Here is a 55,612-nt window from a genome sequence, read left to right on the forward strand (position 1 = left end):
GGCAGCGACCCGATCGCCTGATCCGCGAGCAACGTCCGATCCTGCCACGAGCCGACTTCTTCAACACAATCGACCCAATGTCGGCCGTTCGCTTATTCGTATGACGGCGCTATAAGCCGCCAATGCATCCGATGCCGCCAGCAGAAGAGTTTGACAGGTTCGTCGGCGATGCCATCGGCCAAGTTTGCCTCGATCCGTATGCCGTCCGGCTATCCATGGAGAGCATGTGGACGATCTATGCCATGGCCGGCCTCGCTCATGTGGAGGCAGGCGGACGCGCCTGGGACTACAACTGCAACGCCTATGATGGTGGACCCGTCAATCTGCAAACGCTGCTGTATAAGAGGATCGTTGCGGTAGCCCGAACGGATGACCAGTTCACATTGATGTTCGATGACGGAGCAACGCTCACCATTCGGACCGAACTTGGCCCCTATGAGAGTGGCCACCTCATCGCGCCTAACCCCGCTGACTGCTTCATCGTGTTCTAGCGGCAGCTTACGGTCTTTTCCGACCGATAGCCGCCTTTCTGCTTTCCACCCCGCAGCGGACGTAGTTCCGACGCCGCAAGGAACGGCGGCTTTTGGGATGAGCGGTGCTATAGACCAACGGCCGGAATTAGGGCGCGAAGCTGCCGCAGTCTGGGGGATGAAAGAATGGCCGCTTCAAGGGGCGCTTGGCGTGAGCATGGAACGTACGAGATCAACGCGTATGCCGATATCGCCGATCCCGCCCGCGAATGGCAGCTTATCTTTTATCGCGCCTGAAATCGAACGCCCTGCCGGTCGGCCGCTGCTTCGGCCATCCGGATCACTGGCGCAGGCCGCCGCGAACTACCGCGGTTTGGACCGCTTGAAGCCTATGAAAACTGGCTGAGTCGTGCGTCCGACGGTCGCCAATAGCGCTCAATCCGCCGCCACCGGGCCACTCATTGCGGCCGGTTTGCGTGCCAGCCAGACCAGCACGATCATTGCCATCATCGCCAGCGCGCTGGCGTGGAAGATGTCGATCGACGACAGCAGATAGGCTTGGCCGACCATTTGCCTGGTGACCGCGGCCACCGCTTGGTGAGTGGTAAGTCCATGCTGACCGAGCACCGCAAGGCTCTGCTGGAAGACCGGATCGAAGATTGAGCTGTGCTCGGCCAACCGGCTCTGGTGAAGCGCCTCGCGCCGGTCCCACATCGTCGTCACGATCGAAGCGGCGAAGCTGCTGCCGGTGATCCGCGCGAAGTTCGAGATGCCGGTCGCAGATGGAACCTTTTCGGCGGGGATGCCGTCCAACGAGATGCTCAACATCGCGACGAGGAAGGTGCTCATCGCCAGGCCCTGAACCGCAAAGGGCAGCATGAAGTGCCAATAATCGGCTTGGGCGGTGTAGCCGCTGCGCATCAAAAAGGAAGCCGCGAAGGCGACGAAGGCGAAGGTCGCCAGCCAGCGGGCCTCGACCTTCCCCGACAAGCGGGTGACAATCGGCGTGGCGAGTACCGATACCAGCCCGCTCGGTGCCGCAACGAGCCCGGCCCAGGTCGCGGTGTAGCCGAGCTGGGTCTGCAGCCACAGCGGCTGCAGCAGGGTGTTGCCGAAGAAGACTGCGAAACCGAGGGTCAGCGCGGCGGTGCCGAGCGCGAAGTTGCGGTTGGCGAACAGCCTGAGGTCCACCGCGGGCCGCGCATCGGTCAGCTCCCAGATCAGCCAGGCGACGAAGCCGATGGCGGAAAGCAGGGCGAGGACGATGATATGGGTCGAGTTGAACCAGTCGGCATTCTTGCCAAGGTCGAGGAAGCTCTGGAGAGTGCCGACCCAGAAGGCGAGCAGCCCGAGGCCGATGGTATCGACCGGCAGCTTGCGGGTCGGCGTCTCGCGGCTCTTCATGAAGCGCCAGCTGATCAGCGCCGAGGCGATACCGAAGGGGATGTTGATCAGGAAGATCCAGCCCCAGTGATAATTATCCGAGATATAGCCGCCGAGGATCGGCCCCATGATAGGCCCGGTAAGCGTGGTCATCGACCAGATGCCGAGCGCGGTGTTGCGCTTCTCCGGCGGGAAGATCGAGATGAGCAGCGCCTGGCTGCCGGGGATCATCGGTCCCGATACCCCGCCCTGGATGATGCGGAAGACGATCAGCGAAGACAGGCTCCAGGCGATACCGCACAGAAAGGAGGCGATGGTGAACAGGGTGACCGAGACGACGAAGGTCCGGACCACGCCGAAGCGGCCCATCAACCAGCCGGTCAGCGGCACTGTGACGCCGTTGGCGACAGCGAAGGCGGTGATGATCCAGGTGGAGCTGTCGGAGCTGACGCCGAGATTGCCGGCGATGGTGGTCAGCGAGACATTCGCGATCGTCGTGTCGAGCACCTGCATGAAGGTACCGAGCGCCAGCGCCACCGAAACCACGGCGAGCCCCAGGCCGGACAGCGGCACGGTCTGCGCCGGTGCAGCCGAGGCGCTCACCGGACCGCGCCCTGGCCGGAATTGGTTGCGATGATCGATTCGATCCGCGCCTCGACCGCAGGACCGCCATCTTCGCTCGCCTTGCGCGCGATCGAGCCGGCCGCAGCGCGTGCGACCGGAACGCCACTATGGTCGCTGGTGTCTACGGTGACCTTGACCGAGAGCCCGATCTGCAGCGGATTCACCCGCAACTCCTTTGAGTCCAGCGCTATTCTGACGGGGACACGCTGGACGATCTTGATCCAGTTGCCGCTGGCATTCTGCGGCGGCAGCAGCGCGAAGGCATTCCCGCTACCGGCGCCGAGGCCAAGTATCTTGCCGTGGAAAGTGATTGAGCCGCCATAGGCGTCGCTCTCGATCTCGACCGGCTGGCCGACGCGCAGGTCGGCGAGCTGGGTTTCACGAAAATTGGCGTCGATCCAGACCTTGTCCAGCGGGACGACCGCCATCAGCGGCGTGCCGGGACCGACCTGCTGGCCGAGCTGGACCGTGCGCTGCGCGACGACGCCGTCGACGGGCGCGGTCAGATGCATGTGGCTCTGGACGATGGCGGCGCGGCGAACAGCGGCGATGGCGGCCGTTACGTCGGGATTGGAACGGATGCTGGTCCCCTGGACCGCCGAACTGGCTTGCGCCCGGCGACTGCGTGCAAGGTTGACCTGGGCGGCGGCGGTGCGGACCTGGTCGGCGGCGTGCGCCACCTCCTCGCCCGAGACCGCGCCTTCGGCGGCGGCGGCCTGGCGGCGTCCGAGGTCGTTGCGTGCCTTGCCCAACTCGGCCTCGGCGGCGACGATCTCGGCGCCGGCCTCGTCGACCTTGGAGAAGTTCGACCGGACATTGCGGACCGCGCGGGCGAGATCGGCTTCGGCGGCGGCCATCGCCGCGTCGGCGGTAGCCGGGTCGAGCTCGATCAGCTTCTGGCCGCGCTTTACCGCCTCGGTGTTGTCGGCGTCGATCGCGAGCACGGTCGCGGCTTCGCGCGAGGTGATCGCGACGACGTCGCCGGCGACATAGGCGTCATCGGTGATCTCCGTGTCGCCGGCGATGAAGCCCTCATAGCCGCCATAAGCGGCGGCACCGAGCAGCACCGCGGCGCCGAGCATCAGGAAACCGCGCTTGCGCACCTTGGGCGCGCCCTGCGGCTCGACCTCGACGGCATCATTCTTATCGATGTTGGTCTGGGCGTTCATGGTCTTACCTCCCTGCGGCGGCGGCCTGCTCGGCCGACGCAATCTGATTTTGGGGATCGAAGCTGCCGCCGAGCGCGACGACGAGGCGGACACGTGCGGCCGCCCCATCAGCGGCCAGATCGACTTGGCGTTGGTTCGCGGCGAGCAGCCGATCGCCCGAACTCAGCACGTCGAGCCGGGCGGCGAGACCAGTGCGGACGCGGACCTCGTCAAGCCGGACCGTCTCCGAAAGACCCTTGACGACCTGCTCCTGTTGCTCGGCGTCGGCGGCGTTGGTCGCGATCGCGGACAGCGCATCGGCCGTCTCGCGAACGGCGCCGACGACCAGTGCGTCATAGTCGGCGATCGCGGCATCGATGCCGGCGACCGCACCCCTGTAATTGGCCTGGAGCCGACCGCCCTGGAAGATCGGCAGGTGCAGCGCCGGCCCCGCGCCAAAGGTTGCCGCCCCGCCCGTAAAAAGCGATCCGAGCCCGATCGCCGACAGCCCGACAAAGGCCTTGATATCGAGATCTGGATAGAAATCGGCCCTGGCTACCTTGCGGCCGGCATCCGCCACCTCGATCCGCGCGCGGGCGGCGAGGATGTCGAGACGGCGGCCGAGCAGGTCGGCGGGAAGGCCGTCGGGCACCGGCAGCCCGGCTTGGAGCGCCAGCTTGGGCGCACCGATGCCGGCATAATAATCGATGCCGCGGCCGGCGAGCGCGGCGAGCGCATGCACCATCAGCGCACGGTCGCCATCGGCGCGGATCTTCGCCTGGCGCGCCTCGGCGAGCAGTGTCTCGGCGGCGCGCAGGTCGACATCGCTGGACAGGTCGGTGCGCTTGCGGGTCTGGGCCAGCGACAGCTGCTCCTCGCGTGAGCCGACGAAGCGAGCGGCAATGACCGCCTGCTCGCTGGCGCGGGCGAGGTTGATATAGGCTTGGGCGACCGCGCCCGAGAGGGTGACGCGCGCCGCCTCGACGTCGAGCGCCGCCGCATTGGCCGAAGCGCGCGCCTCGGCGATCAGCGCCTTCTGCCGGCCGGCGAGGTCGAGCGACCAGTCGAGATTGGCCTGAGCGCTGCCAATCCAGCGGCTGGTGCCGGCATAGGGCGGCGGGACGGTATATTTGTCGCTGATCCTGACGCGGCTCTCCGAGACGTCGGCGCTGATCTGGGGGAGGAGTCCCGCCTTGTTCGCGGCGATGCTCGCCTGGGCCGCGCGCAGCCGCCCCATCGCCACGTCCAGCGACGGGTTGCCGGCGAGCGCGTCGGCCATGATGCGGTCCAGCTGGGGGTCGTTGAAGGCGGTCCACCATTGGCCGGCGGCGGACAGCGCGGCGGCGCCTTCGAGGCCGACGGTGGCGGCGGTGAAGGTCTGCACGCGCGGCTCCACATGCGGGATGGAGGCACAGCCGGAAAGCAGCGTCGCGACGAGCCCGGCAAGCAGCGCGGATCGGCGAAGGGGAGTGTAGATCGACATGTGACAAATCCCTGATCACTTGGTCGACCGCCGATCTAGGACTTGTAACGAGCTGCGATTATCCACCAAAAGTGCACAATAGAGGTGGCGATCGCCCGCCAATCCTCACCGGGTCAACAACTGGATTGGTCGCTTTCCATCATCAATGAAGTGACCGATGGCCCGATTATCGATCCGTCGGCGAGAGCCTAGAAAGCCAGCCAAGCGCTGCCCGGTCCTCCCTCCTCGCGCGGGTGTCGCCCCCTTCCGCAACAGGACCATGGAGATGAAGACCCTTTACGAGACCCAGGCAACCGCAGTCGGGGGCCGCGCCGGATGCGCCGCCAGCGCCGACGGACGTCTCAGGGTTCGCCTCGATCTTCCCAAATGCCTGGGCGGCGACGATCGTGAGGGCACCAATCCCGAGCAGCTCTTCGCCGCCGGCTTTGCAGCCGCCTTCCTCTCGGCGATCAAAGGCGCCGCCGCCGGCCGGGGCGTCGACATCGCGCCGGACAGCAACGTCACCGCGAGCGTCGCGCTTGGCAGTACAGACGGCCGTTATGCGCTGAAGGTGGCGCTGTCTGCAGACCTCCCCGGTCTCGATGACGCCACCTGCCGGCGGATAATCGAGGATGCGCGCGCCGCCTGCCCCTATTCGCGCGCGACGCGCGGCAATATCGAGGTGCGGGTCGAGGTGGGCTGATCGCTCAGGCCTCGATGCCGTGCGCCCAGGGCTTCGACGAGAATTGCTGGCGAAGGAATTCGAGCAGCGCGCGCACCCGTGCCGGACGGGCTCTGCCAGGCGGCGTTACGACGCAGATTGGCGCCGAGGGGATCTGCCAATCCGGAAATAGTTCGATCAGCCGCCCGTCTTCGAGCGCTTCCCAGATGAAATATTCGGGCATGGCCATGGCACCGGCGCCACCGAGCAGCGCCTGGAGCAGGCCGATTGAGCTGTTGAGATGGAGCGCGCCCGAGATCGGTACATGGCATTGCGCGCCGTTGGGGCCGGTAAAGTCGATAGCCTCGCCCCAGGCAACATGGGTGGCGATCAGCATGGGATATTGGGCGAGATCGGATGGGTGGGCGGGCATGCCATGGCGCTCGATCATCGACGGCGCGGCACTCACTCGCCGGCGCAGCGTGAAGAGACGACTGATCCGGAGCGAGCTGTCGGCCGCATTGTCGCCGATCTGGATCGCGAGATCATAGCCGTCGGCGACGATATCGACGCGACTCTCGGTGAACGTGATGTCGAGCCTTATGTCGGGGTAGGCGGCCATGAAGGTGCCGAGCACCGGGGCGAGCGTGGTCTCGCCGAAGGCTGTCGATGCGGCCATGCGGATCAGTCCGCGTGGGATCGCCGCCTCCTCCAATATATCGGCCTCAATCGTGGCGCCGTCGGCCAGGATGCGCAGCGCGCGGTCGAGCGACATCCGCCCGCTCTCTGTCAGCGACAATTTGCGGGTGGTGCGGTGGAGCAGCGTGGTGCGCATCCGCTCCTCAAGCCGAGATATCGCCTTGGAGACCGTAGTCTTCGCGAGGCCGAGATCCTCGGCAGCCTGGCTGAACGAACCCTTCTCGGCGACTTTGGCGAAGATTGCCCAAGCCTCGAAATCCGGAAGGTGCGGCATTAAGATCTCCCTTCGCCCGCCGGTATTCCCATGTCCCGAGCTCTCCAGTCAGCGACGTGAGTGGAAATGCAACGACAAACCGAGTGAGACCGCCCTACGAGTCCTTCTTTCCCAATATTCGAAACGCCAGCACCCTAGCCTACCACGCAAAGCGGTGCGCACAAGTCGGACAGCGGTCGACGCTGCACGTGGACTTGCGAACCGCGAGTTCGAAAGGCAGGGGATGCAGAACTGCCCCGGCTTACCGGATGAACATACGGCGGGTATCGGACAGCTCAATTTCGGCTCGTACGTCCGAGATGAGGCGCAATGCTGCGCCAGATCGCTCACCCTCCATGCGTCCGAATCCGGGAGAATGCCTCCATAAAGACTTCCCCAAGCTCTTTCGGCGGTACGTCGAGAAATGCGCAAGAAATAGCAGCGAAGGCTTCTATCGCGTCCGTGGGGTCAGGGAATTCGACGCCTCTCCGAGCTACGTCCAGAACCTCGTATATCGCTGTGATATCGTACCGATCCATCGTGTAGCCAGCGGTGTGCCCGAATTTATTACGTACACGATTCAGCTGAAGAATTCCGGGCCGAAGCCAGGAAGCAGGAACACCGTTCGGCGGGATCATCTGGGCTTTCTGGTTGAATGACAGCCGGAAGTCCTCGAAGTCGGTAAAACCGTAGAAGTTTTGGAGATACTCATTGAGGAACGCCTCAATGGCGAGGTGGGATTTAAGGACCCTGCCTAACGCATCGTGATCGGAGGCGATCAAATCAAGAAAGTAGGCGTTTCTGCGATCAAAGTGGTTTTGAATCTCGTCCCAGTGGGGCTCTAGGATCTCCAAAACCTGGCCCATTCCATCTATATCTTTCATGTCCACCCTGCAGATTCGTTAGCTTCCTGACGCTACTATCGTACTCCTAAACGCGTACGATTCTGCGCGGAATGAATGACTCCTAGTATAGCTTCCGCCAACCTGCAGTGCGATGAACGGACGGCTGGTCTCAGGAAGCCGATCTTCCGGATGAACGTCCGAGACGAAGGCGCATGCCGCCCATCAGCACTATATCGAGCGTAAGGCGCCGTACCGTGCAGATTCGAGGCAGAGAAGCTTCGGCCTCATGGCGAGCCGGCTACGTACATCTCCTTGGGAGGCCGCTCGGGCCTGTAACGGACCGATGTACGTTTATATGTTGAGCGTCGGTGCCTAAGGCCGATTGAGCGACACTCTCGGAGGCCGGCTTATGAGCAAATCAGCAGCGAAGTCTTACATGGCAGTCGTCGAACGAGCCCACCGCGGGTTCAGTGCGTTCTTTCCGAGCCTCCCCAGCTGCACCGCAACCGGCAACAGTCTGGAACAGCTTAAGCAGAATGCGGAGGGGGCGGTGTTTGACTATCTCGAGCTGTCGGCAACGATGCATTCGAGAATGCTGCACGCCACTGCCGATGCCATACCGCATGGCCTTGGTATCGCTCGCATGATCATCCAGCCGCGAGGCGATTGAGCAGCAGGGCGAGCACTCTCACGCGAGTGATGCGCCGCGACGGTCCAAGCAAATGACGGCCTTTGGATGCGTGGCGCGACGCTCAATCCGCTTATATAAAGGCGACTGCGACGGTCAGCCGTTGTGAGGTTGGCATCTGCCGTGACCCGCAAGTAGCGCTCCACTTCCAGGGGGCTGGCTGCTCCCGTGAAGCTGCAAGGGACTTCCGGACGCAATCGCGCTATGCAATGGAGACCGGCCGGGCCGGAACCTCCCGCTCCACTTGCGATGCACAGCAAACCCGCAGCTTGTTGCGCATCGCATCGGCCGACCGCCGAATTCGCCCCCCGAGAAATCAGCGATATCCCTGGCCAATCCGAGATCCAAAATCGTCTCCGACGCACGGTGGCAGATGCATTCCGGGAGCAGAATAGCGCGGAACTCCGCCACGAATGCGGGTCTGTCGCACACCGACCTATTTTGCTCCGCAAATTCAGGAAAAGTGGTGCCCAGGGACGGGGTCGAACCGCCGACACTGCGATTTTCAGTCGCATGCTCTACCAACTGAGCTACCTGGGCACTTAGCGTTGGAGGCGTGCCTATAGAGGGGGGCTACGCGGTATGTCCAGCCTGCTTTTGCCGATTTATTCGGCTTCCGGATCGGCCGGCGGACCGGGGATGCGATAGCCCTCGTCCAGCCATTTCAGCAGATCCCTGTCACGGCATCCCTGGCTGCAAAAAGGGCTGAACTGCTGCTGCTCGGGCTTGCGGCACACGGGGCATCTAGGGATTTTCGGCATCGACATGTCCGGCCGATATGGCGAGCGCGGGGTCGGCGCGCAAGCTGATGGATGCACCGATTCGTCGCATCAGCTCGTCGCGCCATGGCGCGTTCTTCTCGATCAGCGCGATCACCGCCGGCGCCGCGGTCAACGTCCGAACGCCTGCACCCGGGGTTCGTTCGGCACGGCGCAGCAAGGCGCGCGCCGCCACGCCAGCGGGATCTCCCTGCACACGCTCCGGCAGCGACAGCTGGGCGCGACGGCGGACGATCTGGAGGAAGCCGAAGCCGTTCACCGCGGTCCGCTCGAACGGCTGCGGCAGCACGGCGTCGACCGCGTCGGCCGCGGCGAGGCGGGCAGCCTTGCTGCCTGCGGTCGGCAGGTCGATGCCGATCGATCCGCCGATGCCGTGGCGCAGGATCATCCGCGCCGCCGCCGCCGCCCCGGCTATGGCGAGATCCGCCGGCGGCAGCCAGCCGTCGACGTCGATCAGGCTCATCGCCGGGGTCAGCGACAGGCGCAGCGCTCCGCCGTCGAATCCGGCGTGGCCGGTCGCCGCCTCGTCGATCAGTTCGGACCAGCCAGCCGCTTCCAGCTCGTCCGGCTGGTGCGGGTACAGCCGACGCACGGGATCGCCCGATGCCGTGATGCGATCCAGCAGGGCGGGTGCCGGTCCGGGCGCGGCATCGGCCGCCGCCCGCCGCGCGAGCGCGAGCTTGGCGCGACCCGGCTCGGGCACTGCAGCGCGATGGATCTCCACCATCAGCCGCCCACCCTCGGAGACACCGCCCGGTACAGGTTCGATCAGGGCTTCCTCGCCGGTGTCGAGCCGCACCACGGCGCGACGGCCGGGGATCACGACGCGGACGAGTCGCGCCGATGCCACCGTGCCGGCACGCACGCCATCGTCATCGGCCTCGATCGCGGCGGCGACGATCGCGCCGTCGTGGACCAACGCAGCGCGCACCTCGCCGATGCCGACTTCATAAAGCCATTCGGGCATCAGGGCGATTTCGAGGCAGATGGAGTCATCTGGCCGCTCGGAAATCGCGGAAGACCAACCATCTACAGCGGCCGATCTGATGCAGTCGGATCGTGAGCCGCTCTGGCGGCCGGCAGCAGCCCTGCCGCTTCGAGCAGCGCCCGGGTTTCGAACAACGGCAGGCCCATCACCCCCGAATGGCTGCCCGACAGCATCCGAACCCAGCTCTCGGCGTAGCCCTGGATCGCGTAGCCGCCGGCCTTCCCGCGCCACTCGCCGCCCATCACATAGGCGTCGATCTCGGCCACCGTCAGCCGCTTGAGGGCGACGACACTGGTCGAAAGGCGATGCCGCGCCACGCCGTTGCCATCGACCAGCGTGACGGCGGAATAGACCCGGTGACGTCGCCCCGACAACAGATGCAGGCAGGCGCGGGCGGCCTCGACATCCTCGGTCTTCGGAAGAATTCGACGGCCGGCGGCAACCACCGTATCGGCGCCGAGAACCGCCACGCCAGGATGCCGCGCCGCTACCGCCATCGCTTTCTCCGCCGCCACGCGCGCGGCATAGGGCGCCGGCAGCTCGCCCTTCCCCGGCGTTTCGTCGATGTCCGCGGGATCGATGGCGGCAGGGCTGAGCCCGAGGCGCGCGATCAGCTCCGCCCGGCGCGGGCTACCCGACGCCAGGACCAGCGAACTTGCGAAGCGGGACAACGGCCCGCCTTTATTTGAAGCGATAGGTGATGCGACCCTTGGTCAGATCATAGGGCGTGAGCTCGACCAGCACCTCGTCGCCGACGAGCACGCGAATGCGGTTCTTGCGCATCTTTCCGGCGGTATGGCCGAGGATCTCATGGTCGTTTTCCAGCTTAACGCGGAACATGGCGTTGGGCAGAAGCTCAACCACCTGCCCGCGCATTTCCAGCAACTCTTCTTTCGCCAAACCGCAGCCTCATGGAGATATGATATTGGAATCGGCGCCGCCATACCCGCTTGACCGGCAAAAGAAAAGCCGCGCTGGGGCGGAACGTCCGGCGGCGAGCGATTGCGCCCCGGCGAGCATTTCTTTAGCGGCGGACCACCCCAGGAGAGCATGATGACCGACGATGAGATAAAGGACGGCTTCCGGAACGCCATGCGCCGGCTGGCAACCACCATCGCGCTGGTCACCGCGGGCCGGGGCGACAGCTGGACCGGAATGGCGGCCACCGCCGTGATGTCGGTCTGCGCCGAACCTCCGACCTTGCTCACCGCAGTCAACCGCACCGCCAGCATCCACCCTATTCTGTCGGCAGGCTCGCACTTCTGCGTCAACCTCCTGGCCGATCGCCACCGCGATCTGGTCGGCATCTTCAGCGGCCAGAAAAAGGGCCGCGCGCGGTTCGAAACCGGCGATTGGGTCGAAGGCCCCGACGGCATCCCGATGCTGAACGACGCACTGTCGAGCCTGGTGTGCCGCACCACGCAGACGATCGACATCGGCACCCACACATTGTTCATCGGCGAGGTCGAGCAGGTCCTCAACCATGACGAGATCACCCCGCTGGTCTGGGTGGACGGCACCTTCGCCAACGCCGCGCGCTGACGTCGTGAACCCATGAGCGGGACTGTAAGCTGACGGCCCACTTCCTCTTCTCCGTCACCCTGGGCTTGACCCGGGGTGACGATGAGGTCAGCCAGAGTCCGCTCTCCACCCCCGCTCAAGCCCTTCGATATACGCACCCGCGCCCTATTTCAGCCGCTTCGCCTCGATGATCTCCACCGGCTTCTTGATCAGCTGGCCCTTCATCGCGCCCGAACCGCCCGGCCAGGTTCGCGACGCCAGGATGCGCTTGACGACCGGCATGCCGGATATCACCCGTCCGAACGCGGCGTAGCCGGCCGTATCGCCGTGGCCGCCTGGGTGCGCATCCATCGCCGGCGCATCGCCGACCAGGATGAAGAACTCGCCCTGCGCCGTGCCTGGCTCGCGCCGCGCCATCGATATCGTGCCGTCGAGATGATGGATGCCGGTCTTGCTGGTCGGCTCATGCGCGATCGGCAGCAGCGAGCGGCGCGCGTCGCGGTGTACGCCGCCCTGGATGAAGCCCCGCTTCGCATTGCCCAGGGCCCGGGCCGCGCGATAGAATTGGGTGCCATCGAGCTTCTTCTGGTCGACATAGGCGAGGAAATTGCCGGCCGTGATCGGAGCGTGGCGTATGTCGAGCGCCAGCACGAACGTCCCCTCGCTGGTCTTCACCGCCACCTTGGCCTTCGTCGGCGCGGCGAGCGCCGGCGTGGCGATAAGCAGGGCAAGGGCGGCGGCGATCAGCTGGCGACGAATCATTCCCCATGTCTAGCGCCACAGCGGCGGCCGTCTATCGGCAAGACGCGCTGGCGGAGCGATGGCCGCGCCGCCCGGCCGCCGCTTATGGCTGGCCTATCGCGCGCCATATGCGATAGACAGGCGCCTGCTATGCCGGGAGTGAAATGATGAAGCCGAAGCGCGCTGCCGTGGTCGCGAGCCTGTTGATCGCCTGGCCGATCGCAGCACCGGCGGTCGTGACCGACCCGACATCGGAGATGCGGCAATATGTCCATGCCCGGCTCGCCGACGCCAACGGCATGCCCGAAGCCGCCGCCGCGAGCTATGCTCGCCTGCTCCAGGCATCCCCGCAGGACAGGCAACTCGCCCTTCGCACCTACCGCCAGGCGCTTACCGCGGGCAATTTCAAGCTGGCGAGCCTTGCCGCGCACCAACTCGACAAGGTCGGCGCGCTGCCGGCTGACGCCGTGCTGATGTTGCTCGGCGATGCCGCCGCCGCGCACGACTGGAAGCGCGCCGGTGCGCTGGTCGACCGGATCGAGCGTGAGCAGATCTTCAGCTTCCTCGTTCCGGCGATGCGCGGCTGGGTGGCGCTGGGCCAGGGCGAGAATGATCCGGCCCGCAGGGCGGCGCCGACGGCGGGGACGCCGCTGGCCAACGCCTATGCCCGCGACCATCATATCCTGATCGCGCTGGCGACCGGGCGCACCGACATCCTCGTCGACTTGCGGCGACTGATAGCCGCCGGCGACAGCCGCGCGGTCCGGCTCCAGCTGGCAGCGGCAGCGCTGCTGGCCAAGCGCGGCGATACGGCCGGCGCTCGCTCGATCCTCGAAGGCCGTGCCCAGGAGCTGGCGGCCGCGCGCACGGCGCTGGACGCCGGCAAGCTGACGACAGGGGCTATCGACACGCCCGCGCTCGGTCTTTCCGAGCTGTTCGCGCAGCTCGCCATCGACGTGAAGGGCGACGGTCGCTCGCCGGTGTCGCTCCAGCTCGCCCGCCTCGCCAGCTACATCGCGCCCGACAATGCCGCCGCATCGATCGCGACCGCCGATCTGCTCGCCGCGAATGACTATCATGATGCGGCGCTCGCGCTGCTCGCCCATGTGCCCGCCGACAATCCGCTGTCGGAGGCCGCCCGGCAGGAACGCGGCGGCATATTGCTGGCGATGGGCAATCGCGAGGGTGCGCTGGCCGACGCGAAGAAGATCGCCGCCCGGCCCGGCGCCGACGCAGCCGCGTTCGTCGAACTGGGCGGCATCCTCTCCGATCTCGATCGCTCCGCCGAGGCTGCGGGCGCCTATCAGCGCGCCATCGACATCGATGCCGCACGCGGCCAGCCGAACTGGATTCACCTGTTCCTCAAGGCCGGCGCGATCGACAAGGCGGGGGACTGGCCGGCGGCCAAGGCGCTGCTGCTCCAGGCGAACAAGCTCGACCCCAGCCAGGCCGTCACCCTCAACTATCTTGGCTACGGCATGCTGGATCGCGGCGAAAACCTGGCCGAGGCCCAGGTCTATATCGAGCGCGCCAGCGGGCTCGACCCCAATGACGCGGCGATCGCCGATTCGTTGGGCTGGCTCTACTACAAGCGCGGAAACTATGCCGGCGCGATCGCCGCGCTGGAGCGAGCCGTGTCGAGCGAGCCGGGCCAGTCGATAATGAACGAGCATCTTGGCGACGCCTATTGGTCGGCGGGCCGGCGGATCGAGGCCCGCTACGCCTGGCGTGCCGCGCTCGTCCAGGCCGACAAGCCTGGTGCCGCACGGATCAACGACAAGCTCGCCAACGGCCCCGGCGCCACGATGACGGCGAAGTGACAGGCCGGCTCGTCGATACAGCCTATGCCAAGATCAACCTCGCCCTGCACGTGCGCCGGCGGTGCGCGGACGGCTATCATGACATTGAGACCATCTTCGCCTTCGCCGAACATGGCGACCTGATCGAAACGGTCGACGGCCCCGCACGGCTGACGTTGACCGGTCCGTTCGGCGGCGCCCTGGCGGCCGAGAACGCCGAGGACAATCTTGTGATGCGCGCGGCGCGTCGGCTTGCGGTCCTGCTCGGCCAGGGCGATCCACCCGCGCTGCGCCTGGACAAGCGGTTGCCGGTGGCGGCGGGCATAGGCGGCGGCTCGGCCGATGCGGCGGCGGCGCTGCGGATTCTAAGCCGCCGCTACGGCGTTGCGATCGACGACCCCCGCATCGTGGACCTCGCACGCGGGCTTGGCGCCGACGTGCCGGCCTGCCTTGCCTCGGAGACCCTCCGCGGCGATGGGCGTGGCGACACGCTGACATCCGTCGCGTCGAGCGCCCTCGCCGGCCTGCCGCTGCTGCTCGTCAACCCCGGCATACCGCTTGCGACCGGCCCCGTGTTCGCGGGCTGGGACGGTATCGATCGCGGCCCATTGGCCGCGGGCGATCCGCTGGCGGCGTCGCTCGCTGGCCGCAACGACCTCGAGCCGCCGGCCCGACGGCTGTGCCCGGCGATCGGAGAAGTCGTCGCGACGCTCGCCAGACAGCCGGGCGTCCTGCTCGCGCGCATGTCGGGATCGGGCGCAACCTGCTTCGCGCTGTTCGAGAACGAACGGACGCGCGATGCAGCCGAGGTGGCGATCGCTGCGCGGCCGGACTGGTGGCGGCTGGCAAGCCGGCTGCGCTAGGCCGGGTGCCATAGCAGGAGAGCAGCCGCCTTGTTCGACCCCAGCAAAAGAGGATGGAATTCCAATTTAAGACTGTGTAGAACGTGACTTCCAACACAGGAGAGCCATCGGAGCTCCGCCACCCGAATTGCCGCGGCGTTGCCGCAGCCCGCTAACACACCGATCAACGGAGAGAGAGACATGGACGCCACGGCACTTGACGCCGACCGATCGACGCAACCTTATAAGGTGAGGGTCGAAAGCAACCTACCCGTTCCGATGCGCGACGGCGTCGTGCTCCGCGCCGATGTCTACAGGCCAGAGGGCGACGGGCCCTGGCCGGTGCTGCTCTCTCGCACGCCCTACAACAAGTCGGCGGTCGAGCAGCTTTTGACGCTCGATCCCGTCCGTACAGCGCAGCGCGGATTCATTGTCGTGATGCAGGATACGCGGGGTCGAACCGACTCGGACGGAGAGTGGATGCCGTTCCGCCATGAGCGGGACGATGGCTATGATTCCGTAGAATGGGCGGCAAGACTTCCCGGCGCCAATGGGCGGGTCGGCATGTTCGGCGGCAGCTATGTCGGCAACACCCAGTGGATGGCGGCTCTTGCGCAGCCGCCCTCGCTTGGCGCGATCTCGCCGATGGTCACTTGGTGCGATCCCATGGATGGTCTGTACGGCCGCGGCGGCGCGATCGAGTGGGGCCTGGAGCTGCCATGGACCCTCACCATGGGCTTCGAGCACGTGATGAAACTGCCTGTACCGATCGAGGAGCGAACCCAGCGGGGTCAAACCCTCCTCGAGGATTACGAGGCGATGACGTCCAAGAGCTACTGGGATCTGCCCGTGCGTGGCAGCGCGACTCTGAAAAAGCACGCCTTGCCCGGGCTCGGCGCAATTCGCGCTATCGACGACCCGGACAGCATCGGCTGGTGTCGGGTCGCCGGCCAGCACGAACAAGTCCAGGTGCCGAGTTTGCACTGGGGCGGATGGTACGACGTATTCCTCCAGGGAACGCTCGACAATTACATCGCCGCGACCGCGGCCGGACAGGATGCCCGCCTGCTGGTCGGCCCATGGACGCACGGCGTCTTCCGGGACCCTATCGGCGACCTGTGCTTTGGGGCGATGTCTTCACGACTCGGCGCACCTGTTCATCCGCACGGCGATACCAATGACTTCCAGCTGGCATGGTTTCGCCAGCACCTCGTTCCGGAAGCACAGGTCGACTTGCCCGGCGCACCCGTGCGCATTTTCGTCATGGGCAAAAACATATGGCGCGACGAGCAGGAATGGCCGTTGCAGCGTGCCCGGGTCCAGCGGCATTACCTGCACGCTGATGGCAGCTTGACCACGGCCGAGCCGGCCGGCACCGAAGCGTCGACGACGTTCACCTACGATCCTGCCGATCCTGTTCCAACGCTGGGCGGGCTCCTCGTCATGGCGAGCGCCTATCGCCCTGGTCCGCTGGATCAGGCACAGGTCGAAGCGCGCGATGACGTCTGCGTCTTCACCTCCGCGCCCCTCACCGAGGAGTTGGAAGTGACCGGCCGCATCCGCGTCGTCCTGCATTCGGTCAGTTCGGCGCCCTCTACCGACTGGGTGGCACGCCTTTGCGACGTCCATCCCGATGGCCGCTCCTTCAACCTGAGCGACGGCATTTTGCGGGTGACTGCCGGGGCCGACGAGGCCGGCCGGCACGTCATCGATCTATGGTCTACCAGCAACCTGTTCCTCGCCGGGCACCGGATCAGGGTCCATGTAACCAGCAGCTCCTTCCCGCGCTGGGACCGCAATCTCAATACGGGAGACCAGGATAGCGGCGCGATGCAGGTTGCCCAACAGCGCATTTTCCATGACACCAAACGTCCGTCGTTTATCGAACTTCCGGTGGTGGATTCAGCGGGAACAGCTTCCTCATGAGCGCCGTAGATCGTGCTGGAGTGATTCGAAGTCAGGTGAAATCACCTGACGGCTCAAAAATCACGGAGAATTGAAGCGAGCTGGACTCGATCCAATTCAATCTGAACTGGATCGGGTCTGGTGTCCTGAATCCGAAGTTCCTTGCTCTTCTCTCGTCATCTCGGCGAAGGCTGGGGCCCATGTCCCTCTCCTTTCACTGTCATCAGCGGTGGATGGAGACATCGCCCGGCCTCGAGCTCGACCCACCCTGCCCCGCCTTGCAAGCAGTCGAAGGGCGAAGGCGGCGTAACGTAGGCGATTTTCAGAATCACCATATTAGGCCGAAGCCGTTTCGCGATTCGATGTGAAGGCGACGATGGCGATCAGCCGCTGCTTACAAGAACTCTTCTATTCCATATATTGACAGAATGTTTATTCCATATCATACCGGAGTGGCGCAACACGCTGTGCAGCGGCCGGCCGGATAATCGGCGGCGCATGCTGCTTACCTGGGGAGGTTCCAATGAAGGTTAGGGTAGTTCTGCTGAGTAGCGCGGCTCTTGCTGCGGCCACTGCAGCATTTCCAGCGGCAGCGCGCGCGGAGGCTCCATCGCAATCGAGAGTTGCGACTGCACAATCCGGCGATCGCTCTGAAGGCGGTATTCAGGACATCATTGTCACCGCCCGTCGTCGCAGTGAGAGTGCGCAGACCGTCCCGGTCGCCGTCAGCGTGGTAAACGCAACCGCGCTCGAGCAGCATCAGGTTCTCAATGCCTACCAGCTCGTGAACCTGACCCCGAGCTTGCAGGTGCAATCGTCGAACCAGCAGGCGGGGGCAGTGAACTTTACCATCCGCGGGATCGGTACCACCGTCTTCGGTACGCAGACCGAGTCCAGCGTCGGCATCGTCATCGACGATGTGGTCATGAGCCGTCCGCAGTTCGGCAACGTGCAGTTCTTTGACCTTGATCGTGTTGAGGTCCTGCGCGGGCCACAGGGCATGTTGTTCGGCAAGAATGCGGCGGCGGGCCTCATCAACATCTCCACCGCGCAGCCGAAACTCGGCCGCACGGAATTGTTGGCCAACGCGACCTACGGTAACTCGACAGCGCCCGGCAACGGCAACACGGCGGCGCTTCAGGTGGCAGGGAACATTCCGATAGCCGCGAACGCGGCAATCCGCATAGCCGGCTTCGTGAACCGTCAGGACGGTTTCGTGAAGGACATCGCGCTCCACCAGGATCTGGGTAACACCACCTATGGCGGCCGCGTGAAACTGCTGTGGGAGCCGACGGATGGCGTTCGCCTCACGCTGGCAGGCGACTACCAGCGCTCGGAGGGGCCCGGCGAAGGCGTGCTGGTCCACACCTATACGGCGCCTGGCGGCCTGATCGCTACTATTGACGCCCGCAACGGTATTGTCGCGTCACCGACCAATCCAGTATTCGCAACAAGTGTCCCCGACGACAACAGTTCGGACGTCTATGGCGTCTCGCTGAAGGCCGAGATTCAGCTCGGAGGCGGCTACACGTTGACCAACGTGCTCGCGCACCGCCGCTACAAGGTGAAGACTTCGGTCGACACTGACACAACGACCGCCGACCTGTTCGACACCAACACCGGCGGTAGCAATTATCGTCAGACGACCGAGGAGCTTCGGCTGAGTTCGCCCGACAACGGTCGCCTGAGCTACCAGCTCGGCCTGTTCTATCTGGACCTTCACGCGCAGTCCGACCTCCTTCAAGGGGTCAATCTCGGCGGGCCGGCGCCGGGCCCCGGCCTCTCGCTGCTAGGTGGATTCCTTGACACGACGTCGCCGGTAAAAAGCTATGCCGGCTTCTTTGAGGGCCAGTATCGAATCACCGACGCGATTCGGATCACCGCCGGCGCCCGTTATACCCATGATGAAAACGTCTACATTCTCTCGCTGACCAACCCCGCCGCTCTAATACCGCTTTACGGGCCTGAGATCCGGTTCCGCGGTCGCATCACGAAAGACAACATCTCGTACCGCTTCGGCCTGGACTATGAAGTGGCCAAGGACGTCCTGGCATACGTGACCTATTCACGTGGTTATAAGGGACCGACATTCGACCAGATCAGCGGCACGCCGGTTGCCCCCGAGTATCCGACCAGCATCGAGCTGGGTGTCAAGTCGACACTGCTCGACCGCCGGCTGCGACTGAACGTCGCACTGTTCGACACGAAGTTCGACGGCTTCCAGACGCAGGCGCAGAAGCCCGGGACTGCCGCCGGCTTCATGACCCTCAACGCCGGCGAGTTGAAGAGCCGGGGTGTAGAGGTCGAGTTCACGGCTTTGCCGTTCCCAGGACTCACGATCAGTGGTGGCACGACCTACAACGATGCCCAATATCGCAACCTGCCGGGCGTGCCCTGTTATTATGGCCAGCCCACCGGTGCCAGCGGACGGAACGTCTGCATGCCGAACGGAACCACGGACGTCAGCGGCAACCAGCTCGCCAATGCGCCGCGCTGGACCACGTCCATAACGACTCGCTATGAGCAGCCCGTCTCCGCCGACTGGGTCGGCTTTGTCCAAGGCGATATCTACCACCGCTCCTCCTTCTACTTCACGCAGACGAAAGATCCGCAGACCAAGATCAAGTCCAACGCGATCGTCGGGCTCTCGGCCGGCGTGAAGACCGCTGACGATCGGCTCTCGCTGACAGCCTTCGTCCGAAATCTGTTTGACAAGCGCGTCCGCAGCTACATTCTCGCCGACCCAGTCGCCGGATTTTATACCGGGGCATCCGGCCGAAGTGACGCCGCGTTGGGTGGAGACTATTGGTCCAACTTTGGGCCGAACTCGTTCCGCACCATCGGCCTCACGCTGAACTATCGCATGTAAACCATAGCGCAGGGTGAGGCGCGCGCATCTCCAACAGCGTTGTTGGAGATACAGCGTGCATCACCCTGCCTATAGTGGTTTCAAATCGGGGAATCAGCACAGCCTCGACAGGCTTCAATCACTGCCAACTTGGTATGACGTCGCCCCGGCGGAGGCCGGGGCCTCTGCCGGTTCGTGGCCGGACGTTATCGCGAAAGCTACCGAGATCCGGTCTCCGCCGGGGCAACGCTTCAATCCAGATGAAGAGAAGTCTAGGCGGCCTTGGCGACCGTAACGCCCTCATATTTGGCGTCGCCGGGATTGTAGAGCGGCTGGACCGAGAAGGTCTCCGCCGTCAGCGAGACACTGCTGAGCCCTGCCAGCTTGAAGGTGCCGAGCTTGAGCTCGGCCGGAACCTTGCCATCGCGCAGCATCACGACGCCATCGACGAAGAGATCGTCATGGCGCGTGTAGAGGATGTGCGGCGCAATCTGCATGCTGGTGCGGTTGTAGACCGCGACGATGCACAGCTTGCGGCGCACGGCCTGAGCCAGCAGTTCGGCTTCCGGCGACAGCGGCGGGCCCTCGGAGGGCATCGCGGCGCGGCTGAGCGAGAGGGTCTTTCGAGGCGTCGACATCGCACCGGCGCATATCGGTGCTGGGCCGACAACGCAAGCGTGGCGCGGTTCAGCGTGGCGCAAGCATGGCGGGATTAGCGCCGCGGGATGATCCGCATCCTCATCGTCGCCTCGCTGCTGGCCGCCGCCACCGCTCCCGCCTTCGCGCAGGTCGAGGACGCCGAGCATCGTGCCGACCGACTGCGCACTATCGAACTGAACAGCCGCGCCCAGGCCGTGGTCAATCGCCGCGACCGCTCGAATGCGGATATCCGCGCGGCCAACCGAAAGGCGCAGCAGCGCTACGAACGCGAGCGGGCCGAGTGGCGCGAACGCGTCGCCGCCTGTGAGGACGGCGACTACAGCGCCTGCCGGCAGTAATCGCCTCTAAAGAAACGGGCCGGAGTTTCCCCCGGCCCGCACCTTCTCACATATTCGGATAATTCGGCCCGCCGCCGCCCTCGGGCGTCACCCAGTTGATGTTCTGGGTCGGGTCCTTGATGTCGCAGGTCTTGCAGTGGACGCAGTTCTGCGCGTTGATCTGCAGGCGCGGCGCGCCCTCGTCGCGACCGACGATCTCATACACCCCGGCCGGGCAGTAACGCTGCTCGGGCGCGTCGTAGAACGGCAGGTTGATGTCGATCGGGACGCTCGGGTCCTTGAGCTGCAGGTGGACCGGCTGATCCTCCTCATGATTGGTGTTCGACAGGAACACCGAGGACAGGCGATCGAAGCTGATCACGCCATCGGGCTTGGGATAGACGATCTTCGGCGCGATATCCTGGCGCCACATCCCCTCATTGTCCTTGTGGTGCTTGAGGGTGAAGGGAAGTCCGATGCCGAGGTTGTTCATCCACATGTCGACGCCGGCCAGCAGCGTGCCGGCAAAGGGGCCGAACTTCGCCACGAACGGCTCGCTGTTGCGGACGATCTTGAGCTCCTTGGCGATCCAGCTGTCGTTGAGCGCCGCCGGATAAGAGGTCAGCTCGTCGCCCTCGCGCTCGGCGGCGATCGCCTCGAACGCGGCCTCGGCGGCCAGCATGCCCGATTTCATCGCGGTATGGCTGCCCTTGATGCGGGGCACGTTGACGAAGCCGGCCGAGCAGCCGATCAGCGCGCCGCCCGGGAACACGAGCTTGGGCACCGCCTGCCAGCCGCCCTCGTTGATCGCCCGCGCGCCATAGGAGATGCGGCGGCCGCCCTCCAGGATCTCGCGGATCTTGGGATGCTGCTTCCAGCGCTGGAATTCCTCGAACGGATAGAGGTGCGGATTCTTGTAGCCAAGGCCCACCACGAAGCCGAGCGCGACCTGGCCATTGGCCTGGTGATAGAGGAAGCCGCCGCCGACCTCGTCGGTGAGCGGCCAGCCCTGGGTATGAATCACCCGGCCGGGGACATGCTTGTCGGGATCGATGTCCCACAATTCCTTGATGCCGATCGCATAGGTCTGCGGCTGGCAGTCCGATTCGAGATCGAACCTGCCCTTGAGCATTTTCGACAGATGACCGCGCACGCCCTCGGCGAAGAAGGTATATTTGGCGTGGAGCTCCATGCCGGGCTGATAGTCCGGCTTGTGCTCGCCTTCGCGGCTGACGCCCATGTCGCCGGTCGCGACGCCCCGCACCGAGCCATCTTCATTGTAGAGTATCTCGGCCGCCGCGAATCCCGGGAAGATCTCGACGCCCAGATTTTCCGCCTGCCCCGCCAGCCAGCGGCACAGGTTGCCGAGCGACAGCGTATAGGTGCCCTCGTTGCTCATGAAGCCGGGCATCGCGATGTGCGGCATCGAGAACTGCCGGTTCTTGGTCAGGATCCAGTGATGGTTCTCGGTCACCGGCACCGTGAGCGGACTGTCCAGGTCCTTCCAGTTGGGCAGCAGCTCGTCGAGCGCGATCGGATCGACCACGGCACCCGACAGGATGTGAGCGCCTACCTCGGAGCCCTTTTCCAGGACGCAGACGCCGAGTTCGCGTCCGCTTTCATTGGCAAGCTGTTTCAGCCGGATCGCTGCGGCAAGGCCCGCCGGGCCCGCTCCAACGATCACGACGTCATAAGCCATGGAATCGCGCGTCGACATGTACCTCGTCCTCGTTCCTGCTTCCGATCATCGCGTCAAAAAAACGTCACGCCCTAAAGCCGCTGCCCGCAGATTGACGCCTTCGTCAACCCATTCCTTTACTCCCGGCCATGATGGTTGGGGGAAATATCGGATCATCGGCAGACATCGCCAGCCTCCTGGGCTGGTGGCAGGACGCCGGTCTCGACACGTTGATCGACGAGGAACCGCGCGACTGGCTGGCCAGAATCGAGCGGCCGGCGCCGGCTGTTTCGGCGGCGCCCGTTTCCGCCAAGGCCACCCAGCCCACCGCGTCGGCTTCGCTGACCGCCTTCCCGGACACTCTCCCGGCATTCCAGGCATGGCTCGCCAGCAGCGAGAAACTCTCGATCCCGCTCCGCGATCGGATTGCGGCGGCGGGCGACGCGGCGTCGGGCCTGATGGTGCTGGTCGATCTTCCGGAGGCGGACGACAGCGCCTCGGGCAAGCTGTTGTCAGGCGCTGCCGGCCAGCTGTTCGACAAGATGCTGGCGGCAATCGGCCGCAACCGCGATTCGCTCTACCTCGCCGCGATGGCGCCCGGTCGTCCCGCCGGCGGCTATGTCGACAAGGCATCGGGTACGCTGTTCGGCGAACTGGCGCGCCACCATGTCGCGCTCGCCAAGCCCAGGGCGCTGCTGCTGATGGGCGAGCAGCCCGCGCGGGCCTTCCTGAACCTCGGCTTCGTCGAGGCGCGCGGCCGGCCGCATGACGTGAAGCTCGCCGGCGGCGCCACCACCGCCATCGCCACCTTCCACCCGCGCACCCTGCTCCAGCACCCCGAACAGAAGAAGCGGGCCTGGGACGATCTCCAGTTGCTGATGAAGACTCTCGGATGATGCGTTCGCTTCTCCTTGCCGGCGTGCTGGCGTTCACCCCCGCCCTCGCCGCCGCGCAGAATGCCGTCGCCGTCCCGGTCGCTGCGGCCGGTCTCGCCGCTGCCGCCCAGCCATTGCCGGTCGTCTCCGGCCTGACCGCCGATCAGCGCAGCCAGTATCGCACTATCTTCGGCGCAATCCGCAGCAGCGACTGGGCAGCCGCCCAGGCCGGCATCGCGGCATTGCCGGGCGGGCTGCTGACCGACGTGGCCCAGGCCGAACTCATTCTCGCCAAGGGATCGCCCAAGGTCGCGGACGACGCGCTCGCGACTTTGTTGGCCAGCGCTTCGGATCTTCCCGAAGCGGCGGAGCTTGCCGCCATCGCGTCGCGCCGCGGACTGAGCACACCCGCCCTGCCGATCGCCCGCGATTTCGTTCGCTTCGCCGGCCCTTCCAGGCGCCAGTCCGCGCGCGCCATGCGCAACGACAGCGCCGCCGCTGCGCTGGCCCAGATCGCCACCCCGCTGCTGCGCAGCGACCAGCCCAGCGAGGCGGAAGCCGTCATCACCGCCCGCCTCGGCGATCTTTCGCCGGAAGCGCAGGCCGAATGGCTGCAGCGGCTCGCCTGGGGCTATTATCTTACCGGTGACGACGCCAACACGCGCCGCATTGCCGATCAGGCGCGCGGCGGCGTCGGCGACTGGGCGGTCCAGGCGAGTTGGGTCGCAGGCCTCGCCGCCTGGCGGCAGAAGGATTGCCTGAACGCCGGCATCGCCTTCGAGCAGGTGTCGACCCGCGCCCGCGACCCGGAGATGATCGCCGCCGGCCTCTACTGGACCAGCCGCGCCGACATGGCGTGCAACCATCCCGAGCGCGTCGAGCCACGGCTGCGCACCGCGGCGCGGATGAAGGAAAGCTTCTACGGCCTGATCGCACAAAACGCGCTCGGGCTGAGCGACGACGGCGCTTCGACCATGAAGCTGACCGCCAACGACTGGGCGGGGATCGGCGCGATCGCCAATGTCCGCCGCGCCGCGGCTCTAGCCGAGATCGGCGAGTCGGCACTGGCGGAGACGACGCTGCGCTACCAGGCGCGCATCGGCCTCAGCCGCGATCATGAATCGCTGGTCCACCTCGCCGCCCGCCTCAACCTGCCGGCAACCCAGATCTGGCTGGCCCAGAACGGCCCCTCCGGCACGCAGCTTTCGGCAAACGCGCGCTATCCGATGCCGGGCTGGGTGCCCGCCTCGGGCTGGCAGGTCGACAAGGCGCTGGTCTTCGCCCACGCGCTGCAGGAATCGCAGTTCCGCACCGAAGCCACGAGTTCGGCGGGCGCCCGCGGCGTCATGCAGCTGATGCCCGCCACCGCCGCCATGGTCGCCCGCCACCAGGGCCGGACGATTGACCCGGCAATGCTGGCGCAGCCCGCCACCAGCATCGAACTGGGCCAGGCCTATCTGCGCGAGCTGGCCGATAATATCGCCTCGACCGGCGGCCTGCTCCCGAAGGTCATCGCCGCCTACAATGCCGGGCCCAACTCGGTCGCAAACTGGAATGCGCGCGGGCGCAATCTCGCCGATCCGCTGCTGTTCATCGAATCGATCCCGTTCAGCGAGACCCGCGCCTATGTCGCGATCGTGCTGCGCAATTACTGGATGTACCAGCGCCAGTCGGGTGCGAAACCCGCCAGCCTCGCCGCGATCAGCCAAGGGCTATGGCCACGCTTCCCCGGCCTGCCCGGCCGCGACGCCGTCCGCCTGACCTCGCTGGGCGCGCCGGCCGCCGCGGACTGAATCCTGCACATACCGTCATGCCAGCGAAGGCTGGCATCCATGTCTGCCTTCTCTCGCAGTGGCATCTCGTGCCATGACAGACATGGACCCCAGCCTTCGCTGGGGCGACAGAGAACCCGCAAATGCCGATCAAAGACGACCTGCCCTTTCATCCCGTCCGCATCGCGGTGCTCACGGTGTCCGACAGCCGCGATCTCAGCCAGGACCGCTCGGGCGACACGCTCGTCGCCCGGATCGAGACTGCGGGGCATATCCTCGCCGACCGCGCCATCGTTCGCGACGAGGTCGAGTTGATAGTCGCCCGGTTGCACGGCTGGATCGACGACCCGCAGGTCGATTGCGTCATCACCACCGGCGGCACCGGCGTCACCGGACGCGACGTCACCCCGGAGGCGCTGCGCCAGGTATGGGACAAGGAGATCCCCGGTTTCGGCGAGCTGTTCCGCTGGCTCAGCTACGCCAAGATCGGCACCTCGACGATCCAGTCCCGCGCCACCGCCTGCGTCGCCCGCGGCACCTATATCTTCGCGCTTCCGGGTTCGACCGGCGCGGTGAAGGACGGCTGGGACGACATCCTCGTCCACCAGCTCGACAGCCGCCACATGCCCTGCAATTTCGTCGAGCTGATGCCGAGGCTGATGGAGCGCTGAGCCCGGGCCGCGTTAGCGGTCTGCAAGCGCGAACACGCGCCGCGGTATCCCCGCGAGAGCCAAGGCGGTGGATGCCGCCGCCTGGCGCTTGAGGGTCAACAAATTACGCGATCTTCAGCCCTTCGACGTTCATCGCCTTGGTCAGCTTCGCGTTCTCCTCCTCGCTCAGCAGGCTGCGCAGCTTCGGGAAGACCTTTTCCTCCTCCTCGCGCATATGCTCTTCGATCATCGTCCGGAAATCCCGCAGCTTGGGCAGGAATTGCGGGTGATCCGCGGCCATGCTGCCCAGTTCGAACAGATATTGCTTCACATAGCCGTGGTCGCTGTTGAGATGATCGGCCTCCTCGACCTGGCTGTGGACGCGGAGCGTCGTGTAGACCGCATTCTCCTCCTCCAGCGCATGCTTGGTCAGCGCATGGGTGAGCTGGGTAAGCAGCAGCGAGCGGCGGACCTTATGGCTGTCCTCGGTCTTCTCGAGCATATCGAAGATCCCCAGCGCGGCCTTATGCTCGGCGGCAAGGGCATGGTCCCATTCCCCTGCCATCATCGTCGGCGCCTGGATGAAGATCTTGCGAACGGCATTGGCGGCAAGCCCGGCCGTCAGGCCGGCGGCGGCTCCGAACGCGAAACTACGAGTGGTCTTTTCCTCCAACATGGCTGCTCTCCTGATGTCATGGGATTTGGCGGTCAGAACGAAGCACACCCCCGCCGGGTTGCGGAAACGCAGGTGAAACAACCAGTTACAGCAAGCTTAGCTGGTCCGTAGGCACGCGGAACAGGTCGGTGCGCAGCTCCAGCCGCTCGCTATTGAGGCCATGCCGCGCACAGGCGATCTTGAAGCGGGTCTTGAGCGCGGCGGCATAGGCGCCCTTCGGCCTGAACCGATCGAAGAAGTTCGGGTCATTGTCGCGCCCGCCGCGCATCTCGCTGATCAGCGCCATCACCTTGGCGGCGCGATCGGGATAATGGACCGCGAGCCACTCGCGGAACAACGGCGCCACCTCATGCGGCAGCCGCACCACCAGCGAGAAGGCGCCGCGGGCCCCGGCCTCCGCGCCGGCCGCAACGATCGCCTCGATCTCGTGATCGGTGATCGCCGGCACCACCGGCGACACGCTGATCGACGTCCATATGCCGGCCTGTGTCAGCGCCCTGATCGCGGCGATCCGCTGGTGGGGTGCGGAGGCGCGCGGTTCCATCCGCCGGGCTATGGCCGGATCGAGCGTCGTCACCGACATCATCACCGCGGCGAGGCCCTTCGCCGCCATCGGCCCGAGCAGGTCGATATCGCGCACGATCGGCGCCGATTTTGTGGTGATGATCAGCGGATGATCATGCTCGGCCAGCACTTCGATCACCGATCGGGTGATCGCGAAGCGCGCCTCGATCGGCTGATAGGGATCGGTGTTGGTGCCCATCGCCATCGGCGTGCAGCGATAGCCGCGCTTCGCCAGCTCCTTGCGCAGCAGCAGCGCCGCATCGGGCTTGGCGAACAGCTTCGTCTCGAAATCCAGGCCGGGCGACAGATTATGATAGGCATGGCTCGGGCGCGCGAAACAGTAGATGCAGCCATGCTCGCAGCCGCGATAGGCGTTTATCGAGCGGTCGAAGGCGATATCGGGCGACTGGTTGCGGGTGATGATCGTCCGGGGATGCTCGATCGTCACCTCGGTACGCAGCGGCGGCCCCTCGCCGTCGATGGCGTCGCGCCCATCGAGCCAGTCGCCGTCGCTCTCACGCGCCTTGTCGTCAAAGCGCCCGCTCAGCGCGGCATTGGTCGCGCCCCGCCCCTTGATCGCTGGCGGTAAGGGAGGCGGCGAGTCGGGCATGAGTTAGAACATACAGAGAACAAAAAGAAGCGCAACGGTCGAGCGCCACTTCGTCATCCCGATGAAAATCGGGACCCACAGGCGCCGAAAGAGAGCCATGAATGCCGACCTGTCAGCACATTAGCTTATTCGTTGCGTATATGGGTCGCGATTTTCATCGGGATGACTACTCCTGCAGCCGTCCTACCCCACTACTTCGCGGCAGCCGCCTTGTTTGCCGGCTCGCTGCCGATCAGCCCGCCCGCCTTGCGGCGGTTGCCCACCCAGTCGACGATCGCCCGGCCGGTCGCATTCAACAGCGGGTGGGTGCGCGAACTTCGCATCCAGCCCGGCCGCTCCGAGGTCGCGCCGTAGAGCGTGTCATAGCCGAGGTTGATCAGCAGATAGCCCAGCGTGACGATGATCAGCCCTTTCAGCGCGCCGAAGCCGAAGCCGAGCACGCGGTCGAGCGGCCCGAGCACCGAGGTCCGGGTGCGGCGGCCGAGCGAGCCGGCGATCAGCTTGCCGCCGGCATAGACGATCAGGAACACCAGCGCGAAGGCGAGCACGCTCGCGCCGCTGGCATTACCGACGACATGCAGCAGCAGCCCGGTGGCGGGACCATGGAACAGCTTGAGCGCGAAAATCGCCGCGACCCAGGCGAACAGCGAGATGATCTCGGTGATGAACCCCCGGATCAGGCCGAATATGGCGCCGCCGAAGATCGCCAGCAGCACAATGATATCGAGACCGGTCAAGCCATGCATATGCGGCAGCTTGCTACCGCCGCCCGAGGATATGGTCAACGAGCGCGCCGAGCGTCGTGAAGCTCGCCAGCCGAATTCCGGCCTGCTTTTCATCCTTGCTGCCCGGTGCCCACGCCGAACCGAAGCCCAGCTTGGCCGCTTCCTTGAGCCTCAGGCCGGCGTGCGCCACCGGCCGGATCTCGCCCGACAGCGCGACCTCGCCGAACGCGATGCAGTCGGTCGGCACCGGACGTTCGGCCAGCGCGGAGACCAGCGCCGCCGCCACCGCCACGTCCCCGGCCGGGTCGGAGATGCGATAGCCGCCGGCGACGTTCAGATAGACTTCGGCGGTGGAGAAGCTCAGCCCGCAGCGCGCCTCCAAGACCGCGAGGATCATCGCCAGCCGCCCCGAATCCCAGCCGACCACGGCCCGCCGCGGCGTGGCCCCGCTCTGCAGCCGCACGGTCAGCGCCTGGATCTCGACCAGCACCGGCCGCGTCCCCTCGATCGCCGGGAACACGGTCGCCCCGCTCATCCCCTCGCCGCGGGCGGTCAAGAACAGCGCGCTCGGATTGGCGACCTCGTCCAGCCCCTCCTCCGCCATCGCGAACACCCCGATCTCGTCGGTGCCGCCGAAGCGGTTCTTCACCGCGCGCAGGATGCGATATTGGTGGCTGCGCTCGCCCTCGAAGCTCAGCACGGTATCGACCATATGCTCGAGCACCCGCGGCCCCGCGATCGCGCCGTCCTTGGTGACATGCCCGACCAGGACCACCGCGGTGCCGCGATCCTTGGCAAAACGGATCAGTTCCTGCGCCGAGGCGCGGACCTGGCTGACCGTGCCCGGCGCGCCCTCGATCAGATCGCTGTGCATCGTCTGGATCGAATCGATCACCAGCAGCGCCGGCGCGGCCTTTTCGAGCGTGGTGAGGATATCGCGCACCGACGTCGCCGAGGCCAGTTGCACCGGCGCCATCCCCAGGCCCAGCCGCCGCGCCCGCAGCCGCACCTGGTCGGCCGCCTCCTCCCCCGAGATATAGGCGACGCTCTGCCCCGCCAGCGCCATCCGCGCCGCCGCCTGGAGCAGCAGGGTCGACTTGCCGATCCCCGGATCGCCGCCGATCAGCGTCGCCGAGCCCGGCACGAAGCCGCCGCCCATCGCGCGATCGAACTCGGCGATCCCGCTCGACCAGCGCTTCGGCAGCGGGATATCGGCGTCGAGCCCGACCATCGCTATTGCCTGCCCGCCGGTGCGCAAATTGTGCTTGGCCGAGAATATCGTGACGTTCGAGGCTTCCTCGATCATCGTGTTCCACTCGGCGCAATCGGCGCACTGCCCCTGCCAGCGCGTCGCGACACTGCCGCATGCCTGACAAACATAGCGCTTCTGCGGTTTGGCCATGATCCACCCTGGTCTTGATTCTTCGAACAAAAGGAGTACATCAAGCTTTGTGCCATGACAAGCAGCCCGGAGCAATCAGGTGAAGCGCGCGGACGATCCCCACTTCGTCATCCCGATGAAAATCGGGACCCATACCCGTAACCAAGAAGGCTATGCGCTGACAGGTCGGCAATTCTTCCCTCTCTTTCAGCGCATATGGGTCCCGATTTTCATCGGGATGACGAAGTGAAAGCGGCGCATCCAGCGCCTGGGACTGTAGCTTCGCGTTCATCCCATTGCCCTGAAAGCAGCCGGGCCAGGCTCGCGCAGCTACTTACGTCGCGGCCGGCCCGCGTCGACAGTGCCCAGACAGTCGAAAACCGGCGCATCTGGTCCCGCGCCAGCGAGCAGGAACGCCGCAGGATGCTGAAGGATTGCGGCTGGCTGTGATCCGCAACAGGCGCTAAGCCACGAGGATGCGGGAGAAGGAACTGCGGCTCGCGCTGGTCTGCTACGGCGGGGTCAGCCTTGCCGTCTACATGCACGGGATCACCAAGGAGCTGTGGCGGCTCGCCCTCGCCAGTCGCGCCTTTCACGATGGCGCTCCCGAAAGCCAGGGCAGCGAGGCGATCTATCGAGCGCTGCTCGAACGGATCGAGGCCGACAAGGGCGTGAAGCTGCGGGTGCTGATCGATGTGATCGCGGGCGCCAGCGCCGGCGGCATGAACGGCCTGTTCCTCGGCCATGCGATCTCGACCGGACGATCGCTCGAACCGCTCACGACCCTGTGGCTGGACCGCGCCGATGTCGAGGTGCTGCTCGATCCCGACGCCCGCCCGCTGTCGCGCTTCTCGAAATTATGGGCGCTGCCCTTCGCCTGGATGCTGGCGCGCCGGCGCGGCGGAACGGTCGAGCGGACCGTCGCCATCGGCACCCGCGCCGAGGTGCGCCGCAAACTGTCCGGCTTCGTCCGCGCGCGCTGGTTCCATCCGCCGTTTGGCGGCGTCACCTTCACCAATCTCATCCTTGACGCCTTCGACGCGATGGCCGCGGGACCCGCCGGTCTGCCGCTCCTGCCGGAGCGCCAGCCGCTCGACGTGTCGGTCACCGTCACCGACTTTCATGGCTATAATCAGCGGCTGCGGCTGCACAGCCCGGCGATGGCCGAGGAGCGCGAGCACCGGCTGACGATCGGCTTCGTCGATCGCGGCGTGGGCATGCGCCACTTGGCCGATCCGGCCGAGCTGGCCTTCGCCGCGCGCGCCACCGCGAGCTTCCCTGGCGCGTTCCCGCCGTTCAACGTCGCCGAACTCGATGGCGTGCTGAAGAGCCGCGGCCGCGACTGGCCGGGGCGCGAAACCTTCCTCGACCGGATCTTTCCCAATGCCGCGGCCAGCGGCAGCCCGGAGGACCTGGTGCTGATCGATGGCTCGGTGCTCGCCAATGCGCCCTTTCGGCCGGCGATCGAGGCGCTCCGCAACCGCCCCGCCCGGCGCGAGGTCGACCGGCGCTTCGTGTATCTCGATCCGACCGCCAACATACAGGACCCTCCCGAACGTCATCGCGACGGCAAGGTCCGCCTGCCGGGATTCTTCGCCACGATCTTCGGAGCGATGTCGACCATACCGCGCGAGCAGCCGATCCGGGACAATCTCGAGCTGATCGAGCAGCGCTCTATCCGCATCGCGCAGACGCGGCGGATCATCGAGGCAATCCGGCCCGAGGTCGATGCCGCCGTCGAAGGCGCCATGGAGCGGCAGATCCTGCTCTACCGGCCGAGCCCCGAACGGATCGGCGGATGGCGCGCCCGCGCCCACGAGCATGCCGCCCGCCGTGCCGGCTTCACCTATGCCGGCTATGGCCAGCTCAAGTTGACGATCATCGCCGACGAGCTGACTTCGACGATAGCCCTGCTTGCCGGCGCCGAGGATGCCACCGCGCGTCACGCGATCCGCAGCGGCGTTTCCGCGCTGATGCGCGCGCAGGGCTTCGAGGGACCGGAGGCGCTGGGGAACGGTGGAACCAGCAGCGCACTGCTCGCCTTCCTCCGCCGGCATGATCTCGACTTCCGCATCCGCCGCCTGCGTTTCCTCGCCGACCGCCTGACCGAAATCGAAGCCGGCAAGGGCGGCAGCACCGAGCCCGCCCTGCAGGCGGCGCGCGATGCGATCTACCGCTCGCTCGCACCATTTCTCGATCTGCAGATGCGCGATCATTATGCCCCGCCGGTGGTGGCCGCCGCGCAGCATTTCGCCGACGATCCTGCCACCGCCATCGCCAGCATCGCCGCAACGCGCAACCTCGAGGCGCTGGATACCGATACCGATCGGGCGATCGCCGCCGTTCTGCCCCGCCTCGCCAAGGCCGACCGCCGGGCACTTCTGCTCGGCTATCTCGGCTTCAGCTTCTACGATCTGGCGACCCTGTCGCTGATCCGGCTGCAGGGTACCCAGGAGTTCCATGCGATCCAGGTCGACCGCATTTCCCCGGATGACGCCAGCTCGATCCGCAAGGGCGGCGCCGCCGCCACCCTCAAAGGGATAGAGTTCAACCTTTTCGGGGCCTTTTTCAGCCGCGCCTATCGCGAAAACGACTATCTGTGGGGCCGCCTGCATGGGGCCGAACGGATGATCGATATCGTCATATCGGCGATCCCGCCGGGCGAGACGATCCCGGACGAGGATATCGCCGCCATAAAGCAGACGCTGTTTCGCGCGATCCTCGATGAAGAGCGGGGACGGCTGGCAGCCATACCCGAGCTGATCGCCGCGATCGATCAGGAAATCGGACAGTTGCGCCCCCTTCCGGGGCAAGGGGACTGGACGGTCCCCGCTTCGTCATCCCTATGAAAATCGGGATGACGACGTGAAAGTGGAAAATAGCGCCACGGATCGTAGCCGCGCCTTCCCCGCTTGCCCTTCCCGTTCGAGGCGTCTTGACCACGCTTCGTCGCTGGAGGACAAGCGGCGCCATGCATTTCCTGAAGACCTTGTTCTGGGTGATCCTGGCCGTGGTCGCGGTGATATTCTCGCTGCGAAACTGGACGCCGGTGCCCGTCAATCTGTGGGCCGGGCTGACCGCCGACATCAAGCTGCCGATGCTGATGGTGATCGGCATGGCGATCGGCTTCCTTCCGACCTACGCCGTTCACCGCACCAAGCTGTGGCGTCTCAAGCGCAGGATCGACAATCTCGAGCGCAACGCGCTGCTGGCCAGCGCGCCGGCAACCGAGCCCGCTCCGCAACCGACGGGGCCCAGTTTTGAAGCGTAGTCCGATCTATGTGGCGATCGACACGCCCGACATCGCCCGCGCGAAGGAGATCGCCGCGCGCGTCCATCATCATGTCGGCGGCATCAAGCTGGGCCTCGAATTCTTTTCGGCGCACGGCCAGGCCGGCGTCCGCGAGATGGCCACGCTCGATCTGCCGATCTTCCTCGACCTCAAGCTCCACGACATCCCGAACACGGTCGCCAAGGCGGTACAGGCCCTGAACGGCCTGCAGCCCGCCATCCTCACCGTCCACGCGGCGGGCGGGCTGGCGATGATGGAGGACGCCAAGGCGGCCGCGCCGGTGGGGACAAAGGTCGTCGCCGTCACGGTGCTGACCAGCCTCGACGATGGCGACCTGGATTCGATCGGCGTCCCCGACGACAGCCACGCCCAGGTCCAGCGCCTGACGATGCTCGCCAGGGAGGCCGGGCTCGATGGCGTCGTCTGCTCAGGCAACGAGGTGAGGGCCGCCAAGAAATTATGGCCCCAGGGCTTCTTCGTGGTGCCCGGGATTCGCCCTGCCGATGGCAACGGCCTCGCCGACCAGAAGCGGGTGATGACGCCGCGCCAGGCGCTCGACCAGGGTGCATCGATCCTGGTGATCGGCCGGCCGATCACCGACGCGGCCGATCCCGATCATGCCGCCCGCTCGATCGAGGCGACGCTCTGAACGGCGGCCCGGTCGATGAGACGGGGCTGCTGCAGCGCGAGGGCAGCGGCTTCGTCCTCAAGCGCGACCAGGGCGGCTATTATAGGCTCGAGCTGCACCGGACGCCGGTCGACCTGGTCGAAAAGCGCGTGCGGCTGATCGGCGTGATGATCGGCCGCGATCATGTCGCCGTGGACGGCGTGCAGCCTGCCTGAAGAGGGTTGAGAGATCCTCGGCAAATAAGCAGTAAAACTCATGGAACGCGACGGAGAAGCCCGCGTTGGCCTAGGCTGGGGCCCTCGGCAAAGCCTTATCTACCGAAACGATAGATTTTCTTTCTTCTCTTTCATCAGGGTAGAGATAACTATCGTCGCAGACAAACAGGGGAAGATAATGAAGAAACATCTCACCATCTTCACGGCCTTGGCGGCTGCGCTCGCGGCGGTGCCCGCTACGGTTGTCCAGGCGGCACCGGTCCAGCTGCTCAACGTGTCCTATGATCCGACCCGCGAGCTCTATGTCGCGGTCAATGCGGCCTTCGCCAGGAGCTGGAAGGCCCAGACCGGCCAGGATGTGACGATTCGGCAGAGCCATGGCGGCTCCGGCAAGCAGGCGCGCTCGGTGATCGACGGGCTCCCCGCGGACGTCGTGACGCTCGCGCTTGCCTATGACATCGACGAAATCTCGTCGCGGGGCAAGCTGCTGCCGGCCAACTGGCAGTCCCGCCTGCCCAACGCCAGCGCACCCTATTATTCGACGATCGTCTTCCTTGTCCGCAAGGGCAACCCGAAGAACATCCGCGACTGGGACGATCTGGTGAAGCCGGGCGTCAAGGTCATCACCCCCAATCCGAAGACCAGCGGCGGCGCCCGCTGGAATTATCTCGCCGCCTGGGGCTATGCCCAGCGCAAGACCGGCAGCGTCGCCGGCGCGCGCGACTATCTGGTCAAGCTGTTCCGCAACGTGCCGGTGCTCGACAGCGGCGCTCGCGGCTCGACCACCACCTTCGTCCAGCGCGGCCAGGGCGACGTCCTGCTCGCCTGGGAGAATGAGGCGTTCCTCGCGGTCAACCAGCTCGGCAAGGGCAAGTTCGACATCGTCGTGCCCTCGGTCTCGATCCTGGCCGAGCCACCGGTCGCGCTGGTCGATGCGAATGTCGACAAGAAGGGAACGCGCAAGGCGGCCGAAGCCTATCTGCGCTTCCTCTACACGCCGGCCGCGCAGCAGATCATCGCCAAGAACTATTACCGCCCGCGCAACCCGCAGGTAGCAGCCCAGTACAAGGGGCAGTTCCCCAACGTCGCGCTGTTCACGATCAAGAATTTCGGGGGATGGGCGAAGGCCCAGGCGGTCCACTTCAACGATGGCGGCCTGTTCGACCAGATCCTCGAAGACGCCAAGAAATAAGCTTCGGTTCCCCCGGGGCGGGGGGAGCGGGCGACCACCTCGCTCTCCCCGCTTCAGGCAGTGCTTAAACCAAGACCTCAGGGAGTCCCCCATGCGCCATCTTCTGCTGGCAGGCGTTGCCTGCCTGGCCATTCTGCCTGCGCCGCTTCTCGCACAGGAAGCTGCCCCCATCCCCGACCAGGTAGAGGCTTTCCCCGATAACGCCAACACCATCGACACGGTGATTCCGTCCGAAGATGCTCCGGCGGCGGCGACGGTCGCAAAGACCGGCGATGCCGTGCTCGACCGCCTCAACGCGCTCGAAGCCAAGGTGCAGCAGCTCGAGGCGCGCAACAAGCAGCTCGAGGACGAAGCCAGCGCCACCCAGACCCGCGTCGAGAAGGTCGAGGTTCGCGCCGCACGCGCCGTCCAGGCCGGGCCGGCCCCGACCTTCGCCGATGTCGGCGGCAATTTCACCTTCAAGCCGCGCGGCACCTTCCAGATCGACTATGCCGCCTATAACCGCCGTGGCGCCGGCCGCTACGATTACAACAGCGGCACCGACATCCGCCGCGGCCGCTTCGGCTTCGACGGCACCTTCTACAAGAATTTCAAATACCGCATCGAAGCCGAGTTCGTGAAGAACAGCGTCAACCTGCTCGACGCCTATGTCAGCTATGGCGGCATCAAGAACTGGGTGTTCACCGTCGGCCAGCAGAAGGCGCCGTTCGGCCTCGAAGCCAACACCTCGGACGCCTTCAACAGCTTCCTCGAGCGCGGCATGGCCAATGCGGCGTTCGGGCAGGTGGGCGCCGAGCGGCGCGTCGGCGTGACCGCGGCCTACCAGACCGACAAGCTCAACGCGACGATCGGGCTGTTCGGCAGCGGTGAGGCGGTACAGCGCAACGAATCTACTCCGGACGAAACCTATGGCGTCAACGCCCGCGTTACCTGGGACCCGATCCTCGACACCGGCAGGCTCCTCCATGTCGGTGCCTCCGGCTTCAAGGTTGCCAGCATCGCCGCGCACACCATCTCGGGCCTCGGCGATCGCCCGGGCAGCCGCGTCGACGGTGGCCGCCTCGTCTCGATCAACATCAACGGCACCGCACCGTCCGGCGGCATTCCGACCGGCGCGCGCAATGCCACCTATTGGGGTCTCGAAAGCGCCGCCGTGTTCGGTCCCTTCTCGGTCCAGGGCGAGTATAATCATCTGAGCGTCGACCGCTTCGGCGCGGCGCCGACCGTGGATGTCGATGGCTTCTATGTGTTCGGCAGCGTGTTCCTCACCGGCGAATCGCGCAGCTTCAAGAATGGCGTGGTCGATCGGTTGAAGCCGTTCAACGACTTCGCGCCGGGCGGCGGCTGGGGTGCCGTCGAGCTTCTGGCACGCTATGACACGCTCGACCTGACCGATGCCGGCTTCCAGAGCATCGCCGGACGCGCGGTGAAGCGGAAGGGCGAGACCTGGACGCTGGGCCTCAACTGGTACCTCAATCCGAACGTGAAGTTCGTCGCCAACTATATCCGCTTCAAGGGCCAGAATTCACCGCTGGTTTTCCCGACAATTCCGGCTAACAGCCTCAATGGTCCGAACACCACCGCCAAGGGCGATGTAATCGGAACGAGGCTTCAGGTTGATTTCTGATCGATCTGCCACGATGTCAGGGGCCGGGCCACGTCCGGCCCCTGTGTCGTATATCCAATATAAAGGCGGGCAAGGTATGACGAGCAGGGCGACGGGACGCCCGGCGATGCGGATATTACCGGGATTTTCCCTTACCATGGGGCTGACCATCACCTGGCTCAGCCTCATCGTGCTTATTCCGCTGAGCGCCGTTTTCATCCGATCGATGGGGCAGGGATTCGGTCATTTCATCCAAGTCGCCTTTTCCGAACGGGCGCTGGCGAGCTACCGCGTCACCTTCGGCGCGGCCGCAATCGCCGCGCTGGTCAACGCGATATTCGGGCTGCTGATCGCCTGGGTGCTGGTGCGCTACAGATTTCCCGGCCGGCAGCTGCTCAGCGCCGTCATCGATCTGCCCTTCGCGCTGCCCACCGCGGTCGCCGGCATCGCCCTGACCGCGATCTACGCCGATACCGGCTGGCTGGGCGAACCGCTCGCCAGGCTTGGCATCGCGGTCGCCTACCAGCCGCAGGGCATCGTCGTCGCGATGACGTTCATCGGCCTGCCTTTCGTGGTTCGCACCGTCGAGCCGGTGCTGGCCGACCTTGGCCGCGATATAGAGGAGGCCGCGCTGACGCTCGGCGCCCACCGCATCCAGATCTTCGCCCGCGTGGTCCTGCCCGAGATCATGCCGGCGCTCGTCACCGGCACCGCGCTAGCCTTCGCGCGCGGGGTCGGCGAATATGGCTCGGTCATCTTCATCGCCGGCAACATGCCGATGATCTCCGAGATCTCGCCGCTGCTTATCATCACCCAGCTCGAGCAATATGATTATGAGGGCGCCGCCGCGATCGCCGTGGTGATGCTGCTCATCTCCTTCTCGATGCTGTTGGTCATCAACCGCGTCCAGGAATATAATCGTCGGAAGGCTGGATTATGAGGCGCCGTGACCCCCTCCAGGCGCCCCGCCCCGTAATCCTCGTGCTGCTCGGCATCGCCGTCGCCTATGTCGGCATCATGCTGCTGCTGCCGCTCGCCGCGGTGTTCGTCGAGGCGCTTGCCAATGGTTGGGAAGCCGCCGAGGCTGCGATCGTCGAACCCGATGCGCTGGCGGCGATCCGGCTGACCCTGCTGGTCGCGGTGATCTCCGTGCCGTGCAACCTGATCTTCGGCATCTCCTCGGCCTGGCTGATCGCCAAGCATGATTTCCGCGGCAAGGAGTTCCTGCTCACCCTGATCGACCTGCCCTTCTCGGTGTCGCCGGTCGTGGCGGGGCTCATCTATGTGCTGCTCTACGGCGCGCATGGCTGGCTCGGCCCGCTGCTCGACAGGTACGACATCCACATCATCTTCGCGACGCCCGGCATCATCCTGGCGACGATCTTCATCACCTTCCCGTTCGTCACGCGCGAGCTGGTGCCGCTGATGATTGCGCAGGGGCGTGCGGAGGAGGAAGCGGCGCTGTCGCTCGGCGCCAATGGCTGGCAGACCTTCACCCGCGTCACCCTGCCGAACATCCGCTGGGGCCTGCTCTATGGCGTGCTGCTCACCAATGCGCGCGCGATGGGCGAGTTCGGCGCGGTATCGGTCGTGTCGGGGCATATCCGCGGCGAGACCAACACCATGCCACTTCACGTCGAAGTGTTGTATAACGAGTATAATTTCGTCGCCGCCTTTGCCGTCGCGGCGCTGCTTGCACTGCTCGCACTGGTAACGCTTACGCTCAAGACCTACCTGGAATGGCGTCACCATGATGCCCTAGCTGCTTCGGGACATTGATCCTATGACGATCACGATCGACAATATCGCCCGCCGTTTCGGCCAGTATCCGGCGCTCGACGGCGTCTCGCTCGACCTTCCGGAGGGCGAGTTCGTGGCGCTGCTCGGCCCGTCCGGCTCGGGCAAGACGACGCTGCTGCGCATCATCGCCGGCCTCGAATATGCCGAGCAGGGCACGATTTCCTTCGGCGGCGAGGAAGTCACCGACATGCCCGTGCAGAATCGCGGCATCGGCTTCGTCTTCCAGCAATATGCGCTGTTCCGCCACATGACGGTGGCCAAGAACATCGCCTTCGGGCTCGACGTTCTGCCGCGCAGGGCGCGCCCGCCCAAGGCCGAGATCGCGGCGCGAATCGACGAGCTTCTCGAACTCGTCCAGCTTCCCGGGCTCGGCGGCCGCTATCCCACGCAGCTTTCGGGCGGCCAGCGCCAGCGCGTCGCGCTCGCGCGGGCGCTCGCGCGCAACCCCCGCATCCTGCTGCTCGACGAGCCGTTCGGCGCGCTCGACGCCAAGGTGCGCCGCGAGCTGCGCAAGGCGCTCCGGCAGATCCATGACCGGCTGGGCATAACCTCTATCTTCGTCACCCATGATCGCGAGGAGGCGTTCGCGCTCGCCGATCGGGTCGCGATCCTCAACCTCGGCAAGATCGAGCAGTTCGCGACGCCCGCCGAGATCGAGCGCGCCCCGGCCAACGAGTTCGTCCGCGACTTCGTCCGCGACGAAATCGACGAAAAGCCTTCGCTCGCGGTCGTCCACGGCTGATTGCTTTTGTCACGCCGCCGCAATAGGCGGCGTGGATGTCAGGCCTTTCCTATACGCGGCTCGGAGTGCTGATGGGCGTGGGCGCCTATACGCTCTGGGGACTGCTGTCGCTCTATCTGCGGGCGCTCGCGCCGCTGCCGCCGCTCTATATCATGGCGCATCGGGTGCTCTGGTCGTTGCTGCTGCTGGCGGTGATCACGATCCTGTTCAAGCGCGGTGCAGCGGCCCGCGACGCGATCCGGCGGCCGCGAGTCCTGCTGGCGCTGCTTGCCTCCACGATACTGATCGGCGCCAACTGGCTGCTCTTTATCTATGCGATCGATGCGGGTCGCGCGCTCCAGGCGAGCCTCGGCTATTTCATCAATCCGCTCGTCAATGTGCTCCTCGGCGTCGCCATCCTGCGCGAGCGACTGGGGCGCGCGGAGCTGGCGGCCATCGGGTTGGCGGCGACCGGCGTCGCCCTGCTGGCGATCGAACAGCACGCGCTGCCCGTCATCCCGCTCGCGCTGGCGCTGAGCTTCGGCTTGTACGGCCTGGTGAGGAAGATGATCGGCATCGGCGCGGTCGAGGGGCTGCTGATCGAAACCGTCATCCTTGCGCCCTTCGCGCTCGGCTGGCTGCTGCTGCATGGCAGCCCATCCGTGCCGCCAGGCACAGGACCTTCGCTGTGGCTGCTGATGTTCGGCGGCGTGATGACCACCGCGCCGCTGCTGCTGTTCAACGGCGCAGCGCAGCGCATCCGCTATTCCGATCTCGGCCTGCTGCAATATATCGGGCCGACGATCCAGCTTGTGATCGCGGTGCAGGTGTTCGGCGAGCCGCTGCTGCCAATACACATGGTCACCTTCTCGATGATCTGGCTGGGGCTGGTCATCTATGCAGCGGCGACATGGCGCCGCGGCCGGGTGACGCCACTCGTCCCGGAATAATAGCCACATCCACCGTCATTCCCGCGAAAGCGGGAATCCATGGACGGCGGAGCGTTCGGTCCTATGCGTTCCCATTCCCTGGATCCCCGCTTTCGCGAGGATGACGAGACAGGCTCAGGCCCTCACAGCGCCAGCTTGCCCCGCACCAGCTCGCCATAATCCTTCTGCAGCTGCCGGGTCAGGTCGCCCACTTCGAAGTTCCACGGCCCGGCCGAACCGACCGGCACGATCTCCGCCGCCGAACCGGTCAGGAAGAACTGCTCAAAGCTCTCCAGCTCCTCGGGCCAGATCGCCCGCTCGACCACCTCGATGCCGCGCCGCCGGGCCAGCTTGATCACCGTCTGGCGGGTAATGCCGTTCAGGAAACAGTCGGGGCTCGGCGTGTGGATCACGCCGTCGCGGATGAAGAAGGCGTTCGCGCCGGTCGCCTCGGCCACCTGCCCGCGATAGTCAAACATCAGCGCATCCTGGAAACCGCGCGCCTCGGCATGGTGCTTGGACATCGTCGCGATCATGTACAGGCCGGCGGCCTTGGCCTGCACCGGCGCCGTGAACGGGGCCGGCCGCCGCCACGGCGCGATGTCGAGCCTCAGCCCGCCAGCGCCGGGATTGAGATATTGCCCCCAATACCAGCAGGCGATCGCCATGTGCGGCTTGGTCCGCTGCGCCGACACGCCCATCTGCTCGGAGCCGCGCCACGCCACCGGGCGCACATAGGCGTCGGTCAGGTTGTTGGCCTTCATCGTCTCGATGCAGGCGGCGTCGATCTGGTCGACCGACCAGGGCAGATCGAAGCCCAGCATCGCTGCGCTCTCGCGCAGCCGGCGGCTGTGCCAGCTCAACTCGAAGATATTGCCGTCATAGGCGCGGACGCCCTCGAACACCGAAGAGGCGTAATGCAGCGCATGGGTGAGGATATGGACGTTGGCGTTGCGCCACGGGACCAGCTTGCCGTCGAGCCAGATGAAGCCGTCGCGATCGTCGAAGGTCGGTTCCTCAGCCATATTTCCTGCATCCCGGACATGATTCTTGCGTTGCGTTCGCTTATCGATGATGGCAAATTACGTCAACATGGCTGTCCAAAATTCTCCTGACCCGTTGCGCCCGGATTCATTTCGCACCGCATCGCCGCTGTTCCTGCGCGAGCCGGAGATCCGCCGCGGCATCGAGCTGCTCTATTTCGGCTATAGCCACCTCTATCGCGGCATCGACGAGGGGCTGGCCAAACAGGGCCTCGGCCGCGCGCACCATCGCTCGCTCTATTTCATCGCCCGCAATCCGGACATTACCGTCAGCGATCTGCTGCGCATCCTGGCGATCACCAAGCAGTCGCTCGGCCGCGTGCTCAACGAGCTCACCGAACGCGGCCTTATCGAGACGCGCACCGGCCGCGAGGACCGCCGCCAGCGCCTGCTGCGCGTCACAGAAGCCGGCGCCGCGCTCGAAAGCAGCCTGTTCGAGGCCCTGCGCGAACGCCTCTCGACCGCCTATGCGCAGGCCGGCCAGAACGCGGTGACAGGCTTCTGGGCCGTCCTCGAAGGCCTCGTCCCTGCCGAGGAAAAGCCCCGCATGACGCAGCCGGGCAAGCCGGGCTGACGCAGCGGGCCCTACGCCCACCCCACATGTCATCCCGGACTTGATCCGGGATCCCGCTTCCGTCCCCTACCAATCGGCCTCACGCACCAGACGAGAAGCAGCGGGATCCCGGATCACGTCCGGGATGACGAGCACCGAGGAAAGCACCATTTTTGCATAGGCAGCAGGCCCGTCCTGCCCCTAAAGAACAAGGCAGCCACAGGAGCAGCACCACCCATGACCGCGATCTACGATTTCTCGGCGACAGGCATCGACGGCAGCCCGGTGCCGCTCGACCGCTACCGCGGCAAGGTGCTGCTGATCGTCAACACCGCCAGCAAATGCGGCTTCACCCCCCAATATGAGGGGCTCGAAACCCTGTACGAGCAGATGGCGGACAAGGGCCTCGTCGTCCTGGGCTTCCCCTGCAACCAGTTCGGCAGCCAGGAGCCCGGCGACGCGGCGGAGATCGAGAGCTTCTGCCGGCTCACCTATGACGTGAAGTTCCCGATGTTCGCCAAGATCGAGGTCAACGGCGCCAACGCCCACCCGCTCTACGCCTGGCTGAAGAGCCACGCCAAGGGCATCCTCGGCACCGAGGGCATCAAGTGGAACTTCACCAAATTCCTGATCGACCGCAACGGCGGCATCGTCTGCCGCTACGCGCCGACCACCAAGCCCGAGGCGATCCGGGGGGATATCGAGGAATTGCTGGGGGCGTAAGGCCGACGGGGGCTCTTGCCGACAGGCGGCTTGTCCATGGCACCCATGGATCGAATTCGCCGTCGAGCCCGCGTTGGGCGCAGCGGCCCGGCTCATCCCGGTTCTGCGCCAAGCCTTCCAAACACGACCTCCTGCGCCTCCGGAGTGAGCGACGGATATTGCTGCCTGAAGGTCAGCGGGCCCAGCGTCGCGCGCTGCATCGTCCGGGGCACGTCGGGATTGAGCGCGCCGCGAGCATGCTGGCAAGCCAGATTGTCCCACAGCACGACGTCTCCGACATGCCAGATATGCTCATATATCGCTTCCGGACGGGCGATATGCTCATACAGGGCTTCCAGCAGAGGCCTGCCCTCGTCTTCGGACACGTCTTCGATGACGCGAGTCGATTCCGGCATCACATACAGGCAGAGTTCGCCTGTCCTGGGATGCGGACGGGCGATCCGGTGCGACCAGTGCGGCAGCCTTTCGTCGAAGCCGTAAATGCCGTCGTTGGGGCCGTAGGCAAAGCACTGCACCGCTCGCCGATTCTCGACCGCCGTCTTGAGATCGGCCGGCAGATCGGCCCAGGCCTTTATGGAACTGACGAACTTGGTCGATGTATTGCCTTCGTCGAGTTCGACACCCAGAAGCATCACGCTCTCGATCGGATATTCGCAATGCGCCAGGTCGGAGTGAAATTTGAGCTCGAGATTCCCGAGAAATCCGTCCTTGCGGGTGTTCGATATGTAGTTGACCCCCTCGACCGGGGGATAAAGTTTTCCGAACCAGCTGGCCGCGCTGCGCTGCTGCTCCAGGCTGAGCTTCTGGCCGCGAAAGACCAGCAGATGATGCTGGTCGTAAAGCTGGCGAAGTCGGTTGATGATCACTTGCGGCGGCGTCTGGGAAAGGTCGATGCCGATTACTTCGGCGCCAAAGGGTTCAATATGCCGCCATTCCAGTTGATCCGTCATATCCTGTCCCACTATGCTTGATGATATCTGCGGGAGGCTCGGCCTCACTATCCGGGGGAGGCTCTGCCTCGCTATCTAGCGGCCAATATTGAATTGTGCGTTAGAAAAAGTCAATGCGGCCCTGCACTTCCAGGTTCGTAATTCTCCGTCCGCGACGGGCCGGTGGCGGGCGATCGATGTCGCGGCCTGCTCTGGACAAGCCGGCGCCACGCGATTATTACAACGACTGTTAGAACTGCGTGCCCGGTGCGAACGAACGACGTTGATGGTGCGGCGGAGGATGATATGAACGGTGCAAGGGCCATGCGGCAGCTACTCGAACGGCCGGAGATGCTGATCGTGCCCGGCGTTCACGACGCCCTTAGCGCGCAGATGGCGCGGCTTGCGGGATTTGAAAGCATTTTCCTCGGCAGCTACGCCATTACCGCGTCGGCCTTTGGCATGCCGGACGCCGGCATCGTCCCGGTGGCCCAGCTGGTGGAGGCGTACCGCCCCCTGGTCGAATGTTCGGGCCTGCCCGCGATGTGCGATATCGACGATGGCGGCGGCACGACGCTCCAGATCGCGCGCAACGTTCAGCTGGTGGAACAGGCCGGGATCGGCGGCATCCAGATGGAGGATCTGGACCTGTCGGTCGGTAAATATCTGCCGGGCCGCAAAAAGCGCCTGCTGCCCGTCGATCGGATGGTCGACAATATCAAGGCCGCAGCCGATGCGCGCAGGGACGGCGATCTGATCATCATCGCGCGCTGTGACGCCCGGGATGCATCAACCCTGGAGGACGCTTGCGATCGGGTCGCCGCTTATGGTGAAGCCGGCGCCGACCTGATCCTCGTCCCCTTTCTCGACATCGAGGAGATCCCGCGGGTCACCGCCGTCACCGCGACGCCGCTTGCGCATATGTTTGTTCCTACCGACGCCAAGGACGCAGCCAATGTCGACCGCGTACGGGAACTTGGCGTCAAATATCTGATGTATCCGGTGCTCTCCGTCTGGGCCGCCGGCCGCGCGATCCATGATGCGATGATCGAATTGCGCGATCACCGGTCGGATTCGACGCGGACGCACGGCGGCGCGACCTGGAAACTCGTCAACGACGCGATGCGTTCGGATTACTGGAGCAGCCTCGCCTGACCTGACATCCGGGGACGCGGGCGCGACCATTCGATAAGATTATCGATGACCTTCAGGAAGGCGAGAGATGCTCGAGATCTGGCTGCGTTATGACCTTCGGAACCCGTCTTGGGTCGGCATCAAGTCGACGACGCTCGCCGCCGTGGCGCTCGAACAGGTGGAGTGGGCCGACAAACAGGGCTTCCATACGATCCAGCTTCCCGAGCATCATTGCAGCGAGGATAATTACAACCCTTCGCCACTGATGCTGGGCGCGGCGATGGCCAGCCGCACGTCGAACCTCCGGATCCAGCCGTCGGCGATCCTCCTTCCGCTGCACGATCCGGTCCGCATTGCCGAGGATTGCGCGATCCTGGACGTCATCAGCAATGGCCGGCTCGATGTCACCATCGGCCTCGGCTATGTTCCAGAAGAATTCGCGATGTTCGGCATCGATCTCAAGGACCGGGCACAGCTCATCGACGCCAAGCTCAAGGTGCTCAAGCGCGCGTTTACCGGCGAGACGTTCGACTATGACGGGCGTACCGTCCACGTTACGCCGCCCCCGGTGCAGCGAGGCGGGCCGAGGCTGTGGATCGGGGGCAGCCTGAAGGCGACCGCGCGCCGCGCAGCCGAACTGGGCGATGGCTATTATCCGATGGTGAACAAGCCCGAACTGATTCAGGCCTATAGGGACGCCTGTGCCGAACTCGGCAAGGAACCCGGTCGGATCGTCGACGTCACCGGCCCCCGCCATATCCATATCTCCCGGGATCCCGATGCCGCCTGGGCCAGGATCGCGCCGCACGCGCTCCACGAGACCAACGCTTATGCCGCATATGCCGCGAAGCTGGGCCAGACGAGCAATTTCAAACATGCCGAGAATGCCGATGATCTGTGGGCATCAGGCGGCTATCAGGTGCTCACGCCCGAAGATGGCCTGGCGCTGCTCCGAAAGCAGCGCGACCTGGGGCGGTCCGTCATCCTGGCCCCGCTGCTTGCGGGACTTGATCCCGAAGTGTCGTGGGAAAGCCTTGAGCTCATCGCCAGCGAGATCATCCCGCAGCTTCAGGCCGATGACGCGGTGGTCGCCTGACATCGCCGCTCGTCGCCCCGGCCCTTCGACGGCCTGCAAGGCAGGCGCTCCGGATGGCCGGGGCGACGCTTCACTCTAAAGGAAAGCGTCTTCCCCCGGCGGCACCCTAAAAGTCGAAACTCTGCCCGACCATCTTCTCGCTTACCTTCCACAGCGCGGCTGCGCGGCTCGGATCGACCGCATAGGCGCGTGGCCCGGCACCGGAGACCGCCGTCGAATCATTGACGTCGGACGTCCGGCAGTCCTGGTTATAGCGCCCTCCGATCTCGTCGGCGGGGGCGGCGAACGCACACCACACGGTGGTGGCGGCGCCTTCGGGGATGGATTTGTTGCGCATGTGGAAATCCGGCTCGGCATCCTCAGTCGTGAACGCGGCAAAATCCTCCGTGCTCAAGTGGCGCTTGAGCGATGTATCGGTGATCACGCCGGGATGGACGGCGGCCACCCGCACGCCGCGCCCGCGCAGGCGCTTGTCCAGTTCGACGGTGAACAGGACGTTGGCGGTCTTCGCGCCGCCATAGGACACCCATTTGTCATAGGCCCTGTGCTCGAAATTGGGATCGTCGAGGTCGATGTCGGCCACGCGGTGCGCCATCGACGACAGCATGACCACGCGCGAGCCCGAACGCAGCAGCGGCAGCAGGAGATTGACCAGCAGGAAATGGCCGAGATGGTTGACGCCGAACTGGGTTTCGAAGCCGTCCTTGGTCACGCCCTTGGGCGCGGCCATCACCCCTGCGTTGCAGATGATGACGTCGAACGGCTTGCCCGCCGCGAGCAGGGCATCGGCGCACTGCCGCACGCTCTGCAGCGAAGCCAGGTCCAGTTCGACCAGTTCCACGCCGCCGGAAGCACCCGAAAGACCCGCGATCGCAGCGCGCCCCTTCTCCAGGTCGCGCACGGCCCCGACGACCTGCGCCCCGCGCACCGCCAGCGCCCGGCATGTCTCCAGCCCCAGCCCGCCGCCCGCACCCGTGACGAGCACGCGCTTGCCGCTAAGGTCCATGGTGCCGAGCACGTCGTCGGTCGTCAGATCCTTCTCGATTATCTGGTTCATCTCTCTCGCTTCCTCTTGTCGTTCGTCATCATTGCCACTGCGGGGTCCGGGCGCGGCCACCGTCGGCTACACTGTACGATCGATGGCGCAATTGCCAGCCGCACCAAGAAGGGGGCGGGCGTAAGGCGGTGAGGGCGGCCTCATGGGATGAGGCGTGCGGCATCCGATGCAACCCACCCCGCTCCACCTGGGGAGCCGCCGAGCTTGTCGAAGCGGCGTCTCGAAGGACTAATTCGCCATCGACGGAGCGAGTCTGGTGTTTATCACCCAGCCGACATTGTCGTTTTCGTCCGCCACTTCCCACCACAGCCCGTTTTTGGTGCCCGTCGGATAGACCACGGAGCCGGCCGGCAGCGTCCGCACGACCTTGGCGGAGGCGCTTGCGGCAGCCCGCATCGCGACCGCCCCCTGGGTGGTGAACGTCTTGGCCGGCGCCGCCTCGGCGGTGCCGACGGCGCCCGGCTGGACCAGGCCCAGTTCGGTGACCATCTTGCTATAGGCCTGGATGAACGCCAGCGTCACGATCCGGCCGATGTCGGTATTGTCATAGCCGCCGCCGACCAGTCCCGCCGCGCCGCCGCCAAAGAAACCGCCCCCGCCTGCTCCGAAGGTAAGGCTGTTCTTGGCGGCATAGCCGTCGACGGTGGCGATGGTCTCGGTGGTGCGGACATTGGTCAGCGACAGGACGGTGTTGGCTTCCATTTTTCGGCTGCCGATCCCGCCCAGCAGTCCGCCGAAGGTGCGGCCGCCGATCAGCCCGCCGATCCCGCCCGCCACGCCGCCGCCGCCCGAGTTGCGGTTCGAAGCCTGGACTTCGGCGATGAGCACATAGTCGGCGGCCTTGATCTGGCCCTGCCCGACATTGGAGCCGCGTTGCAGCCCCAGCCCGCCACCGATATTCCGCTCGCGCTGCGCAGCGCTCAATCCCGAGCCGCGATCGACCAGGTTGAAACAGCCGGACCGCTGCACCAGCACCTTGATCAGCTTTTGCGGACCGCTCAATTGGAATTGCGTCCAGCCCGAAGGATCGTCGCCGTCCATCACCGAGACCGTGCCCAGCTTGCGCGAGCATCGCGGCACATCGGCCATGGTCGCCTCCTGGGTCTTCTGCGTCCCGGAGGGCTTGGCCAGCCGCTGCGCCGCCGTCGGCGCGGCCATCAGGGTCGACATCATGATCAGGGCGGTTGCGGTGCTGGGTCGATGCTTGCCCATTGCTGCCTTCCCCTATGTCTTGCGTCCAGGATGCCGCGTCGGAAGATGGAACCGCGTCATCGGCCCAGTCTACCATGCTATCGAGGCATCGGCCGGGCGATTAAGGAGCACCTCGATAGAGGCAGGGCGGCGCGGCCGACCGCCGGGCGACAGAGGCCGCTTGAGAAGGCCATCCCACTCTTCCCCTCCCTTTCAAGGGAGGGGAAGAGTGGGTGACGGAGCAAAGGGGGTCGATCCCCCTTTGCGGAGTGTTACGCAACGTTCCCGAGGAGCCGCTGCGCTGTCGAAGACCCGTCTCGAAGGACGCCCCGCTGCCGCGCAGTGCCACCGCGCCCCCGCAATTGCGCGACCAACAATTACACCCCCGACAATCCCGTCAGCATGATATCAGCCGCTATGGCTTTTGGCGTCTTCATCCACCGATCCGATTCGATCTACGACGACACTCCGGCGGAGAGATACCAGTTTCCCAAACAATATCTCGAGCGTGCGAGGACGTGCGCCGGCGACTGGATCGTCTATTATGAACCGCGCAAAGTCGTGGGCACGAAGGGCTATTACGCTGTCGCCAAGGTCGATCGCATCATTGCCGATCCCTCGGCGCCCGGAATGTACCTCGCGCTGATCGAACCGGGCACCTATCTCGACTTCGCAACGCCTGTTCCCTTCACCAGTGAAAATGGCCCGATCGAGCGCGGCGTGCTCAATGAAGCTGGGAAGATTTCGGGGCGCGCGCAGGCGGCCGTTCGCGGGCTGTCCGCGAGCGACTTCAACTGCATCATCGACGCAGCTCTCGCCGATAAAGATCCCTTGCTGCCGCGAACCGATTTTGCCGCCGTCGACCACTACGTCGGCGAGGAGCGCGCACCCTTCATTTTCGACGAAGCACGGGAGCGTGTATCCGCGATTGTGTCTCGCATTGTGCGCGATCGCGTCTTCCGGCGGGTCATTCTGCGCGCCTATGATGAACGTTGTGCCATTACCGGATTGAAGCTCATCAATGGCGGCGGGAGGGCCGAGGTCGAAGCCGCTCACATTCGCCCGGTGGAGGCGAATGGCCCCGACATCGTCAGCAACGGCCTTGCTCTTTCCGGCACAGCCCATTGGATGTTCGATCGCGGCCTGATCGGACTGGATGACGACATGGGGATCATGGTCTCCCGCCAGGCAAATGACCCCGACAGTATTCGCTCCGTTATCAATGCCAGCGGTCGCATATTGATGCCACCTCGGGAAGCAGATCGCCCGCATCCCCAATTCGTCCGATGGCATCGCGAGCATTGTTTTAAATGCTGAACCTATGGCACCGGCGCCGCCCATGGTCTTTCAATCCGGTTGAGAGCAACGGTGCCAGCGCCCATCCGCTCCACGTCTGGCTGAAGAGCAACGCCAACGGCATCCTCGGCACCGAGGGCATCCAGTGGACCTTCACCAAATTCCTGATCGACCGCAACGGCGCCATCGTCTGCCGCTACGCGCCGACGACCAAGCCCGAGGCGATCCGCCCCTGTTGCACGTATCTTGCCCCGGGCCATTGTGTGACGACCTTAGCGATTTCCATTCTCAACAGCTTTGCCCGGCGATGGCCGTGTCTCCAGCCCTAATCGGTGCGCCTTTCCAATAACTGCGTTCCGGCTGACTCCCCCCAAAACCTCCGCAATTTCTGATGCATTTCTGCCCTCAGCCCACAATGCCCGTAGCGTTGACAATCGCTCATCCGACCAAGAGCTCGAAGCGGCTGGAGGCACTTCTAGCGGGACGGTGTTGGGTGTTGACAGATCCCCGCTCGATACGGAGTCTCCATCAAAAGGTCGGTCGGCAATCCGAACTACACTCTGCCCATAAGCGCTAGCATCCTCGACGCCGTCTAAAACGGCAATCTTCGTGTCTCGTTCAAGAGCTGCGAACTGTCGCCACTCCATGGAGAAGTGCTCAAAACGACGACTGCTGACCCGGGCCTGCAGGAGCGTTCCATCCTCCCTTAACATTATGGTTCGTGGGACAGCTCCCCGATCGCCACCCTCTACTATCGTTTCAACGACACCAAATTCGGAAAGTAGGTCCTCGAAGTCGCCTCGGTAATCCGCTATCTCCAAAGAGGGCGCAAACGCCTTCATAGCCAATAAGAAGTCCGACAGCAGCCGAAATTTTAAGACGCTCCGAGCAATGTTGCGCGCCGCATCGCCTCCAATAGTTTGGAGAACCGCAACTTTCAAATCACCAATCTGTTCTAGAATGGCATCTGTCTTTCGCCTGTCAGATTGCTTCTCTCGTGTCTCACGAAGAAGGGTTTGAAATAGGCCTGACCATTGCTTAACGAGATTAGACTCGATGTCAGCGAAGCTCGAATAGGGCAATAGAGCATTATTTGCAGACATATGCGTTATAAAGGAGATGAAATCAAAAATATATTTGGCAGTGTTTGGTTTTTGAATTGATGGAAATTCGATCTTGTCGATGAAATCGAAATCTTTATTACGGATATATGTATGATGATCTGCATAAACCTTAGCGTCAATAAACGTGAAAAGTGGGATGCCGAGATTTATCGCGTTTAACGCTTCTAACTGGGTGATCGAGTATTTATTCTCTTCATTTTCTAGCTGTGCCTTAGATGCTGTGGCAGCGATATTCGCTACATCGATTTCTCCGAGAGCTTCCGGAACAGCCGAGCCGCCGAAGCGTGAGCCGATCAGTAGAATCACCATATCGGCGCTGGCGACCTCGCGAATGCAACTCGTGTGAGTATGCTTCCGAGGATCATAGAGCACGTCCGCGAACTCGCTCATCACTGGTTCGTAACCCATTCGAGTGAGCAGCCCACGGATCTGTTCGCGATGAGCTCCCAGATCGACGCAGGTCGATGAGACAAATACCCGCAATGCCGCCATTTTTTGAGCCCCCTAGCTCCGAAGAGGGTTAGACCGCTAATGTTTTTCTGTCTGTAGGACAATGCGAATGAGTCGCTACGAGTTATGGGGAGTTAGGGGGGACATGGCGTAATTGAAGTAGGCCCATTTAACCTACTGATACGAAGTCGGTGTGTAGCCGCTTCAAGGACAAGGATCGATCCGGATTTACCGGAATTATTTGAGGCAGGATCGTTATGGTTTTGGCTGTCTATCTGGACGAGAGCGTAGCCGACAGCGGGCGTATAATGACGGTGGCGGGCTTTGTCTTTCGAAGCGATCAGGCTCGACGGTTTTCACGTGAGTGGACAAAAGTTTTAACCGCCGCAAAGGTGCCGTATGCCCATATGTCTGAAAGCGCTCACGGCAATGGCGTTTTCAAAACCATGTCACTCCAAGAGCGGATCGATTTCAACTCGCGATTGATCGAGCATATCAAGCGGAGGGCGATATACGGCTTTTCGGTCTCAGTGATGCTGGAAGAATATAAACGCATCGTGGAGACCGATGACAATGCACCGAGTGCGTACGCGTTCTGCATCATGAGCTGCATGAAGGTTTTGAAATCACAAAACCGGAAGCTGTCCCTCAATGATCCGGTCGCGTTGTTTTTGGAGGCGGGTTTTAAGGATCAAGCCAACGCTGACAGTGTGGTCAGCTATCTCGCCGCGCTGGATAGCGGCGCGGAAGATGGGCTGAACTACCTGTCGCACACCTTCGTGAAGAAATGCTGCTCACCGCCTACGCAAGCGGCTGACATGTTCGCATGGCACGCGAGCAAATACATCAAGGACAAACGATCGGTGCCCCGTAGGGACTTCCGCGCTCTTATTCGGCCGAAAGATGTGTGCCTCGACCTGACCGAGACGCATCTGTCAGATTTCCGCGCCCTCATGGACGAGGATATTCTGAATCACCGCAGTTTGTCGGATGAGGCTTTCAGGAAGGTCTTGGACAAGAGGTGATAGAACGCCTCATCAGTTTTGGCGGGGCTGGTTCGCCCACGAGTGCGTGCTCCCGGGAGAAGATACAATGATACTGCCGACCATCGGCGACACCCCTTTGCCAAGCTGGAGGGTGCCGCGACGGCCCCCACACGCCTGAAGCTGGTTCGAAACCCGACGCTACGCGTCGAGAATAATAACCCAGGACTCGCGCGCCCTACCCCCCATAAGCCCGCACGAAGAACACCACGGTCGTCGCCCCAGTAACGAGCAACGTCCACACCCGCACCGCCTGATGCGGCAACCGCTTGCCGAGCAGCGCGCCCAGCCAGCCGCCCGCGAAGGAGCCGAGCAGCATCGGCAGGCACGCCCACCACCAGACCATGGCAAAGCCGATGAACACGAACGCCGCAGCGAGGTTCGCCACCGCCAGCATCGTCGTGCGGATCGCGAACAGCTCGCGTGGGCGGATATTGGCGAGCAGCCCGTACAGCGCGGTGGCGATCAGCCCCACGCCGCCGCCGAAATAGCCGCCATAGATCCCGAGCAGCGCCTGCGTCGCGAGCAGGGTCGGCCGACCAATGGTGACGCGGGCGTGCAGCCAGTCCGCGGCGCGCTTGCCGAACAGCATCACCACGAAGGCGAACAGCAGCAGCCAGGGAATGAGGATGTCGAAGACCTCGCTCGGCGTGAGCACGAGCAGCAGGCTCCCGACCAGCCCGAAGACGAAGGTGATCGACGCGAGCAGCCGAACCGACAGGCCCGCCACCGGCCCGAGTTCGTCGCGATAGGCCCAGGCGCTCGACCCCGCCCCCGGCAGCAGGGCGACGTTCGAAGTCGCGTTGGCGACATTGGCGGGCACGCCGAGCGCGATCAACGCGGGCAATGTCGCGAAGGTGCCGCCGCCCGCAAGCGCATTCATGGCGCCGCCGAGCACACCGGCCCCGGCGGCGAGAAGAGTTGCGAACAGATCGATCAAGGCGTCATCCGGGTGAAAGCTTGCGCTCCCCTATCGTCAGGCATTTCAACACAATCGCTGGAAGCGGCACACCCCCTCACGCTATCCTGAAGCCCCTGGGCGGAGACTCACAGCATGGCAAGGCTCGTGTTCGGAATGAACCAGTCGCTGGACGGCTATGTCGATCATATGGAATTCGCGCCCGACGCCACGCTCTTCCGCCACTTCATCGAGGAGGCCCGGGCGCAGGCCGGCAGCGTCTACGGTCGCCGCATCTATGACATCATGCGCTACTGGGACGACGATGATCCCGAATGGGATGCGGACAGACGGGCCTTCGCCGCGGCGTGGCGGCGGCAGCCGAAATGGGTCGTCTCGCGCTCGTCGGCATCGGTCGGCCCCAACGCCACGCTTATCGGCGATGATCTTGCGGGGGCGATCCGCACGCTGAAGGCGGAGCGGGACGGGGAGATCGAAGTCGCCGGCCCGCATCTGGCGCACAGCCTCACCCAACTCGGCCTGATCGATGAGTACCGCATCTACCTGCACCCGGTCGTGCTCGGCCACGGCACGCGCTATTTCGCCGGCCCCCGCCCGCCGCTCCGCCTTGTGGCCAGCGACCGGATTGGCGACGACGTGATCAGACTGGCCTATGTTCCTGCCTGAACGCCAGCGGCACCATCCCGGTCACAGGGCCATCGGGTGAACGTCGAAGACCTATCCTGGCCCGTCATCCCGGCCCGTCATCCCAGCCCGCCATCCCAGCCCGTCATCCCAGCCCGTCATCCCGACGAAAGTCGGGACCCATAATCGCTGGACTGGAAGAAAAAGGACCGAACCGCGTGGTTCTATCGCTCCTCGTTGCCGTTATGGGTCCCGACTTTCGCCCACGGCTGTCCGGGATTTTCTTGCGTCCGGCCGGGTGCCGACCGGAATTGTTGGGGATTTGCTCGGAAGACCATCGCTCAGACATCGTTTTCTTGATCGAGGGCATGCTCTCCCTCCAGCGTCTCCCCAGCGCAGGCTGGGGTCCATGTCTTTCACCATTTTCGATGCCATCGAGAAGGAGAGAGACATGGATGCCAGCCTCCGCTGGCATGACGATAGAGAGATTCCGGACAGCAGTAGACTTTCGTCGGGATGACGCACTTTTGACCGACAAGCCCCGCGCCAGAAGAGTGTATCGGCCTTCATCCGACTGCCCTGATCCCGACCATTTGTTCCTTGTTTGTTCCATGCATTTCCAGTAAGCAACCCGGTCCCACCAACGACCCGAGCGAACCGCCAATGCAACCGCAAATCCTCGCCAAAGCCCCCCGCTGCGGCGCGCGCACCCGCTCGGGCGACCCCTGCCGCTCGCCGGCGGTGAACGGCAGCCGCCGATGCCGGATGCACGGCGGCAAGGGCAGCGGTGCACCGCGCGGCAATCGCAATGCCTGGAAGCATGGCATCCGCTCCGAGTGGATCAGAGCGGTCGCGCGCTATCTGCGGGCAACCCGGCCGGCCGCGCTCCCCCAGCTCATCGAGCGCTTCGTCGGTCCGAACGAAGCCGGCGCCCCGCCTCGTCGCAGCACGGCCAGCTTCGGCGCACCGGCCGGCAGCGCGCCTGGGCCGATGCCGCGCATAGCCCCCCGCCCCGGCCCCGGCCCGACCGAAAAAACAAAAAAACGAACGGACAACCCCATGCACCCGGGATCAGGGGCGAAATCGGTACCTGTTCGGGACCGCGAGGCCGCTGGCCGTCCCCTGCCTTGTCCGCTCTCGTCACGCCACCGAGGGCGGCGCGCCTGCGCAGGTTCGCCTCGCTTCGATCCGTCATCCTCGCGGATGCGGGGATCCATAACCTCCGAACCGCAGGAGGCTCGGGAAGAGGCAATGCACAGAGAAACCTTCGCTCACCTCCGGCCCCTCCCGCCCGCGCGAGCGGAGAAAAAAGGGCGGCGATAGCGCAACATGGCAAAGAAAACTTCGCCCTCCCCCAAACATCCTTCATTTGCGCATCGCGGCATGAAAGGCCATTTGGCCGGCATGGCATCCTTGCTCGATCCTGAAGCGCGTGGGCGCGTTATCCTGGTGGGCGCCGGTCCGGGCGATCCCGGCCTGCTCACCGTGCGCGCCGTCGAGGCGCTGCGCATCGCCGATGTCGTCGTGCATGACGGCCTGATCGACATGCGCGTGCTCGATCATGCCCCGGCCGACGCGCAGCGCATTTCCGTTGCCAAGCAGCGCGATCGGCACACCCTGCCGCAGGAGGCGATCAACGCCCTCATCATCGCCCATGTCCGGGCGGGCTCGATCGTCGTGCGGCTCAAGGGCGGCGATCCGTTCGTGTTCGGCCGCGGCGGCGAAGAGGTCGAGGCGGTGCGCGGCGCCGGCCTGCCGGTCGAGGTGATCCCCGGGGTTTCCTCGGCGCTCGGCTGCGCCGCCGAAGCGATGCTGCCGCTCACCCATCGCGACTGGTCGAGCGCGGTGAGCTTCGTCGCCGGCACCTGCAAGGGGCTGAGCGAGCAGAATTGGGCAGGCCTGGCCGGCCAGGGCCGCACCCTCGTCATCTACATGGGCGTCACCTGCGCCGGCGCCATCGCCGACAAGCTGATGGCCGACGGCGTCGCGCCCGACATGCCGGTCGCGGTGCTCGAGCGCGGCACCCTCGAAGGATCGCGCGCGATCCGCACCCTGCTCGCCGATCTCGGCGACATGGTGCTGCGCGAGCAGGTTATCAGCCCCGCGATCATCGTCGTCGGCGAGGTCGTGCTCTTGTCCGACGCCGACAATCGCCTCAAGGGGCTGGCCGCACAGGCCGAATCGATGAAAGACCCTGAAGTGATAAGAGACCCTGAAGTGATAAGAGACCGGGCGTGAAGATATTGACGGGTAATGATCTGGTCACCGGCGACGTGATCTGGTGGACCGGCGAAGGCTGGTCGCGCCATGTCGAGCATGCCGTCGACGTCGACCAGCATGGCGAGGCGATCGCCGCGCGCGAGGAAGCGGCGCGGCATGTCAACGGCCCCTATGTGATCCAGGCGGAGCAGACCGACACCGGCCCCCGCCCCGCCCACATCAAGGACCGCATCCGCGCGATCGGGCCGACCGTCCGGGCCGAT

At 64.8% G+C, this 55,612-nt stretch carries 55 protein-coding genes, 1 tRNA gene and 2 pseudogenes (1 of these 58 cut by a window edge); 33 read left to right on the plus strand and 25 right to left on the minus strand.

Translation table 11 applies throughout. The features are described 5' to 3' along the window. Positions 1-122 precede the first annotated feature (122 nt). A complete protein-coding gene (locus AAC645_RS16910) occupies positions 123-491 on the plus strand; it encodes a hypothetical protein (RefSeq protein ID WP_340317716.1) in 369 nt (122 codons plus the stop codon). A gap of 414 nt (positions 492-905) precedes the next feature. Here the strand turns inward: AAC645_RS16910 and AAC645_RS16915 are convergent, their stop codons facing one another. From AAC645_RS16915 to AAC645_RS16925, 3 genes are read right to left on the minus strand one after another with little or no spacing between them, the layout of a single operon-like run. Next, positions 906-2,456 carry a DHA2 family efflux MFS transporter permease subunit gene (locus tag AAC645_RS16915; protein WP_340317718.1) on the minus strand — a complete coding sequence of 517 codons (1,551 nt, stop codon included), beginning with the start codon at positions 2,454-2,456 and terminating at the stop codon, positions 906-908. Beyond that, positions 2,453-3,646, minus strand: a complete 1,194-nt coding sequence (locus tag AAC645_RS16920) for an efflux RND transporter periplasmic adaptor subunit (protein ID WP_340317720.1) — start codon at positions 3,644-3,646, stop codon at positions 2,453-2,455. The genes AAC645_RS16915 and AAC645_RS16920 overlap by 4 nt, the downstream gene beginning before the upstream one ends. A 4-nt stretch (positions 3,647-3,650) precedes the next feature. Beyond that, positions 3,651-5,108 (minus strand): efflux transporter outer membrane subunit, encoded by a 1,458-nt coding sequence (locus tag AAC645_RS16925; protein WP_340317722.1) that lies wholly within the window; start codon positions 5,106-5,108, stop codon positions 3,651-3,653. 265 nt (positions 5,109-5,373) lie between these two features. Here AAC645_RS16925 and AAC645_RS16930 point away from each other — a divergent pair, with 265 nt between their 5' ends. Beyond that, entirely contained in the window at positions 5,374-5,790 is a 417-nt protein-coding gene (locus AAC645_RS16930; protein WP_340317723.1) for an Ohr family peroxiredoxin, read from the plus strand. 4 nt (positions 5,791-5,794) lie between these two features. On the opposite strand, the gene AAC645_RS16935 is transcribed toward AAC645_RS16930, so the two are convergent. Beyond that, complete coding sequence (locus AAC645_RS16935) at positions 5,795-6,721, minus strand: LysR family transcriptional regulator (RefSeq protein WP_340317725.1); 927 nt, start codon at positions 6,719-6,721, stop codon at positions 5,795-5,797. A gap of 326 nt (positions 6,722-7,047) precedes the next feature. Beyond that, entirely contained in the window at positions 7,048-7,584 is a 537-nt protein-coding gene (locus AAC645_RS16940; protein ID WP_340317726.1) for a hypothetical protein, read from the minus strand. Positions 7,585-7,981: 397 nt separating this feature from the next. Here AAC645_RS16940 and AAC645_RS16945 point away from each other — a divergent pair, with 397 nt between their 5' ends. Continuing rightward, complete coding sequence (locus AAC645_RS16945; protein ID WP_340317728.1) at positions 7,982-8,215, plus strand: type II toxin-antitoxin system HicB family antitoxin; 234 nt, start codon at positions 7,982-7,984, stop codon at positions 8,213-8,215. A gap of 482 nt (positions 8,216-8,697) precedes the next feature. Here the strand turns inward: AAC645_RS16945 and AAC645_RS16950 are convergent. The 5 genes from AAC645_RS16950 to infA form a co-directional block, all read right to left on the minus strand. Then, positions 8,698-8,773, minus strand: a tRNA-Phe gene (locus AAC645_RS16950). A 65-nt stretch (positions 8,774-8,838) separates the two neighbouring features. Next, positions 8,839-9,000, minus strand: a complete 162-nt coding sequence (locus AAC645_RS16955; protein ID WP_422785853.1) for a DNA gyrase inhibitor YacG — start codon at positions 8,998-9,000, stop codon at positions 8,839-8,841. Continuing rightward, a complete protein-coding gene (locus tag AAC645_RS16960) occupies positions 8,978-9,979 on the minus strand; it encodes a ribonuclease (protein WP_340317731.1) in 1,002 nt (333 codons plus the stop codon). Before AAC645_RS16960 ends, AAC645_RS16955 begins: the two co-directional genes overlap by 23 nt. Positions 9,980-10,041: 62 nt before the next feature. Then, a complete protein-coding gene (locus tag AAC645_RS16965) occupies positions 10,042-10,671 on the minus strand; it encodes a Maf family protein (protein ID WP_340317732.1) in 630 nt (209 codons plus the stop codon). 10 nt (positions 10,672-10,681) lie between these two features. Beyond that, on the minus strand, positions 10,682-10,900 hold the full coding sequence (infA, locus tag AAC645_RS16970) for a translation initiation factor IF-1 (protein WP_010162480.1): 219 nt from the start codon (positions 10,898-10,900) through the stop codon (positions 10,682-10,684). Positions 10,901-11,050: 150 nt separating this feature from the next. Here infA and AAC645_RS16975 point away from each other — a divergent pair, with 150 nt between their 5' ends. Next, positions 11,051-11,542: a flavin reductase family protein gene (locus AAC645_RS16975; protein WP_340317733.1), complete on the plus strand. Its 492-nt coding sequence runs from the start codon at positions 11,051-11,053 to the stop codon at positions 11,540-11,542. Between the two features lie 144 nt (positions 11,543-11,686). Here AAC645_RS16975 and AAC645_RS16980 read toward each other — a convergent pair whose 3' ends face one another. After that, positions 11,687-12,283, minus strand: a complete 597-nt coding sequence (locus AAC645_RS16980; protein WP_340317735.1) for a peptidylprolyl isomerase — start codon at positions 12,281-12,283, stop codon at positions 11,687-11,689. A 143-nt stretch (positions 12,284-12,426) separates the two neighbouring features. Here AAC645_RS16980 and AAC645_RS16985 point away from each other — a divergent pair, with 143 nt between their 5' ends. The 4 genes from AAC645_RS16985 (at position 12,427) to AAC645_RS17000 (ending at position 19,677) form a co-directional block, all read left to right on the plus strand. Next, the gene (locus AAC645_RS16985; RefSeq protein WP_340317737.1) at positions 12,427-14,082 is read left to right on the plus strand and encodes a tetratricopeptide repeat protein; all 1,656 of its coding nucleotides are present in this window, start codon (positions 12,427-12,429) and stop codon (positions 14,080-14,082) included. After that, positions 14,079-14,924 (plus strand): 4-(cytidine 5'-diphospho)-2-C-methyl-D-erythritol kinase, encoded by an 846-nt coding sequence (locus tag AAC645_RS16990; RefSeq protein ID WP_340317738.1) that lies wholly within the window; start codon positions 14,079-14,081, stop codon positions 14,922-14,924. The genes AAC645_RS16985 and AAC645_RS16990 overlap by 4 nt, the downstream gene beginning before the upstream one ends. Before the next feature lie 180 nt (positions 14,925-15,104). Next, complete coding sequence (locus AAC645_RS16995; RefSeq protein WP_340317739.1) at positions 15,105-16,829, plus strand: CocE/NonD family hydrolase; 1,725 nt, start codon at positions 15,105-15,107, stop codon at positions 16,827-16,829. A gap of 502 nt (positions 16,830-17,331) precedes the next feature. Further along, entirely contained in the window at positions 17,332-19,677 is a 2,346-nt protein-coding gene (locus tag AAC645_RS17000) for a TonB-dependent receptor (RefSeq protein WP_340317740.1), read from the plus strand. 251 nt (positions 19,678-19,928) lie between these two features. On the opposite strand, the gene AAC645_RS17005 is transcribed toward AAC645_RS17000, so the two are convergent. Beyond that, complete coding sequence (locus AAC645_RS17005; RefSeq protein ID WP_340317741.1) at positions 19,929-20,294, minus strand: hypothetical protein; 366 nt, start codon at positions 20,292-20,294, stop codon at positions 19,929-19,931. 87 nt (positions 20,295-20,381) lie between these two features. Between AAC645_RS17005 and AAC645_RS17010 the strand changes: the two genes are divergently transcribed. Next, on the plus strand, positions 20,382-20,654 hold the full coding sequence (locus tag AAC645_RS17010) for a hypothetical protein (protein WP_340317742.1): 273 nt from the start codon (positions 20,382-20,384) through the stop codon (positions 20,652-20,654). Between the two features lie 46 nt (positions 20,655-20,700). On the opposite strand, the gene AAC645_RS17015 is transcribed toward AAC645_RS17010, so the two are convergent. Continuing rightward, on the minus strand, positions 20,701-22,350 hold the full coding sequence (locus AAC645_RS17015; protein WP_340317743.1) for an electron transfer flavoprotein-ubiquinone oxidoreductase: 1,650 nt from the start codon (positions 22,348-22,350) through the stop codon (positions 20,701-20,703). A gap of 110 nt (positions 22,351-22,460) precedes the next feature. Between AAC645_RS17015 and AAC645_RS17020 the strand changes: the two genes are divergently transcribed. The 3 genes from AAC645_RS17020 (at position 22,461) to moaB (ending at position 25,629) form a co-directional block, all read left to right on the plus strand. Beyond that, positions 22,461-23,207 (plus strand): uracil-DNA glycosylase, encoded by a 747-nt coding sequence (locus AAC645_RS17020; RefSeq protein ID WP_340317744.1) that lies wholly within the window; start codon positions 22,461-22,463, stop codon positions 23,205-23,207. Further along, a complete protein-coding gene (locus AAC645_RS17025; protein WP_340317745.1) occupies positions 23,204-24,979 on the plus strand; it encodes a lytic transglycosylase domain-containing protein in 1,776 nt (591 codons plus the stop codon). The genes AAC645_RS17020 and AAC645_RS17025 overlap by 4 nt, the downstream gene beginning before the upstream one ends. A 122-nt stretch (positions 24,980-25,101) precedes the next feature. Continuing rightward, positions 25,102-25,629 (plus strand): molybdenum cofactor biosynthesis protein B, encoded by a 528-nt coding sequence (gene moaB / locus AAC645_RS17030; protein ID WP_340317746.1) that lies wholly within the window; start codon positions 25,102-25,104, stop codon positions 25,627-25,629. Between the two features lie 103 nt (positions 25,630-25,732). Here the strand turns inward: moaB and AAC645_RS17035 are convergent, their stop codons facing one another. The 5 genes from AAC645_RS17035 to AAC645_RS17055 form a co-directional block, all read right to left on the minus strand. After that, the gene (locus AAC645_RS17035; protein ID WP_340317748.1) at positions 25,733-26,284 is read right to left on the minus strand and encodes a hemerythrin domain-containing protein; all 552 of its coding nucleotides are present in this window, start codon (positions 26,282-26,284) and stop codon (positions 25,733-25,735) included. Between the two features lie 85 nt (positions 26,285-26,369). After that, on the minus strand, positions 26,370-27,458 hold the full coding sequence (locus AAC645_RS17040; protein ID WP_340317750.1) for a PA0069 family radical SAM protein: 1,089 nt from the start codon (positions 27,456-27,458) through the stop codon (positions 26,370-26,372). A 191-nt stretch (positions 27,459-27,649) separates the two neighbouring features. Further along, a complete protein-coding gene (locus tag AAC645_RS17045; RefSeq protein WP_340317789.1) occupies positions 27,650-28,204 on the minus strand; it encodes a CvpA family protein in 555 nt (184 codons plus the stop codon). 13 nt (positions 28,205-28,217) lie between these two features. Continuing rightward, positions 28,218-29,585: a DNA repair protein RadA gene (radA, locus tag AAC645_RS17050; protein WP_340317751.1), complete on the minus strand. Its 1,368-nt coding sequence runs from the start codon at positions 29,583-29,585 to the stop codon at positions 28,218-28,220. 40 nt (positions 29,586-29,625) lie between these two features. Next, complete coding sequence (locus AAC645_RS17055) at positions 29,626-29,856, minus strand: hypothetical protein (RefSeq protein ID WP_340317753.1); 231 nt, start codon at positions 29,854-29,856, stop codon at positions 29,626-29,628. Positions 29,857-30,040: 184 nt separating this feature from the next. Between AAC645_RS17055 and AAC645_RS17060 the strand changes: the two genes are divergently transcribed. From AAC645_RS17060 to rarD, 10 genes are all read left to right on the plus strand, one after another. After that, a complete protein-coding gene (locus AAC645_RS17060) occupies positions 30,041-32,413 on the plus strand; it encodes a patatin-like protein (RefSeq protein WP_340317754.1) in 2,373 nt (790 codons plus the stop codon). Positions 32,414-32,535: 122 nt separating this feature from the next. Beyond that, a complete protein-coding gene (locus AAC645_RS17065; protein ID WP_340317755.1) occupies positions 32,536-32,835 on the plus strand; it encodes a LapA family protein in 300 nt (99 codons plus the stop codon). Continuing rightward, positions 32,825-33,505 carry an orotidine-5'-phosphate decarboxylase gene (gene pyrF / locus AAC645_RS17070; RefSeq protein WP_340317756.1) on the plus strand — a complete coding sequence of 227 codons (681 nt, stop codon included), beginning with the start codon at positions 32,825-32,827 and terminating at the stop codon, positions 33,503-33,505. Before AAC645_RS17065 ends, pyrF begins: the two co-directional genes overlap by 11 nt. Before the next feature lie 29 nt (positions 33,506-33,534). Beyond that, a complete protein-coding gene (locus AAC645_RS17075) occupies positions 33,535-33,699 on the plus strand; it encodes a DUF5818 domain-containing protein (RefSeq protein WP_340317790.1) in 165 nt (54 codons plus the stop codon). Positions 33,700-33,877: 178 nt separating this feature from the next. Next, a complete protein-coding gene (locus AAC645_RS17080) occupies positions 33,878-34,891 on the plus strand; it encodes a sulfate ABC transporter substrate-binding protein (protein WP_340317758.1) in 1,014 nt (337 codons plus the stop codon). A 91-nt stretch (positions 34,892-34,982) separates the two neighbouring features. Beyond that, on the plus strand, positions 34,983-36,518 hold the full coding sequence (locus AAC645_RS17085) for an OprO/OprP family phosphate-selective porin (protein WP_340317760.1): 1,536 nt from the start codon (positions 34,983-34,985) through the stop codon (positions 36,516-36,518). 76 nt (positions 36,519-36,594) lie between these two features. Continuing rightward, positions 36,595-37,437, plus strand: coding sequence for a sulfate ABC transporter permease subunit CysT (gene cysT, locus AAC645_RS17090; RefSeq protein WP_340317761.1), 843 nt, complete (start codon positions 36,595-36,597; stop codon positions 37,435-37,437). Then, entirely contained in the window at positions 37,434-38,276 is an 843-nt protein-coding gene (gene cysW / locus AAC645_RS17095; RefSeq protein ID WP_340317762.1) for a sulfate ABC transporter permease subunit CysW, read from the plus strand. Before cysT ends, cysW begins: the two co-directional genes overlap by 4 nt. A gap of 4 nt (positions 38,277-38,280) precedes the next feature. Beyond that, positions 38,281-39,039, plus strand: coding sequence for a sulfate/molybdate ABC transporter ATP-binding protein (locus AAC645_RS17100; RefSeq protein WP_422785854.1), 759 nt, complete (start codon positions 38,281-38,283; stop codon positions 39,037-39,039). 35 nt (positions 39,040-39,074) lie between these two features. Then, positions 39,075-39,968 (plus strand): EamA family transporter RarD, encoded by an 894-nt coding sequence (gene rarD / locus AAC645_RS17105; protein ID WP_340317763.1) that lies wholly within the window; start codon positions 39,075-39,077, stop codon positions 39,966-39,968. Positions 39,969-40,090: 122 nt separating this feature from the next. On the opposite strand, the gene AAC645_RS17110 is transcribed toward rarD, so the two are convergent. Beyond that, a complete protein-coding gene (locus AAC645_RS17110) occupies positions 40,091-40,972 on the minus strand; it encodes a branched-chain amino acid aminotransferase (protein ID WP_340317765.1) in 882 nt (293 codons plus the stop codon). 67 nt (positions 40,973-41,039) lie between these two features. Here AAC645_RS17110 and AAC645_RS17115 point away from each other — a divergent pair, with 67 nt between their 5' ends. After that, positions 41,040-41,564, plus strand: a complete 525-nt coding sequence (locus AAC645_RS17115) for a MarR family winged helix-turn-helix transcriptional regulator (RefSeq protein WP_340317767.1) — start codon at positions 41,040-41,042, stop codon at positions 41,562-41,564. A gap of 216 nt (positions 41,565-41,780) precedes the next feature. Beyond that, the gene (locus tag AAC645_RS17120) at positions 41,781-42,266 is read left to right on the plus strand and encodes a glutathione peroxidase (protein WP_340317768.1); all 486 of its coding nucleotides are present in this window, start codon (positions 41,781-41,783) and stop codon (positions 42,264-42,266) included. Positions 42,267-42,358: 92 nt separating this feature from the next. Here AAC645_RS17120 and AAC645_RS17125 read toward each other — a convergent pair whose 3' ends face one another. Further along, positions 42,359-43,216: a TauD/TfdA dioxygenase family protein gene (locus tag AAC645_RS17125; protein ID WP_340317769.1), complete on the minus strand. Its 858-nt coding sequence runs from the start codon at positions 43,214-43,216 to the stop codon at positions 42,359-42,361. Between the two features lie 285 nt (positions 43,217-43,501). On the opposite strand from AAC645_RS17125, the gene AAC645_RS17130 reads away from it, so the two are divergent. Together AAC645_RS17130 and AAC645_RS17135 are read left to right on the plus strand one after the other, a co-directional pair. Continuing rightward, entirely contained in the window at positions 43,502-44,350 is an 849-nt protein-coding gene (locus AAC645_RS17130) for an isocitrate lyase/PEP mutase family protein (protein ID WP_340317770.1), read from the plus strand. 67 nt (positions 44,351-44,417) lie between these two features. Beyond that, complete coding sequence (locus tag AAC645_RS17135; RefSeq protein WP_340317772.1) at positions 44,418-45,425, plus strand: LLM class flavin-dependent oxidoreductase; 1,008 nt, start codon at positions 44,418-44,420, stop codon at positions 45,423-45,425. Positions 45,426-45,531: 106 nt separating this feature from the next. On the opposite strand, the gene AAC645_RS17140 is transcribed toward AAC645_RS17135, so the two are convergent. Both AAC645_RS17140 and AAC645_RS17145 read right to left on the minus strand, forming a co-directional pair. Further along, on the minus strand, positions 45,532-46,482 hold the full coding sequence (locus AAC645_RS17140; RefSeq protein WP_340317773.1) for an SDR family NAD(P)-dependent oxidoreductase: 951 nt from the start codon (positions 46,480-46,482) through the stop codon (positions 45,532-45,534). A gap of 228 nt (positions 46,483-46,710) precedes the next feature. After that, positions 46,711-47,694, minus strand: a complete 984-nt coding sequence (locus AAC645_RS17145) for a CsgG/HfaB family protein (RefSeq protein WP_340317774.1) — start codon at positions 47,692-47,694, stop codon at positions 46,711-46,713. A 540-nt stretch (positions 47,695-48,234) separates the two neighbouring features. Between AAC645_RS17145 and AAC645_RS17150 the strand changes: the two genes are divergently transcribed. After that, positions 48,235-48,990, plus strand: coding sequence for an HNH endonuclease (locus AAC645_RS17150; protein WP_340317776.1), 756 nt, complete (start codon positions 48,235-48,237; stop codon positions 48,988-48,990). Beyond that, the gene (locus tag AAC645_RS17155; RefSeq protein WP_340317777.1) at positions 48,984-49,298 is read left to right on the plus strand and encodes a hypothetical protein; all 315 of its coding nucleotides are present in this window, start codon (positions 48,984-48,986) and stop codon (positions 49,296-49,298) included. The genes AAC645_RS17150 and AAC645_RS17155 overlap by 7 nt, the downstream gene beginning before the upstream one ends. Here the strand turns inward: AAC645_RS17155 and AAC645_RS17160 are convergent. Beyond that, a pseudogene (locus tag AAC645_RS17160) lies at positions 49,257-49,442 on the minus strand (GcrA family cell cycle regulator); the annotation flags it as partial. The gene AAC645_RS17155 and the pseudogene AAC645_RS17160 sit on opposite strands and share 42 nt — an antisense overlap. Before the next feature lie 933 nt (positions 49,443-50,375). Next, positions 50,376-50,585: pseudogene (locus tag AAC645_RS17165) on the minus strand (DUF4062 domain-containing protein); the annotation flags it as partial. 215 nt (positions 50,586-50,800) lie between these two features. Here AAC645_RS17165 and AAC645_RS17170 point away from each other — a divergent pair. Continuing rightward, complete coding sequence (locus AAC645_RS17170; protein ID WP_340317779.1) at positions 50,801-51,568, plus strand: DUF3800 domain-containing protein; 768 nt, start codon at positions 50,801-50,803, stop codon at positions 51,566-51,568. Between the two features lie 196 nt (positions 51,569-51,764). Here AAC645_RS17170 and AAC645_RS17175 read toward each other — a convergent pair whose 3' ends face one another. Continuing rightward, complete coding sequence (locus AAC645_RS17175; protein WP_340317780.1) at positions 51,765-52,526, minus strand: sulfite exporter TauE/SafE family protein; 762 nt, start codon at positions 52,524-52,526, stop codon at positions 51,765-51,767. A 114-nt stretch (positions 52,527-52,640) separates the two neighbouring features. Here AAC645_RS17175 and AAC645_RS17180 point away from each other — a divergent pair, with 114 nt between their 5' ends. From AAC645_RS17180 to AAC645_RS17190, 4 genes are all read left to right on the plus strand, one after another. Further along, on the plus strand, positions 52,641-53,171 hold the full coding sequence (locus AAC645_RS17180; RefSeq protein WP_340317781.1) for a dihydrofolate reductase family protein: 531 nt from the start codon (positions 52,641-52,643) through the stop codon (positions 53,169-53,171). Between the two features lie 621 nt (positions 53,172-53,792). Continuing rightward, positions 53,793-54,452, plus strand: a complete 660-nt coding sequence (locus tag AAC645_RS20510) for an HGGxSTG domain-containing protein (RefSeq protein ID WP_422785855.1) — start codon at positions 53,793-53,795, stop codon at positions 54,450-54,452. Positions 54,453-54,533: 81 nt separating this feature from the next. Beyond that, positions 54,534-55,367, plus strand: coding sequence for a uroporphyrinogen-III C-methyltransferase (cobA, locus tag AAC645_RS17185; RefSeq protein ID WP_340317792.1), 834 nt, complete (start codon positions 54,534-54,536; stop codon positions 55,365-55,367). Next, positions 55,364-55,612, plus strand: partial view of a DUF2849 domain-containing protein gene (locus tag AAC645_RS17190; protein WP_340317782.1) — the 5' portion only. Its footprint extends 48 nt past the window's final position; 249 of the gene's 297 nt are visible here — the first part of the coding sequence; it begins with the start codon at positions 55,364-55,366; its stop codon lies off the right edge, out of view. The genes cobA and AAC645_RS17190 overlap by 4 nt, the downstream gene beginning before the upstream one ends.

Source organism: Rhizorhabdus argentea, from assembly GCF_037861105.1.
Classification (GTDB): Bacteria; Pseudomonadota; Alphaproteobacteria; order Sphingomonadales; family Sphingomonadaceae; genus Rhizorhabdus; species Rhizorhabdus argentea.

Bases quoted from the DNA above. Each gene is read 5' to 3' on its own strand.
- AAC645_RS17145 (WP_340317774.1), bottom strand. From the start codon at position 47,694: ATGGGCAAGCATCGACCCAGCACCGCAACCGCCCTGATCATGATGTCG.
- cobA (WP_340317792.1), top strand. From the start codon at position 54,534: ATGGCATCCTTGCTCGATCCTGAAGCGCGTGGGCGCGTTATCCTGGTG.
- AAC645_RS17000 (WP_340317740.1), top strand. From the start codon at position 17,332: ATGAAGGTTAGGGTAGTTCTGCTGAGTAGCGCGGCTCTTGCTGCGGCC.
- cysW (WP_340317762.1), top strand. From the start codon at position 37,434: ATGAGGCGCCGTGACCCCCTCCAGGCGCCCCGCCCCGTAATCCTCGTG.
- AAC645_RS17135 (WP_340317772.1), top strand. From the start codon at position 44,418: ATGCTCGAGATCTGGCTGCGTTATGACCTTCGGAACCCGTCTTGGGTC.
- AAC645_RS16975 (WP_340317733.1), top strand. From the start codon at position 11,051: ATGATGACCGACGATGAGATAAAGGACGGCTTCCGGAACGCCATGCGC.
- AAC645_RS17065 (WP_340317755.1), top strand. From the start codon at position 32,536: ATGCATTTCCTGAAGACCTTGTTCTGGGTGATCCTGGCCGTGGTCGCG.
- AAC645_RS17040 (WP_340317750.1), bottom strand. From the start codon at position 27,458: ATGCCCGACTCGCCGCCTCCCTTACCGCCAGCGATCAAGGGGCGGGGC.
- AAC645_RS16955 (WP_422785853.1), bottom strand. From the start codon at position 9,000: ATGTCGATGCCGAAAATCCCTAGATGCCCCGTGTGCCGCAAGCCCGAG.
- AAC645_RS17130 (WP_340317770.1), top strand. From the start codon at position 43,502: ATGAACGGTGCAAGGGCCATGCGGCAGCTACTCGAACGGCCGGAGATG.
- AAC645_RS17155 (WP_340317777.1), top strand. From the start codon at position 48,984: ATGCTGAACCTATGGCACCGGCGCCGCCCATGGTCTTTCAATCCGGTT.
- AAC645_RS17005 (WP_340317741.1), bottom strand. From the start codon at position 20,294: ATGTCGACGCCTCGAAAGACCCTCTCGCTCAGCCGCGCCGCGATGCCC.
- AAC645_RS16995 (WP_340317739.1), top strand. From the start codon at position 15,105: ATGGACGCCACGGCACTTGACGCCGACCGATCGACGCAACCTTATAAG.
- AAC645_RS17060 (WP_340317754.1), top strand. From the start codon at position 30,041: ATGCGGGAGAAGGAACTGCGGCTCGCGCTGGTCTGCTACGGCGGGGTC.
- AAC645_RS16930 (WP_340317723.1), top strand. From the start codon at position 5,374: ATGAAGACCCTTTACGAGACCCAGGCAACCGCAGTCGGGGGCCGCGCC.
- AAC645_RS17180 (WP_340317781.1), top strand. From the start codon at position 52,641: ATGGCAAGGCTCGTGTTCGGAATGAACCAGTCGCTGGACGGCTATGTC.
- AAC645_RS17015 (WP_340317743.1), bottom strand. From the start codon at position 22,350: ATGTCGACGCGCGATTCCATGGCTTATGACGTCGTGATCGTTGGAGCG.
- AAC645_RS17020 (WP_340317744.1), top strand. From the start codon at position 22,461: ATGATGGTTGGGGGAAATATCGGATCATCGGCAGACATCGCCAGCCTC.
- cysT (WP_340317761.1), top strand. From the start codon at position 36,595: ATGACGAGCAGGGCGACGGGACGCCCGGCGATGCGGATATTACCGGGA.
- AAC645_RS17120 (WP_340317768.1), top strand. From the start codon at position 41,781: ATGACCGCGATCTACGATTTCTCGGCGACAGGCATCGACGGCAGCCCG.
- AAC645_RS17025 (WP_340317745.1), top strand. From the start codon at position 23,204: ATGATGCGTTCGCTTCTCCTTGCCGGCGTGCTGGCGTTCACCCCCGCC.
- AAC645_RS16935 (WP_340317725.1), bottom strand. From the start codon at position 6,721: ATGCCGCACCTTCCGGATTTCGAGGCTTGGGCAATCTTCGCCAAAGTC.
- moaB (WP_340317746.1), top strand. From the start codon at position 25,102: ATGCCGATCAAAGACGACCTGCCCTTTCATCCCGTCCGCATCGCGGTG.
- AAC645_RS17170 (WP_340317779.1), top strand. From the start codon at position 50,801: ATGGTTTTGGCTGTCTATCTGGACGAGAGCGTAGCCGACAGCGGGCGT.
- AAC645_RS17125 (WP_340317769.1), bottom strand. From the start codon at position 43,216: ATGACGGATCAACTGGAATGGCGGCATATTGAACCCTTTGGCGCCGAA.
- AAC645_RS17140 (WP_340317773.1), bottom strand. From the start codon at position 46,482: ATGAACCAGATAATCGAGAAGGATCTGACGACCGACGACGTGCTCGGC.
- AAC645_RS16945 (WP_340317728.1), top strand. From the start codon at position 7,982: ATGGCAGTCGTCGAACGAGCCCACCGCGGGTTCAGTGCGTTCTTTCCG.
- AAC645_RS20510 (WP_422785855.1), top strand. From the start codon at position 53,793: ATGCAACCGCAAATCCTCGCCAAAGCCCCCCGCTGCGGCGCGCGCACC.
- AAC645_RS17010 (WP_340317742.1), top strand. From the start codon at position 20,382: ATGATCCGCATCCTCATCGTCGCCTCGCTGCTGGCCGCCGCCACCGCT.
- AAC645_RS16940 (WP_340317726.1), bottom strand. From the start codon at position 7,584: ATGAAAGATATAGATGGAATGGGCCAGGTTTTGGAGATCCTAGAGCCC.
- AAC645_RS17080 (WP_340317758.1), top strand. From the start codon at position 33,878: ATGAAGAAACATCTCACCATCTTCACGGCCTTGGCGGCTGCGCTCGCG.
- AAC645_RS16925 (WP_340317722.1), bottom strand. From the start codon at position 5,108: ATGTCGATCTACACTCCCCTTCGCCGATCCGCGCTGCTTGCCGGGCTC.
- AAC645_RS17035 (WP_340317748.1), bottom strand. From the start codon at position 26,284: ATGTTGGAGGAAAAGACCACTCGTAGTTTCGCGTTCGGAGCCGCCGCC.
- AAC645_RS17100 (WP_422785854.1), top strand. From the start codon at position 38,281: ATGACGATCACGATCGACAATATCGCCCGCCGTTTCGGCCAGTATCCG.
- AAC645_RS16985 (WP_340317737.1), top strand. From the start codon at position 12,427: ATGATGAAGCCGAAGCGCGCTGCCGTGGTCGCGAGCCTGTTGATCGCC.
- AAC645_RS17085 (WP_340317760.1), top strand. From the start codon at position 34,983: ATGCGCCATCTTCTGCTGGCAGGCGTTGCCTGCCTGGCCATTCTGCCT.
- AAC645_RS17115 (WP_340317767.1), top strand. From the start codon at position 41,040: ATGGCTGTCCAAAATTCTCCTGACCCGTTGCGCCCGGATTCATTTCGC.
- rarD (WP_340317763.1), top strand. From the start codon at position 39,075: ATGTCAGGCCTTTCCTATACGCGGCTCGGAGTGCTGATGGGCGTGGGC.
- AAC645_RS16910 (WP_340317716.1), top strand. From the start codon at position 123: ATGCATCCGATGCCGCCAGCAGAAGAGTTTGACAGGTTCGTCGGCGAT.
- AAC645_RS16980 (WP_340317735.1), bottom strand. From the start codon at position 12,283: ATGATTCGTCGCCAGCTGATCGCCGCCGCCCTTGCCCTGCTTATCGCC.
- AAC645_RS17110 (WP_340317765.1), bottom strand. From the start codon at position 40,972: ATGGCTGAGGAACCGACCTTCGACGATCGCGACGGCTTCATCTGGCTC.
- AAC645_RS16920 (WP_340317720.1), bottom strand. From the start codon at position 3,646: ATGAACGCCCAGACCAACATCGATAAGAATGATGCCGTCGAGGTCGAG.
- radA (WP_340317751.1), bottom strand. From the start codon at position 29,585: ATGGCCAAACCGCAGAAGCGCTATGTTTGTCAGGCATGCGGCAGTGTC.
- AAC645_RS17045 (WP_340317789.1), bottom strand. From the start codon at position 28,204: ATGCATGGCTTGACCGGTCTCGATATCATTGTGCTGCTGGCGATCTTC.
- AAC645_RS16960 (WP_340317731.1), bottom strand. From the start codon at position 9,979: ATGCCCGAATGGCTTTATGAAGTCGGCATCGGCGAGGTGCGCGCTGCG.
- AAC645_RS17055 (WP_340317753.1), bottom strand. From the start codon at position 29,856: ATGAACGCGAAGCTACAGTCCCAGGCGCTGGATGCGCCGCTTTCACTT.